The sequence below is a fragment of the Geodermatophilus sp. SYSU D00710 genome (assembly GCF_054050195.1).
On the sequence record NZ_JBJGYX010000015.1, the window covers coordinates 57672 to 104842 of the forward strand.

General features: G+C 75.5%; 43 protein-coding genes (1 of these 43 only partly in view). 24 read left to right on the plus strand and 19 right to left on the minus strand.

All coding sequences use genetic code 11. From position 1 onward, the window contains the following. The 4 genes from ACI78U_RS09525 to ACI78U_RS09540 form a co-directional block, all read left to right on the plus strand. Positions 1-144 carry the end of an N-acyl homoserine lactonase family protein gene (locus ACI78U_RS09525; RefSeq protein ID WP_456875060.1) on the plus strand. It extends 705 nt beyond the left edge of the window, so 144 of the gene's 849 nt are visible here — the last part of the coding sequence; its start codon lies off the left edge, out of view; its stop codon occupies positions 142-144. A 216-nt stretch (positions 145-360) separates the two neighbouring features. Further along, a complete protein-coding gene (locus ACI78U_RS09530; RefSeq protein ID WP_456875061.1) occupies positions 361-1260 on the plus strand; it encodes an ABC transporter substrate-binding protein in 900 nt (299 codons plus the stop codon). A 58-nt stretch (positions 1261-1318) separates the two neighbouring features. After that, positions 1319-2971, plus strand: a complete 1653-nt coding sequence (locus ACI78U_RS09535) for an amino acid ABC transporter permease/ATP-binding protein (RefSeq protein ID WP_456875062.1) — start codon at positions 1319-1321, stop codon at positions 2969-2971. A gap of 29 nt (positions 2972-3000) precedes the next feature. Beyond that, positions 3001-3990, plus strand: a complete 990-nt coding sequence (locus tag ACI78U_RS09540) for a phytanoyl-CoA dioxygenase family protein (protein ID WP_456875063.1) — start codon at positions 3001-3003, stop codon at positions 3988-3990. Positions 3991-4004: 14 nt separating this feature from the next. Here ACI78U_RS09540 and ACI78U_RS09545 read toward each other — a convergent pair whose 3' ends face one another. After that, positions 4005-4829, minus strand: coding sequence for a phytanoyl-CoA dioxygenase family protein (locus ACI78U_RS09545; protein ID WP_456875064.1), 825 nt, complete (start codon positions 4827-4829; stop codon positions 4005-4007). 124 nt (positions 4830-4953) lie between these two features. Between ACI78U_RS09545 and ACI78U_RS09550 the strand changes: the two genes are divergently transcribed. Next, on the plus strand, positions 4954-5787 hold the full coding sequence (locus ACI78U_RS09550) for a helix-turn-helix domain-containing protein (protein ID WP_456875065.1): 834 nt from the start codon (positions 4954-4956) through the stop codon (positions 5785-5787). A 7-nt stretch (positions 5788-5794) separates the two neighbouring features. Here ACI78U_RS09550 and ACI78U_RS09555 read toward each other — a convergent pair whose 3' ends face one another. After that, positions 5795-8845 (minus strand): alpha-mannosidase, encoded by a 3051-nt coding sequence (locus ACI78U_RS09555; RefSeq protein WP_456875066.1) that lies wholly within the window; start codon positions 8843-8845, stop codon positions 5795-5797. A gap of 43 nt (positions 8846-8888) precedes the next feature. Further along, positions 8889-9857 (minus strand): helix-turn-helix domain-containing protein, encoded by a 969-nt coding sequence (locus tag ACI78U_RS09560; RefSeq protein ID WP_456875067.1) that lies wholly within the window; start codon positions 9855-9857, stop codon positions 8889-8891. Between ACI78U_RS09560 and ACI78U_RS09565 the strand changes: the two genes are divergently transcribed. Further along, positions 9841-10722, plus strand: coding sequence for a phytanoyl-CoA dioxygenase family protein (locus tag ACI78U_RS09565; RefSeq protein ID WP_456875068.1), 882 nt, complete (start codon positions 9841-9843; stop codon positions 10720-10722). The two genes, ACI78U_RS09560 and ACI78U_RS09565, sit on opposite strands and share 17 nt — an antisense overlap. Here the strand turns inward: ACI78U_RS09565 and ACI78U_RS09570 are convergent. Continuing rightward, entirely contained in the window at positions 10712-13150 is a 2439-nt protein-coding gene (locus ACI78U_RS09570; protein ID WP_456875069.1) for a glycoside hydrolase family 31 protein, read from the minus strand. The two genes, ACI78U_RS09565 and ACI78U_RS09570, sit on opposite strands and share 11 nt — an antisense overlap. Before the next feature lie 67 nt (positions 13151-13217). Here ACI78U_RS09570 and ACI78U_RS09575 point away from each other — a divergent pair, with 67 nt between their 5' ends. Genes ACI78U_RS09575 through ACI78U_RS09590 form a run of 4 tightly spaced genes read left to right on the plus strand, consistent with a single transcriptional unit; the run spans position 13218 to position 18266 of the window. Continuing rightward, the gene (locus tag ACI78U_RS09575; RefSeq protein ID WP_456875070.1) at positions 13218-14783 is read left to right on the plus strand and encodes a glycoside hydrolase family 13 protein; all 1566 of its coding nucleotides are present in this window, start codon (positions 13218-13220) and stop codon (positions 14781-14783) included. Further along, positions 14768-16252 (plus strand): gamma-glutamyltransferase, encoded by a 1485-nt coding sequence (locus ACI78U_RS09580; protein ID WP_456875071.1) that lies wholly within the window; start codon positions 14768-14770, stop codon positions 16250-16252. Before ACI78U_RS09575 ends, ACI78U_RS09580 begins: the two co-directional genes overlap by 16 nt. Before the next feature lie 26 nt (positions 16253-16278). Beyond that, the gene (locus ACI78U_RS09585; protein ID WP_456875072.1) at positions 16279-17499 is read left to right on the plus strand and encodes a M20 family metallopeptidase; all 1221 of its coding nucleotides are present in this window, start codon (positions 16279-16281) and stop codon (positions 17497-17499) included. Positions 17500-17510: 11 nt separating this feature from the next. Further along, positions 17511-18266 (plus strand): sulfite exporter TauE/SafE family protein, encoded by a 756-nt coding sequence (locus ACI78U_RS09590; RefSeq protein ID WP_456875073.1) that lies wholly within the window; start codon positions 17511-17513, stop codon positions 18264-18266. 67 nt (positions 18267-18333) lie between these two features. Here ACI78U_RS09590 and katG read toward each other — a convergent pair whose 3' ends face one another. From katG to ACI78U_RS09605, 3 genes are read right to left on the minus strand one after another with little or no spacing between them, the layout of a single operon-like run. Beyond that, positions 18334-20553: a catalase/peroxidase HPI gene (katG, locus tag ACI78U_RS09595; protein ID WP_456875074.1), complete on the minus strand. Its 2220-nt coding sequence runs from the start codon at positions 20551-20553 to the stop codon at positions 18334-18336. Further along, positions 20550-21023 carry a Fur family transcriptional regulator gene (locus ACI78U_RS09600; protein ID WP_456875075.1) on the minus strand — a complete coding sequence of 158 codons (474 nt, stop codon included), beginning with the start codon at positions 21021-21023 and terminating at the stop codon, positions 20550-20552. Before ACI78U_RS09600 ends, katG begins: the two co-directional genes overlap by 4 nt. 32 nt (positions 21024-21055) lie before the next feature. Continuing rightward, the gene (locus ACI78U_RS09605) at positions 21056-21778 is read right to left on the minus strand and encodes an NRDE family protein (RefSeq protein ID WP_456875076.1); all 723 of its coding nucleotides are present in this window, start codon (positions 21776-21778) and stop codon (positions 21056-21058) included. Positions 21779-21857: 79 nt separating this feature from the next. Between ACI78U_RS09605 and ACI78U_RS09610 the strand changes: the two genes are divergently transcribed. Beyond that, on the plus strand, positions 21858-22781 hold the full coding sequence (locus ACI78U_RS09610; RefSeq protein WP_456875077.1) for a universal stress protein: 924 nt from the start codon (positions 21858-21860) through the stop codon (positions 22779-22781). Between the two features lie 4 nt (positions 22782-22785). Here the strand turns inward: ACI78U_RS09610 and ACI78U_RS09615 are convergent, their stop codons facing one another. After that, positions 22786-23934: a LysR family transcriptional regulator gene (locus tag ACI78U_RS09615; protein WP_456875101.1), complete on the minus strand. Its 1149-nt coding sequence runs from the start codon at positions 23932-23934 to the stop codon at positions 22786-22788. Between ACI78U_RS09615 and ACI78U_RS09620 the strand changes: the two genes are divergently transcribed. Together ACI78U_RS09620 and ACI78U_RS09625 are read left to right on the plus strand one after the other, a co-directional pair. Further along, positions 23836-24105 (plus strand): hypothetical protein, encoded by a 270-nt coding sequence (locus ACI78U_RS09620; protein WP_456875102.1) that lies wholly within the window; start codon positions 23836-23838, stop codon positions 24103-24105. The genes ACI78U_RS09615 and ACI78U_RS09620 overlap by 99 nt on opposite strands. Further along, complete coding sequence (locus ACI78U_RS09625) at positions 24102-24662, plus strand: nuclear transport factor 2 family protein (protein WP_456875078.1); 561 nt, start codon at positions 24102-24104, stop codon at positions 24660-24662. The genes ACI78U_RS09620 and ACI78U_RS09625 overlap by 4 nt, the downstream gene beginning before the upstream one ends. On the opposite strand, the gene ACI78U_RS09630 is transcribed toward ACI78U_RS09625, so the two are convergent. Further along, a complete protein-coding gene (locus ACI78U_RS09630) occupies positions 24577-25329 on the minus strand; it encodes a B3/B4 domain-containing protein (RefSeq protein ID WP_456875079.1) in 753 nt (250 codons plus the stop codon). The two genes, ACI78U_RS09625 and ACI78U_RS09630, sit on opposite strands and share 86 nt — an antisense overlap. Positions 25330-25390: 61 nt before the next feature. Continuing rightward, the gene (locus ACI78U_RS09635; protein ID WP_456875080.1) at positions 25391-25810 is read right to left on the minus strand and encodes a nuclear transport factor 2 family protein; all 420 of its coding nucleotides are present in this window, start codon (positions 25808-25810) and stop codon (positions 25391-25393) included. 136 nt (positions 25811-25946) lie between these two features. Between ACI78U_RS09635 and ACI78U_RS09640 the strand changes: the two genes are divergently transcribed. Beyond that, the gene (locus tag ACI78U_RS09640; protein ID WP_456875081.1) at positions 25947-26849 is read left to right on the plus strand and encodes a LysR family transcriptional regulator; all 903 of its coding nucleotides are present in this window, start codon (positions 25947-25949) and stop codon (positions 26847-26849) included. 91 nt (positions 26850-26940) lie between these two features. Here the strand turns inward: ACI78U_RS09640 and ACI78U_RS09645 are convergent, their stop codons facing one another. Beyond that, positions 26941-29274, minus strand: coding sequence for a glycoside hydrolase family 65 protein (locus ACI78U_RS09645; RefSeq protein ID WP_456875082.1), 2334 nt, complete (start codon positions 29272-29274; stop codon positions 26941-26943). A 174-nt stretch (positions 29275-29448) separates the two neighbouring features. On the opposite strand from ACI78U_RS09645, the gene ACI78U_RS09650 reads away from it, so the two are divergent. The 4 genes from ACI78U_RS09650 to ACI78U_RS09665 all read left to right on the plus strand — a co-directional run bounded on the left by ACI78U_RS09650 (position 29449) and on the right by ACI78U_RS09665 (position 33138). Then, positions 29449-30642 carry an NAD(P)/FAD-dependent oxidoreductase gene (locus ACI78U_RS09650; RefSeq protein ID WP_456875083.1) on the plus strand — a complete coding sequence of 398 codons (1194 nt, stop codon included), beginning with the start codon at positions 29449-29451 and terminating at the stop codon, positions 30640-30642. Between the two features lie 105 nt (positions 30643-30747). Next, positions 30748-32010, plus strand: coding sequence for an epoxide hydrolase family protein (locus tag ACI78U_RS09655; RefSeq protein ID WP_456875084.1), 1263 nt, complete (start codon positions 30748-30750; stop codon positions 32008-32010). 165 nt (positions 32011-32175) lie between these two features. Next, positions 32176-32589, plus strand: coding sequence for a RidA family protein (locus tag ACI78U_RS09660; RefSeq protein ID WP_456875085.1), 414 nt, complete (start codon positions 32176-32178; stop codon positions 32587-32589). A gap of 24 nt (positions 32590-32613) precedes the next feature. Further along, on the plus strand, positions 32614-33138 hold the full coding sequence (locus ACI78U_RS09665; protein WP_456875086.1) for a GNAT family N-acetyltransferase: 525 nt from the start codon (positions 32614-32616) through the stop codon (positions 33136-33138). 35 nt (positions 33139-33173) lie between these two features. Here ACI78U_RS09665 and ACI78U_RS09670 read toward each other — a convergent pair whose 3' ends face one another. Genes ACI78U_RS09670 through ACI78U_RS09680 form a run of 3 tightly spaced genes read right to left on the minus strand, consistent with a single transcriptional unit; the run spans position 33174 to position 36379 of the window. After that, positions 33174-34073, minus strand: coding sequence for a carbohydrate ABC transporter permease (locus ACI78U_RS09670; RefSeq protein ID WP_456875087.1), 900 nt, complete (start codon positions 34071-34073; stop codon positions 33174-33176). 13 nt (positions 34074-34086) lie between these two features. Beyond that, a complete protein-coding gene (locus ACI78U_RS09675; protein ID WP_456875088.1) occupies positions 34087-35037 on the minus strand; it encodes a carbohydrate ABC transporter permease in 951 nt (316 codons plus the stop codon). A 13-nt stretch (positions 35038-35050) separates the two neighbouring features. Beyond that, positions 35051-36379, minus strand: coding sequence for an extracellular solute-binding protein (locus tag ACI78U_RS09680; RefSeq protein ID WP_456875089.1), 1329 nt, complete (start codon positions 36377-36379; stop codon positions 35051-35053). Positions 36380-36765: 386 nt separating this feature from the next. Between ACI78U_RS09680 and ACI78U_RS09685 the strand changes: the two genes are divergently transcribed. Both ACI78U_RS09685 and ACI78U_RS09690 read left to right on the plus strand, forming a co-directional pair. Then, on the plus strand, positions 36766-38625 hold the full coding sequence (locus tag ACI78U_RS09685) for a glycoside hydrolase family 2 protein (RefSeq protein ID WP_456875090.1): 1860 nt from the start codon (positions 36766-36768) through the stop codon (positions 38623-38625). Between the two features lie 36 nt (positions 38626-38661). Then, positions 38662-39408: an arginase family protein gene (locus ACI78U_RS09690; protein ID WP_456875091.1), complete on the plus strand. Its 747-nt coding sequence runs from the start codon at positions 38662-38664 to the stop codon at positions 39406-39408. Between the two features lie 93 nt (positions 39409-39501). Here the strand turns inward: ACI78U_RS09690 and ACI78U_RS09695 are convergent, their stop codons facing one another. The 5 genes from ACI78U_RS09695 to ACI78U_RS09715 form a co-directional block, all read right to left on the minus strand. After that, the gene (locus tag ACI78U_RS09695; RefSeq protein WP_456875092.1) at positions 39502-40020 is read right to left on the minus strand and encodes a hypothetical protein; all 519 of its coding nucleotides are present in this window, start codon (positions 40018-40020) and stop codon (positions 39502-39504) included. A gap of 96 nt (positions 40021-40116) precedes the next feature. Continuing rightward, entirely contained in the window at positions 40117-41319 is a 1203-nt protein-coding gene (locus ACI78U_RS09700; protein ID WP_456875093.1) for an MFS transporter, read from the minus strand. A 29-nt stretch (positions 41320-41348) separates the two neighbouring features. Beyond that, positions 41349-41912: a TetR/AcrR family transcriptional regulator gene (locus tag ACI78U_RS09705; RefSeq protein WP_456875094.1), complete on the minus strand. Its 564-nt coding sequence runs from the start codon at positions 41910-41912 to the stop codon at positions 41349-41351. Next, positions 41909-42094: a hypothetical protein gene (locus tag ACI78U_RS09710; RefSeq protein WP_456875095.1), complete on the minus strand. Its 186-nt coding sequence runs from the start codon at positions 42092-42094 to the stop codon at positions 41909-41911. Before ACI78U_RS09710 ends, ACI78U_RS09705 begins: the two co-directional genes overlap by 4 nt. A 123-nt stretch (positions 42095-42217) precedes the next feature. After that, the gene (locus tag ACI78U_RS09715; protein WP_456875096.1) at positions 42218-43090 is read right to left on the minus strand and encodes a hypothetical protein; all 873 of its coding nucleotides are present in this window, start codon (positions 43088-43090) and stop codon (positions 42218-42220) included. A gap of 77 nt (positions 43091-43167) precedes the next feature. Here ACI78U_RS09715 and ACI78U_RS09720 point away from each other — a divergent pair, with 77 nt between their 5' ends. From ACI78U_RS09720 to amaB, 4 genes are all read left to right on the plus strand, one after another. Beyond that, the gene (locus ACI78U_RS09720; RefSeq protein WP_456875097.1) at positions 43168-43575 is read left to right on the plus strand and encodes a winged helix-turn-helix transcriptional regulator; all 408 of its coding nucleotides are present in this window, start codon (positions 43168-43170) and stop codon (positions 43573-43575) included. Positions 43576-43627: 52 nt separating this feature from the next. Further along, positions 43628-44266 (plus strand): isochorismatase family cysteine hydrolase, encoded by a 639-nt coding sequence (locus tag ACI78U_RS09725; RefSeq protein WP_456875098.1) that lies wholly within the window; start codon positions 43628-43630, stop codon positions 44264-44266. A gap of 77 nt (positions 44267-44343) precedes the next feature. Beyond that, on the plus strand, positions 44344-45510 hold the full coding sequence (locus tag ACI78U_RS09730) for an NAD(P)/FAD-dependent oxidoreductase (RefSeq protein ID WP_456875099.1): 1167 nt from the start codon (positions 44344-44346) through the stop codon (positions 45508-45510). A gap of 22 nt (positions 45511-45532) precedes the next feature. Continuing rightward, a complete protein-coding gene (amaB, locus tag ACI78U_RS09735) occupies positions 45533-47062 on the plus strand; it encodes an L-piperidine-6-carboxylate dehydrogenase (protein ID WP_456875100.1) in 1530 nt (509 codons plus the stop codon). The last annotated feature ends 109 nt before the right edge of the window (positions 47063-47171 follow it).

The following is a 47171-nucleotide window of genomic DNA, read 5'->3' on the forward strand; positions in this document are numbered from 1 at the left end:
ACCACCGGCTCCACCCCCGAGCTGGCGCGGGCGTCGATGGACAGGCTCGCCGCGCTGGCGGCCGCCACGGACGCACGGATCGTCTGCGGACACGACCCCGTCGTCACCCGCGTCGCGGAGCACCCGCCCGGCGGGCACCGCTGAGACCGGCGTCCGCCCCGCGCCCCGGTGCGCGGGCGCGGGCGACGCGGGGCCCGCCGGACCACGGACCAGGGACGGCCCGCTGCAGCGGACTCCGGCGTTCCCTTGACAGACAGCTAATACCGTATAAAGAATCACATAGCACGTGTGATCCCGGTCTCACCGGGACCCCGCATCCCCTGAGCACCCGTCGTCGGATCCCCGACCGAGGAGACAGCCATGAGGAACACCCGGATCTTCGTCCTGACCGCGGTCGCGGGCCTGCTCGCCACCACCGGGTGCAGCGGCGGTGAACGGCAGAACGCGGTCGCCGCCCAGGCCGAGGAGGGCGTGGCCGACGAGGCGGCGGGCTCGTGCGAGGACGTCGGCGAGCAGTACCCGGACCTGGAGGGGCAGAGCCTCACCATCGGCTCGACCCCGGGGCTGAACTACTACAACCTGGTCGACGAGGCGCAGCCCGACGAGGTGATCGGCCTGGAGCCGGACCTGATGCGCGCGGTCTCCCAGTGCCTCGGCTTCGAGTTCACCTACCAGAAGACCGACTTCAACGGCCTGATCCCGGCGCTGCAGTCCGACCGCATCGACCTGATCACCTCGGGCATGTACGCCACCGAGGAGCGGGCGCGGGAGGTCTCGTTCGTGACGTACATGAACGCCTCGCAGTCCGCGGTGGTCCAGGCGGGCAACCCGGAGGGCATCGAGGGCCTCGAGGACCTCTGCGGGACGACCGTCGCCCAGGTGGTCGGCACCGTCGAGGTGGAGCTGGCCGCGCAGCAGAACGAGCAGTGCCTCGCCAACGGGGAGCCGGCCATCGAGACGCTGGACTTCACCACCAACAACCAGATGGTGAGCGCCCTGACCGACCAGCGGGCCGACGTCTTCCTCACCGACACCGGGGTGGCCGCCTACCTCGCCGATGAGTTCGACGGCCTGGAGGTCGGCTTCGACCTGGTGTCGGACTTCCGCTTCGGCATCGGCGTCGGCAAGGAGAACGAAGAGCTGCTCAACGGCATCCGCGACGCCCTCGTCGCGATGCACGAGGAGGACCAGCTCGTTGCCATCGCCGAGGAGTGGGGCTTCTCCGCCGACGCCGTCATCGACCCGGAGATCGTCGCCTGACCTCCCGATCGAGCAGGAGCCCCGAGCCCGCCCGAACCGAACGGACTGAGAGACGGACATGGCCGACTTCTGGTACTACCTGAGACTGCCTGCCCTCTGGGAGGGCGCGTGGGTCGCCGTCCAGATCGCCGCCCTGGCGATGTCCGGGGCCCTCGTGCTCGGGCTCCTGCTCGCGCTCATGCGCGAGTCCAAGCACGCCTGGCTGCGCTGGCCGGCCGCCTTCTACGTGTGGTTCATGCGGGGGACGCCGCTGCTGCTGCAGCTGGTCTTCTTCTACGTCATGTTCCCGGCGGTCGGGGTGCCGCTCTCGTCGTTCTGGACCGCGGTCATCGGCTTCGCGCTGAACGAGGCGGCCTTCGCCGGCGAGATCATCCGGGGCGGCATCCGGTCGGTCGGCCCGAGCCAGGTCGTCGCGGCGCACTCGCTGGGAATGGGACCGGTGCTCACCCTCCGCCGGGTCGTGTTGCCCCAGGCGCTGCGGGCCATCGTGCCGGCGCTCGGGAACAACACCATCTCGCTGCTGAAGGCCACCTCGCTCGCCTCGGTCATCGCCGTGGAGGAGCTGACCCTCGTCGCGCAGACCTTCGTGTCGCAGACGTTCCAGTTCTTCCCGATCTTCGGTGCCGCGGCGGCGATCTACCTGCTCATCACGACCGCGCTGAGCATCGTCCAGAACATGCTGGAGCGCCGGTACTCCCTCGACCGGGAGGTCACCGACCGCAACGGCGTGATGGCCCGGATGCTGGGGATCCGCGGCCGGCGCCGCGGCGGCGAGATGGACGGCGGGACCGGCCCGGACGCTCCACTCACCGGCGGTCCCGGTGCCCCCGTCGGCGCGAACGACGCCGCCGCCACCGACCGGGCGGCCGTGGCCGAGGCCCGCGCGCACGCGGGGGTCACCGCGGTCATCGCCCAGCAGAGTCTCGCCGAGGCCGGCAGCGAGGAGGTCGTCACGGCCCGCGGCGTCCGCAAGTCCTACGGCGACCGGGAGATCCTCAGCGGCATCGACCTCACGGTGCGGCGCGGCGAGGTCGTCGTCCTCATGGGACCGAGCGGGTCGGGCAAGAGCACGTTCCTCCGCCTGGTCAACCACCTCGAGTCCGTCGACGGCGGCGAGATCCTCGTGGAGGGCGAGCACGTCGGCTACCGCCGGGTCGACGGCGTGCTCAAGCCGTCGGACCGGCTGGACCGGGCGCGGGCGAAGGCGCGGATCGGCTTCGTGTTCCAGCACTTCAACCTGTTCGACCACCTGCCGGTGATCGACAACGTCACCATCGCGCCGGTCGAGGTGTTCGGCGAGAAGCCGGAGGCGGCCCGGGCGACGGCACTGGGGCTGCTCGCCGACGTCGGTCTCGACCGGCACGTCCACCACCTCCCGCACCGGCTCTCCGGCGGCCAGCAGCAGCGGGTGGCGATCGCCCGGGCGCTGGCGATCACGCCGCGGCTGATGCTGTTCGACGAGCCGACCTCCGCCCTGGACCCGGAGCTGGTGGGCGAGGTGCTGTCGGTCATGCGGCGGCTGGCCGACGCCGGGATGACCATGATCGTCGTCACCCACGAGGTCCGCTTCGCCCGCGAGGTGGCCGACAAGGTCGTGTTCATGGACGGCGGGCGCGTCGTCGAGGAGGGCACCCCCGAGGAGGTCCTGGAGAACCCGCGCGAGGAGCGGACCCGGAAGTTCCTCAACATGGTCGCCCGCGCGGACGCCTGACCCCGCCCGGTTCCCGAGGAGACCCCGAGATGACGACTCCCCACGTCCGGACCGCCACCGCCGGCTCGCGGGCCGACTGGCTCGAGGACTACCACCGCGACGGCTTCGTCGTCCTCCGCGGGGCGTTCACCCCCGAGGAGGTCGCCGCCGTCAACGCCGAGGCGGTCCGGCTGTGCCGCGCCGACTGGGGCACGGTGGACTTCGACCCCGACACCGTGGCCGAGCGGGACGCCGACGGCCCTGCCGGGACGGCCGGCGCCGCCGACCGGCTCCCCGCCGACGACCGCGGCGACGACCTCGACGACGACCTCGACGACGACCTCGACGACGACCTCGACGACGACGAGGTGCTGCGGCGCTACCTGTGCCTGCACTTCCCGCACAAGGCCTCGCCGCTGGTCCGGGACACGCTGGCGCACCCCGTCCTGGTGGACGCGCTGACCCGCGTCATCGGCCCGGACGTCAAGTCGATGCAGTCGATGCTCTTCCTCAAGTCGGAGGGCAAGCCCGGGCAGGCCTGGCACCAGGACGAGCTGTTCATCCCCACCCGGGACCGGTCGCTCACCGCGGCCTGGATCGCCCTCGACGACGCCCGGATCGACAACGGCTGCCTCTGGGCGCTGCCCGGGTCGCACCGCGCCGGGGTCCTCTACCCCGACCGCGAGCACAACGACCCCCGCTACGACTGCACCGTCGAGGCCTTCGACTTCCCCTACCGGGACGAGGACGCGGTGCCGCTGGAGGTGGACGCCGGCGACGTCGTCCTGTTCAACGGGTACCTGCTGCACAAGTCGCTGCCCAACACGGCCCGCCGGGGGACCCGCCGCGCCCTGGTGCACCACTACATGAGCGCGCAGTCGCTGCTGCCGTGGTTCCACCGGCCCGGCGTGCACCTGGGCAAGACCGACCACCGGGACGTCGTCCTGGTGGCCGGTACCGACCCCTACCGCTGGAAGGGCTACGAGGACCTCTTCGCCGCGGAGGTGCGCCCCGACCGCGAGGGCGGCTGCCGGCGCTGACCGGCGCGCACCGGTCAGGCCGGCAGCCGCGGGTTGAGCTCACCGCCGACCGGGTCCCCCGGAGCGTGGCCCGGGAGCCAGGTGGCCAGGTCGGCGGCCTGGTCCCGGTTGGCCGGCTCGGCGACCCGGACCCCGTCGGCCACGTAGATGACCGTCATCACCTCGCGCAGCACGGCGCTGGTGTTGGGGCGGGCGCGGTGCAGCGTCCAGCCGAGGTGGAAGGTCGCGTCGCCGGCGCGCATCGGGCCGTGCTCCACCACCGGGTACCCGCCCCGGGACAGCAGCTCGGCGAAGAAGTCGTCGGAGGCGTCGGAGATGACGTGCTCGCCGAGCGCGCGGCGGCGGTGCGAGCCGCCGGCGAAGGAGAGCCCGCCCATGTCCTCGGCGACGTCGACCAGCGGCATCCACATGGTGACGGTCAGGTCGGTGTCGAACGGCCAGTACAGCGCGTCCTGGTGCCACGGCGTCCGGCCGCCGCCGGCCTCCTTGTACAGCGCCTGGTCGTGGTAGAGCCGCACCGCGCCGGCGCCGAGCAGCCGGGCGGCGACCCCGGCGAACCGCGCCGCGGTGACGAACCGGGCCACGCCGGCGTCCTGCCGCCACAGGTTCGGCACCTGCAGGAACGCCCGGCCGTAGGTGTCCCGCTCCGCGAGCGGCCGGGTCTCGGTGGCGTGCCGGCGGGTCGCCTCCGAGATCACCTGCCGGTACGCGGCCACCTCCCCGGGCGCGGCCAGTCCGCGCACCAGGACGTGTCCGTCCCGCGCGAACGCGGCCGCGGTGTCGTCGTCGAAGGGGTGGGGGCTGCTCAGGTCGGGCAGCTGCGCGGTGGGCAGGGTCATCTCGACTCCTCGGGTCGGCGGGCGGACGCGGCGGTCGCCGTCGTGGGAGGGACGCTAGGGACGGCACCGCCGACCGGCCGGGAACGCCGTGGCGCCCCGTGCACCGGGTGGTAGGGGGCCGCGCGTGGACACCGGACGGGCGCAGGTCAGCCACCGTGCCGCGCTCCCGGGGCGGCTGGGCAGGGTGCGCAACGCCGGCCGGATCGAGGGCGGGCGCGGGATCCCCCTGCCGGGCCTGCGCCGCTTCGACGGGTACGCGCTGATGCTGGTGTTCGGCGGGGGCGGCCGGTACCGCGACCGGGGGCACGACCTGCCGCTGGTCCCCGGCGACCTGGTGGAGGTGCTGCCCGGCCGCCCGCACTGGTACGGGTGCACCGGGCCGGGGCGGTGGGACGAGGTGCACCTGGTGTTCGAGGGGCCGGTCTTCGACCTCTGCCTGCGGCAGGGGCTGCTGGGGGCGGGCAGCCCGGTGCACCGGCTCGCGCCGGTCGGGTGGTGGCTGGCCCGGCTGGACGGGTTCCGCACCCGGCGCCCCCCGCTGGGCGCCGCCGGGGTCGACGACGAGGTCTGCGACGTGCTGCGGCTGCTCGCCGAGCTCGCCGGCCGGCGGGCCGGTCCCGCGTCCGACGGCGGCCCCGGTGGGTGGCTGGCCCGGTCCCGCGCCCGGCTCGCGGCCGACCTGTCCGAGCCGCTGTCGCTCCCGGACGTGGCCGCCGAGGTGGGCCTGGGGTACGAGTCGTGGCGCAAGCGGTTCCAGGCCGAGACCGGGGTCCCCCCGGCCCGCTACCGGGCGCAGCGGCGGGTCGAGGCCGCGGCGGACCTGCTGCGCCGCACGTCGCTGAGCAACCGCGAGATCGCCGCCAGCCTCGGGTTCAGCGACGAGCACCACCTCGCCCGGCGGTTCCGGTCGGCCACCGGGCGGACCACCGGCGAGTTCCGGCGGGAACCCGGCGGGTGAGGGCGGATCAGTCCCCGGTCACCCCGGTGAACCGGAGCGTGACGATCTGGAAGGGCCGCACCTCCAGCTCCACCGCGCCACCGGCGTTCCCGGCGGATGAGCGGACCGCGCGCGGCGGCACCGCCCGCTCGAGCAGGTCGGTCTCCACCACCCCGGAGCAGCCGAACCCGGGCAGGAGCCGGGTCCGGGTCCGCCGCCCGAGTGCCTCGTAGAGCCGGACGACGACGTCGCCGGAGCCGTCCTCGGCCGTTTTGACCGCCTCGACCAGCACGCCCGGGTCCTCGACGCGGACCAGGGGCGCCACCGGCCGGGCGCCGGTCAGGTGCCGCACCGGCTGGTTGAGCCGCTGGCCCTCGGCCAGGGCGCCGGCCAGGTCGGTACCGCAGACCAGGGACACCGTGAGCCGGTGTCGCCCCTGGTCGGCGTCCGGGTCGGGGAACCGCGGCGCGCGCAGCAGCGACAGGCGGATGACGGTGGGCGCCGGCCCGCGGCGGTCGGGCCGCTCGCGCCGGACGGCGTGGCCGTAGGTGGAGTCGTTGGCGACGGCGACCCCGAAGCCGGGCTCCCCGACGTGCACCCAGCGGTGGGCGCAGGTCTCGAACCGGGCGGCGTCCCAGGAGGTGTTCTCGTGCGTCGGCCGGTACACGTGGCCGAACTGGATCTCGGAGGCGGCCCGCTCCGCGTGCACGTCGACCGGGAACTCCAGCGTCAGCAGGCTGCGCCGCTCGTGCCAGTCGACGTCGAGGTGCAGGTCGACCGCGCGGACCCCGGCGCGGAGCACGGTCTCCTGCCGGACGGTGCTCCGGCCGGTGCGCCGCACGGTCGCGACCACGGCGGCGCCGTCGCCGGCCCCGGTCAGCTCCACCGTGTCGGCCGCCGTCAGGTCTCGGACGCGCCGGTCGACGCTGCGGTCGACATCCCAGGCCTCGTACCGGGCCGGGCGGTCGTCGTGCAGCCGCAGCAGCCCGGCGGCCCGGCCCGCCGGGACCACCTCCCGGTCGAGCGCCAGGTCGACCACGGAGGTCAGCAGTCCCCGCCCGTCGACCTCGACCCGCAGGACCCCGTTGTCGAGGACCCAGCCGCCGCCGGGGTGCTCCGCCGCGGTGACCGGCGCGGCGGTGCCGGGCTCCGAGACCGCCACGGACAGGGCCGGGACACCGGCGAGCGGCACCGGCGCGGAGTTGACGGTGAGCGGCAGGTCGCCCGGTCCGGCCAGCGCGGCCAGCGACCGCTCGACGACCGCCTCCAGGGTGGCGCGGACGCGGGCGTACCCGGCCTCCGCCTCGCGGTGCACCCAGGCGATCGAGCTGCCCGGCAGGACGTCGTGGAACTGCTGGAGCAGGACGGTGCGCCAGGCCCCGGCCAGCTCGCGGGCGGGGTAGGGGACCCCGGCGCGCACCGTCGCCGTGGTCGCCCACAGCTCCGCGGCGCGCAGCAGGTGCTCGCTGCGGCGGTTGCCCTGCTTGGTCCGCAGCTGGGACGTGTAGACGCCCCGGTGGGTCTCCAGGTAGAGCTCCCCGGACCAGACCGCCGGCGCGGGCAGCTCGGCCTCGGCCGCGGTGAAGAAGTCGGCGACGGTGCCCAGCCGCACGCGGGGTGAGCCCTCGAGGTCGGCCGTGCGCCGGGCCCGGGCGAGCATCTCCCGGGTCGGCCCGCCCCCGCCGTCGCCGTGCCCGAAGGGCACCAGCGAGGTGCTGCCGTGCCCGGCCTCCCGGTAGTGGCGCTGGGCGCGGGCGAGCTCGGCGGCGGTCAGCTCGGAGCTGTAGGTGTCCACGGGCGGGCAGTGGGTGAACAGCCGCGTGCCGTCGACGCCCTCCCAGAGGAACGTCGAGTGCGGCAGCCGGTTGGTGTCGTTCCACGACAGCTTCTGGGTGAGGAACCAGCGCGCGCCCGCGGCGGTGGCGACCTGCGGGAGGGCCGCGCTGTAGCCGAAGGAGTCCGGGAGCCACACGTCCTCGGGCTCGATGCCGAGCTCGGTCAGGAAGTACCGCCGGCCGAGCACGAACTGGCGGGCCAGCGCCTCCGAGCCCGGCATGTTCGTGTCCGCCTCCACCCACATGCCGCCGACCGGCACGAACCGGCCCTCGGCGGCCCGGGCGGCCATCCGCGCCCACAGGTCCGGCGCGTGCTCCTGCACCCACGCCCACTGCTGCGCCGAGGAGCAGGAGAAGACCAGGTCCTCGTGCCGGTCGAGGAGGTCGAGCACGTTGGCGAACGTGCGCACGCACTTGCGGACGGTCTCCCGGACCGGCCACAGCCAGGCGGAGTCGATGTGGGCGTGACCGGTGGCGAGGACACGGTGGGCGCTCGCGTGCGCCGGCCGGGCCAGCGCCGGGGCGAGCGCGGCCCGGGCGTCGGCCGCCGTCCCGGGCACGTCGTCCGGGTCGAGCCGGTCCACCGCCCGGTCCAGGGCCCTCAGCAGCTCGGCCCGGCGCGGGAGGTCGGCCGGGAGCTCGTCGGCCAGGCCGGCCAGCACCTCCACGTCGTGCAGCAGCTCCGCGACCTCGACGGCGCGCACCGCCACGTCGGCCTGGCGCAGGACGTACAGCGGCTCGGACGGGGCCGTCGCCGGGTCGCCGAACGGCGTCGGGTGCCACGACCAGGTCTCGGTGACCACGGGGTTGGCGGCCGCCTCGACGTAGAGGTCGACCCGGCCGCCGGCGAGGTCGTCGACGGGCAGGTGCCGGCTGCGGGGCTGCACCGCCTTCACCACCGAGCCGTCGGGCCGGTGGGCCAGTCCCTCCGCCTGCCCGTCGGGCATCCCCGGACGGAAGCCGAGGTCGACGACGACCTCCACGGCGTCGCCGAGCGACCGCCACGCCTCGGGCACCTGCCCGGTGAGGTGGAACCAGACGGTGCTCCAGGGCGGTCCCCACGCCGAGCCCACGGGGAAGGGCTCGAACCGCCGGCGGCGGGCCTCGGCGAAGGGCACGGGCTCGCCGGGCGCGGGCCACGCGGACACGGCCAGGGGGCGCCGCTCCCGGTACAGGTTGGGCCGCAGCAGCTCCTCGACGACGCGTCCGAGTCGGCCGCGGTGGGTGGCCTCGTGGTCGTGCACCGGGTCCTCCGTGGTGGTCGACGGGTCGGTGGGGCGGGTCCCCTCACCCCGCGCGGGAGCGGCGCCGCCACTCCCGCGGCGTGGTCCCCGTGACGCGGCCGAAGGCGCGCCCGAGCTGGGCGTGGGAGGAGAAGCCGACCTCGGCGGCCACCTCCGCCACCGAGCGGGTCGTCGTGCGCAGCAGCTCCGCGGCCCGCTCGACGCGGCGCTCCAGGAGGTAGGCGTAGGGCGGCTGGCCGACCTCGGCGGAGAACAGCTCGGCGAGTCGGGCCCGGGACACCGCGCACGCCGCCGCGAGCTCGTCCAGCCGCCACGGACGGTCGTAGGTGTCGTCGAGCAGCCGGCGGGCCTGCGCGACCACCGGCGAGCGCGGCATGCGCGGCCGGGCCGGGTCGCCGCCGAGCAGGCAGCGCGCCGCCTCCACCACCACCAGGTCCAGCGCGGCCTCGAGCGCGACGTCGCCGTGGCTGCGGTGCTCGGCGACCTCCCGGAGCAACGCGCGGAGGGGGGCGGTGAGGGACGCGCCCTGCGCCGTCCAGAGGGTGCGGGCCGGCCAGGTGCCGGCCAGTGCCGGACGGCGGCGACCGACGACGTCGGCGTCGAAGGCGGCGTAGGCGAAGTGGTGGCGCCCGCCGCCGCGCGCGCGGGGCACCGTCCGGTGCCGGGTGCCCGGCGGGACGGCGACCAGCCAGCCCGGCGCGAGGTGCAGGGTGTGCCCGCCCACCTCCCACCGCGAGGCGCCGTGCAGTTGCAGGAACAGCTCCCACCCGCGGTGCTCGTGGTCGGCGACGGCGAAGCGGTCGCCGGCCCAGTTCTCCCCGGCGTGCAGCAGCCCGCTCGGCTCGCCGTCGGTCTCGGCGTGCAGGCCGGTCTCGGTGCCGCGCGGCAGCCACAGCCGCCAGCCGGAGGCGCCGGCCGGGCCCGCCGGAGCATCCGGCCCGGATGCCGGACGATCCCGCACACCTGCCCCCTCCCCGCCGCCCAGGATCGGGTCCATGACCACCTCAGCCACCTCGACCACCGTGTCCGGTGCCCGCCTGCCCACCGCCGAGGAGACCGCGGCCTACCGCCGCGACGGCTTCCTCGTCGTCCGCGGACTGGTGCCCGCCGAGGTCCTCGACGCCGCCGAGCGGGGCATGGCCCGCTTCTACGCCGGTGACCTCGACGCGCCCTTCCCCGGCCGGACCCGTCACGACTCCGCCGACTGGAGCCCGGTGCACGGGGACGTGCTGCGCAAGAACGACTACGCCTCCCGGATGGTCACCGACCTGGCCACGCTGGTGCAGTGGCCGGGCATCGGGGCCTTCGCCGCCGCCCTGGCCGGTGTCCCGGTGATCCGGCTGTTCCACGACCAGCTGCTCTACAAGCCCGGCGGCCGCGGCGACGACACGGGCAACGTCGGCTGGCACACCGACCGCCAGTACTGGCAGGCGTGCACCAGCGAGGCGATGCTCACCTGCTGGGTGCCCTTCCACGACTGCACCGGGGCGATGGGCGGGGTGTCCTTCGTGCCCGGCAGCCACCGGTGGCCCGAGCAGCGGGGCCTGGACTTCTTCGCGTCCGACCTGGCCGCCCAGCAGGCCGCCATGGCCGCCGCGGGCCACGAGGTCCGCGTGGTCGTGCCCGACCTGCGGCGCGGCGACGTCACGTTCCACCACTGCCGGACGGTGCACGGCAGCGGCCCCAACCGCACCGCGGACCCGCGCCGCTCGATCGCCGTCCACCTGCAGCCCGGGGACAACCGGCACGTCGCCGAGCGGGGCCCCGACGGCGAGCTGCCCTACCACCGCAACGACGAGCTGGTCCGCACGGTGGACGGGCTGCCCGACTACACCGACCCGCGGATCTGCCCGGTCCTCTGGCCGGTCAGCGGCTGAGCAGCACACGCGCGCCCCCCGCGGCGTCCACGGAGACGGTGACGCCGCCGGGGACGTCGCGCGGCACGCCCGCCCCGGTGACGCGGGTGAACGGTCCGGCGCCGAGCACGGTCAGCTCCACGGGGCCCTCGACCGGTCCGACGGTCACCTCCACGCCGTCGCCGTCGGCCCGGTGGCGCACGACCGTCCGGCCCGCGCCGGTGTCCACCTCGTACTCCCCGCCCGCCGACGGCGCCGCCAGCAGCAGGGTGAGCGGCCCGTCGACCGGCTCGTCGACGTGCTGGCGCACCGGGCCCAGCGGCAGGACGGTGTCGCCGCGCAGCCACATCGGGACGACGTCCAGCGGCGCGTCGACGGTCCGGAAGCCGCCGCCCGAGGTCGCCTCGCCGGTGGCCGGGTCCACCCACGTGCCCGGGGGCAGGTAGACGCGGCGGGAGCGGGCGCCCTGCTCCAGCACCGGGGCGACGAGGAGACGGTCGCCGAGCAGGTACTGGTCGTCGACGTCGGCGCACACCGGGTCCTCGGGGAACTCCAGCAGCAGCGGCCGCACGACCGGCAGGCTGGTGCGGCCGGCGGCGACCGACTCGGTCCACAGGTAGGGCAGCAGCCGGTAGCGCAGCTCGACGAACCGGCGCACCACCGCCTCGACCTCGGCGCCGAACTCCCACGGTTCCCGCGGCGGCGTCCCGTGGGCCCGCGCGTGGGAGGACAACAGGCCCAGCTGCGCCCAGCGGACGTAGAGCTCCCCGTCGGGCAGGCCGGAGAACCCGCCGATGTCGTGCGCGTAGAAGGGGAACCCCGACATCCCCATCGACAGCGTCGCGCGCAGCACGCAGGGGAGGTCCTCGAACCGCGCGACCCCGTCGCCGGACCAGTGCACCGGGTACCGCTGGGACCCCGCCCAGCCGGCCCGGGCCCACAGCACCGCCTCGCCCTCGCCGCGGGCGGCCACCGAGGCGTCCCACACCGCCCGCTGGTACAGCAGCGGGTAGAGGTTGCGCATCGCGGTGGGGGAGGCGTCGGCGTAGCGGGCCTGCGGCGGGGCGCCCTCGCCGTAGTCGACCTTGATCGCGGCCACACCGGCGTCGAACAGCGCCGCGAGCTTGTCCTGGTACCAGGCGACCGCGTCCGGGTTGGAGAAGTCGACGAAGCCGGCGTCCTCCCCGTACCCGCCGGCGTAGGTGTAGGTGTGGCCGCTGCTGCGCCGGGCCAGGTACCCGCCCTCGACGCCCTCGTCGAACAGCGGGGAGGCGACGTTGTAGTTGGGCCACTGCCAGAGCGAGACCTTGAAGCCCTGCCCGGCCAGCCGGGCGCACATGCCGGCCGGGTCGGGGAAGCGCTCGGGGGAGAACGTCAGGTCGCAGGTGTAGTCCTTCGCGAACCAGCCGGTGTCGACGTGGATGACGTCGCACGGGATCCGGTGCTCGCGCAGCTCCCGGGCGACCCGCTCGACCTCCTCCTGGGAGGAGTAGGTGATCCGCGACATCCAGAGCCCCAGGCTCCACCGCGGGGGGACGGCGGGTGTGCCGGTCAGCGCGGTGTACCGGGGGAGCGCCTCCCGGGCGGTCCGCGCCGCGACGACGAACAGGTCGAGCTCGGCGGTGTCCTCGACGACGACCGACAGCGCCGAGTGCTCGAGGTCGCCGACCCGGAAGGCCAGGGGCTGGGTGGTGTGCACGAACAGGCCGTAGCCGCGGCTGCTCCAGTACCAGGGGACCTGCTTGTAGGCGGCGGGGCTGGCGTTGGAGAAGGCCTCCTGGATCCACAGCCGCTGGGTGGTGCCGACCTTGTCGAAGCGGCCGAAACCCTCGCCGAACCCGTGCACGTGCTCGTCGTGGCGCAGGTCGAAGGAGGCGAAGGCCGTCCGCTCCCCGCCGCGCGCCGAACCCAGGGGATAGGCGTACCGGTGCAGGAACAGCCAGCGCTGCTCGGCCGGGCTCCACTGCCGCTCGGGCCGGCGCAGGTTCGCGATGTCCACCGGCCTGGTGGCCCACAGCAGCGCCCCGGCGCGGTCGCGCAGCTCCAGCCGCCACGGCTCGCGGACCACGGTCAGCTCGACCGCGGCGCTGCGGACGACCACCCGGTCGGGCTCCTCGCGGACCTCGAGGGGAACCGTGGCGTCGGGCCGACCGGTGAGCACGGGCGAGGGCGGTTCGGCCGCGGGCATCCCGTCGGGCAGGTACCGGACGCGCACGACGTGCGGCGTCCAGAAGTCGATCCGCACCGTCACGTCCCGGCCCGGGACGGGGGCGGCGAACACGGCCTCGGCGACCGTGCCGTAGTAGTCCTGCAGCTCGGGTTCGTGCCGGTCGGTGCCGCAGCGCAGGGTCAGGCCCGCCGCATGCGGCCGGGCCTCGAGCAGCCGGGCGACCAGCTCGACCGGCTGCGGGACCCCGAGGAAGGGCGGCAGCTCGTGGGTGCGGGCCATGGGCGACCTCCCTGGACGGCCTCCGGATAAGATATACAAAGAGGGATCGAGAGGCGAGGGAGGCGGGATGAGCGGCACGGAGGGGACGACGGCCTGGTGGCGGGACGCCGTCGTCTACGAGGTCTACGTCCGCGGCTTCGCCGACGGCGACGGCGACGGGGTCGGCGACCTGCCCGGCGCCCGCGCCCGGTTGCCGTACCTGGCCGGCCTGGGGGTCGACGCGGTCTGGCTGACGCCCTTCTACCGCTCGCCGATGGCCGACGGCGGCTACGACGTCGCCGACCACCGCGACGTCGACCCGCTGTTCGGGGACCTCGCCGACCTCGACGCCCTCGTGGCGGACGCGCACGCGCTGGGGCTGCGGGTGCTGGTCGACGTCGTGCCCAACCACAGCTCCGTGGCGCACCCCTGGTTCGCCGAGGCGCGCGCGGCCGCTCCGGGGAGCCCCGCGCGGGCCCGCTACGTCTTCCGGCCCGGCCGGGGGACCTCCGGCGAGCTGCCCCCCAACAACTGGCGGTCGGACTTCGGGGGGCCGGCGTGGACCCGGCTGCCCGACGGGGAGTGGTACCTGCACCTGTTCGCCCCCGAGCAGGCCGACTTCGACTGGTCGCACCCCGACGTCGGCCGGCACTTCGAGGAGGTCCTGCGCTTCTGGCTGGACCGCGGGGTCGACGGCTTCCGCATCGACGTCGCCCACGGCCTGGTCAAGGACCCGGCCCTCCCCGACGCCCCGGAGCTGCCCGAGCAGCCGCCCGGGCTCTACCTGCCCCAGGGCCCGCAGTGGGACCAGCCGGGCGTCCACGAGGTGTACCGCGCCTGGCGGCGGGTGCTCGACGGGTACCCCGGGGAGCGCACGGCGATCGGCGAGGCCTGGGTGGCCGACACCGCGGCCATGGCCCGCTACGTCCGCCCCGACGAGCTGCACCAGGTCTTCGACTTCGCCTTCCTGCAGGCGTCCTGGACGGCGGACGCCCTGCGCGCCGCGGTGATCCGGTCCCTGGCGGCCGTGCGCCAGGTCGGGGCGCCGGCGACCTGGGTCCTGAACAACCACGACGTGTCCCGCACGGTGACCCGCTTCGGCGGGGGAGCGGCCGGCCTGCGGCGGGCGCGGGCCGCCGCGCTGCTGATGCTGGCGCTGCCCGGCTCGACGTACCTGTACCAGGGCGAGGAGCTGGGACTGCCCGACGTCGACCTGCCCGACGACGCGCTGCGCGACCCGGTGTGGGAGCGCTCCAGCCACACCCGCCGCGGCCGGGACGGCTGCCGCGTGCCGCTGCCCTGGTCCCGCTCGGGACCGTCGTACGGCTTCGGCCCCGGCGCGCCGCCCTGGCTGCCCGTGCCGGCCGGCTGGGGGGAGTGCTCGGTCGAGGCGCAGACCGGGCGCGAGGACAGCACGCTGGAGCTGTACCGCCACGCGCTCGCCCTGCGCCGGCGCCACCTGGTGCCGGCCGGCCCCGACGTCGCCTGGGTCGATGCCGGCGCCGACGTCCTCGCGCTGCGCCGGGGCGGCGTGCTGTGCGTCGTGAACCTGGGCCCCGGTCAGCTGCCCGACCCCGAGGGCGCGCGGCTGCTGCTGAGCAGCGAGCGCATCCCGGGCGCACCCGACACCGCGGCCTGGTGGGCACTGCCGTGACCGCCCGCCGCACCGCCGCCGAGGGGACCGCGGGCGCGGTGGCCACCGCCCACCCGCTGGCCACCGGGGCCGGGCTCACCGCCCTCGCCGACGGCGGCAGCGCGGTCGACGCCGCCGTCTGCGCCCAGGCGGTCCTGTGCGTGACGTCCCCGCACGCCTGCGGGGTCGGCGGCGACGTGCTGGCGCTGGTCGCCGAGCCGGGCGGGCGGGTGCGGGCGGTCAACGGCACGGGACGGTCGGCGGCCGGCGCCGACGGGGACCTGCACACGCAGGGCGGGGCGAGCGTCACGGTGCCCGGGATCGTCGACGGGTGGGCGCGGCTGCACGAGCGCTGGGGACGCCTGCCGTGGCGGCGTGTCCTCGCCCCGGCGCTGGCCCTGGCGGCCGACGGCGTGCCGGTCGACGACGACCTGGCCCGCGCCGCGGAGGTCCACCGGCCCCGGCTGGAGCGGGGCGGCGGCGCGGGCTGGTCGCTGCTGGCGCGACCGGCGCGCTGGCGCCAGCCGGAGCTGGCGGAGCTGCTCGAGCGGCTGGCGACGCACGGTGCGCCGGCGTTCTACCGCGGCGAGGTGGCCGCGGTGGTCGCGGCCGCGGTGCGCGCCGACGGCGGATGGCTCGGGGAGGAGGACCTCGCCGCCCACCGGACCCGGGTCGCCGACCCGGTGTCGGTCCCCTGGCAGGGCGGGACGGTGCACGTCCAGCCGCCGTCGAGCCAGGGCGTGCTGCTGGCGCTGGCCCTCGACGCGGTGGAGCGCCGGCTCCCGGCCGACGCGGCCGCGCTGCTGGCCGGCCCGGCGCGCGAGCACGTCCTGGTCGAGGTCACCCAGGCCGCCTTCGCCCACCGGGACGGGTGCGCGGACCCCGCGGCGGTGCTGGCCGCCGACGTGACCGTCGACGCGGCGCGCGCGTCGCGCCGCGGCGGACCCCGGGCGTACCTGCACACCGCGGGCGTCGCCGCCGTCGACGCCGCCGGCACGGTCGTGAGCTCGCTGGTGAGCGTCTTCGACGACTTCGGTGCCGGCACCTTCGTGCCGCGCTTCGGGTTCACGCTGAACAACCGCGCCGGCGGCTTCACCGGCGGCGCGAACCGGCCGCGGCCGTCGGCCCTCCCGGTGCACACCCTCGCGCCCGCGCTGCAGGTGGGGCCCGGCGGCGTGACCGGGCTGGCGACGCCCGGCGCGGACGGGCAGGTGCAGACCCTGCTGCAGGTGCTCGCCCGCCGCCGCTACGACGGCGTCCCCCTGGCCGAGGCGGTGGCGGCGCCCCGCTGGCGGAGCGAGGACGGCGCGCTGCTGGTCGAGGAGGACCACCCCGCCGCCGCGGACCTGCACGTTCGCGGCCACGACGTCGTCCCGCTGCGGCCGGGCGACGACCGCTTCGGCGCCGTCGTCGCCGTCTCCGCGACCCCCGCGGCCGGCACCTCGGCCGTCGCCGACTGGCGGCGGGGCACGACCGCCGCCGCACTCTGACCCGCCACCCCGGAGGAACCGTGCCCGTGCCAGCCGTCGAAGACCTGCGCTCCGCCGTCGAGGAGGACCGGGAGGACCTGGTCGGCTACTGCGCCGACCTCGTCGCCGCGCCGAGCGTGAACCCGCCGGGGGACACCCGCACCGTGGCCGCGGTGGTCGCCTCCTGGCTCGCCGGGCGCGGCATCGCCTCGCGCACGGAGGCCTGCGAGCCCACGATGCCCTCGGTGGTCGCCGAGCTCGACAGCGGGCGCCCGGGGCCGCACCTGGTGCTCAACGTGCACCTGGACACGATGCCGCCCGGCGTCCTGGGCGAGTGGACCGTGCCCGTCGCCGAGCTGACCCGCCGGGACGGCCGGCTCTACGGGCTGGGCATGGGCAACATGAAGGGCGCGGTCGCGGCCATGTCCTGGGCGCTGGCCACCCTGCGCGACACCGCCGACGCGTGGGCGGGCCGGGTGACCTTCACCGCCGTCGCCGACGAGGTCGTGTTCGGGGACAACGGCGCGGCGTTCCTCCTCCGCACCCACCCCGCGCTGCTCGGGGACGCGCTGCTGTGCGGCGAGGGACCCGGGTTCCGGCGGGTGGCCGTCGCCGAGAAGGGCGTGCTGTGGCTGCGGGTCGACGCCCGCGCCGAGGGCGGCCACTCCTCGGCCGTGCAGCCGGGACGCTCGGCCGCCGCCGTGATCGCCGAGTGCGTCCGCCGGCTGGACGCGCTCACCGGGCGGGCGGTGGTCCCGCCGCCCGACCTCGCCGAGGTCGCGCGCGAGGGGGATCCCGGTGTCCTGCTCTCGGTCAACGTCGGCCGCGTCGAGGCCGGCACGTTCGTCGGCCAGATCGCCACCTCCGCCTCCGCCGAGGTGGACCTCCGGCTGCCCCCGGGCCTCGGCGCCGACGAGGCGGAGGACCTGGTGCGCGACCTGCTCGCCGACCTCCCCGGGACGACCGTGCGCCGCACGAAGGGCTGGGACGCCAACGGGACGGCCGTCGGGTCCCCCTTCGTGCGGCACTTCGCGACCGCCGTCCGCCGGCTCCGCGGCACCGAGCCCGAGTACGCCGTCCGGCTGCCGGCCAGCGACGCCAGCCGGTGGCGGTCGCGGGGCGTGCCCGCGATCTGCTACGGGCCGCAGCCGACCCTCTCCGCGGGGGTGGACGACCACGCGGAGGAGCAGGAGGTGCTCGACTCCGCGGTGCTCTACGCCGCCACCGCGCTGGCCTTCCTGCAGCCGACGCCGGCCGCGCGACCGTAGGGGCGCGGCCGGTGTCCGCTGTCGACCTCCTCGTCGCCGCGGGGGTGGCCCTGCTGGCGGGCGGCGTCAACTCGATCGCCGGCGGCGGGTCGCTGGTGCTGTTCCCCACCCTCGTCGCGCTGGGCCTGGGCACGGTCGAGGCGAACGTGACCAACTCGGTGGTCCAGTGGCCGGGCTACCTCGGCGGGGTGGCCGGCTTCCGCCGCGAGTACGCCGGCCAGCGTCGCCGGCTGGTCCGGTTCGGGCTGGTCGCGCTCCTCGGCGGGGCGGCCGGCAGCGTGCTGCTGCTGACGACGCCGTCGGAGGCGTTCGACGTCGTCGTGCCGGTCCTCGTGCTGCTGGCCAGCCTGCTGCTCGCGCTCCAGCCGCTGCTCAACCGGCGGCTCCGGCACAGGGAGGACCGGGCCGCCCGCCGGGACCCGGCCTGGCTGTACCTGCTGCTGTTCCTCGCCACCGTCTACGGCGGCTACTTCGGCGGCGCGCTGGGCGTCGTCCTCGTCGGGCTGCTCGGGCTCGCGCTGCACAGCCTGCGGCTGGCCAACGCGCTGAAGTCCGCGCTGTCGGCGGTCACGGCCACCGTCAGCCTGGTCGTCTTCGCGGTCTTCGGCGACGTCCACTGGGGGGTCGTGGCGGTCGCCGCGCCGGCCAGCCTGGCCGGCGGCTTCCTCGGCGCCCGCATCGCCGGCCGCATCCCGACGACGCCCCTGCGGGTGTCCATCGTCTGCTTCGGCGTCGCCGTCTCGGTCCACCTCTTCCTCCGCCTCTGACCGGAGCCCGGACGCACGGATGCCCCGGCCCGCGCGGTGCGGGCCGGGGCATCCGGAGGGGGAGTGCCTACCGCAGGTCGAAGCGGTCGAGCTCCATCACCTTCACCCAGGCAGCGACGAAGTCCCGCACGAACTGCTCCTGGGCGTCGTCGGCCGAGTAGACCTCGACGATGCCCCGCAGGATCGAGTTCGAGTTGAAGACCAGGTCGGCCGCGGTGGCCGTGCGCACGACGTTCCCGTCGGCGTCCAGCCCCTCGTAGACGCCCTCGGTGTCGACCGAGGTGCGCCACGAGATGCCCAGGTCGAGCAGGTTGCGGAAGAAGTCCTGGCTCAGCACGCCGGGCCGGTCGGTGAAGACGCCGTGCGTCGTGCCGCCGGTGTTGGCGCCGAGCACCCGCAGGCCGCCGACCAGGAGGGTCATCTCCTTGGCGGTCAGCTCGAGCATGTAGGCGCGGTCGACCAGCAGCGTCTCCGGCTGGAGCTTGCTGCCCGGCGCGATCCAGTTGCGGAAGCCGTCGGCCCGCGGCTCCAGCCAGCGGAAGTTGTCGACGTCGGTCTGCTCCTGGGAGGCGTCGGTGCGGCCCGGGTGGAACGGCACGGTCACCTCGACGCCGGCGTCGGCCGCGGCCTTCTCCACCGCCGCGGAGCCGCCGAGGACGATCAGGTCGGCCAGCGAGACCCGCGTGCCGGTCTGCTGCTCGAACTCCTCCTTCACCCGCTCGAGCACCGGCAGGACGTCGCGGACGCCCGCGTTGACCGCCCAGCCGATCTGCGGCTCGAGCCGGAGCCGGGCGCCGTTGGCCCCGCCGCGCTTGTCGGTGCCGCGGTAGGAGGCAGCGGCCGACCACGCGGTGTGCACCAGCTGCGACACGGTCAGGCCGGAGGAGAGCAGGCGCTGCTTGAGGTCCGTGATCTCCGCCTCGCCGACCAGCTCGTGGTCGACGGCGGGGACCGGGTCCTGCCAGATGAGGTCCTCGGCGGGCACGTCGGGACCGAGGTAGCGGGTCTTCGGGCCCATGTCGCGGTGCAGCAGCTTGAACCAGGCCCGGGCGTACTGGTCGGCGAAGTACTCCGGGTCGTTCCGGAAGCGCTCGGCGTACACGCGCAGCTCGGGGTCGACCTTGAGCGCCATGTCGGCCGTGGACATCATCGGCGGGTTCTTCTTGCCCTCGATGTGCGCGTCGGGGACGAGCTCCTGCGCCTCGGGGTTGCTCGGCTGCCACTGCTTGGCGCCGGCCGGGCTCTCGACGAGCTCCCAGTCGAAGCCGAACAGCGTCTCCCAGTAGGAGTTGTCCCAGGTGGTCGGCGTCGGGGTCCAGGCGCCCTCGAGACCGCTGGTGATGGTGTCGGCGCCCTTGCCGGTGCCGTGCTGGCTGATCCAGCCGAGACCGTTGCCGTGCACCGGGCAGCCCTCGGGCTCCGGGCCGACCAGCTCGGGGTTGCCCGCGCCGTGGGTCTTGCCGAAGGTGTGGCCGCCACCGATCAGGGCGACGGTCTCCTCGTCGGTCATGCCCATCCGGCGGAAGGTCACCTTGATGTCGTGCGCGGAGGCGAGCGGGTCGGGCTGGCCCTTGGGACCCTCGGGGTTGACGTAGATGAGCCCCATGGTCACGTTCGCGAGCGGGCCCTCGTCGAGGTCGAGGGGAGCGTCGCCGGCGTAGCGCTCGTCGCCGAGCCAGGTGTCCTCGGGTCCCCAGAAGGTCTCCTTGGGCTGCCAGGTGTCCTCGCGGCCGAAGGCGAAGCCGAAGGTCGGCAGGCCCATGTCGTCGTGCGCGACGTTGCCGGCGAGCACCAGCAGGTCGGCCCAGGAGAGCTTGCGGCCGTACTTCTGCTTCACCGGCAGCAGCAGGCGGCGGGCCTTGTCGAGGTTCGCGTTGTCCGGCCAGCTGTTGAGCGGGGCGAAGCGCTGGCCGCCCTCCCCGCCGCCACCCCGGCCGTCGGCGATCCGGTAGGTGCCGGCCGCGTGCCAGGACATCCGGATGAACAGCGGGCCGTAGTGGCCCCAGTCGGCCGGCCACCAGTCCTGCGAGGTGCGCATGACCTCGACGAGGTCGCGCTTGACCGCCTCGACGTCGAGCCCGGCGACGGCCGCCCGGTAGTCGAAGTCCTCGCCGAGCGGGTCGGAGTCCTTCGAGGGCTTGTTCAGCACCGACAGGTCGACCTGGTTGGGCCACCAGTCGCGGTTGCTCTGCGGCCGCCGGTTGGTGACCTGGGTCGGCGAGGGGATCGCAGGGTTCTCGCTCTCGCTGGTGCTCTCGGTCTCGACCTTGTTGCGCTCGTCCTTCACGGTGTGCCTCTCTCTGGTGCGGAACGGTCGAATGGCGAAGAGGTGGCCGGGGCCGTCGCGCAGGACCGGCAGCGGCCCCAGTAGATGACCTCGGCCTCGTCGACGAGGAAGCCCCCGTCGCCGGAGGGGGTGAGGCACGGAGCCTCGCCGGTGGCGCAGTCGACGTCGGTGATGGCGCCGCAGGACCGGCAGACCAGGTGGTGGTGGTTGTCACCGACCCGCGCCTCGTAGCGCGCGACGGAGCCCTGCGGCTGGATGCGCCGCACCAGGCCCCGGTCGGTCAGGACGCGCAGCACGTCGTACACCGCCTGGTGCGAGACCGCCCCCATGCGGGCGCGGGCGGCGCCGATCAGCGCCTCGGTGTCGACGTGCGGGTGCGCGTGGACGGCGGCGAGCACCGCCAGGCGCGGGCGGGTGACCCGCAGACCCGCCGCGCGCAGTGCGCGTTCGAGGTCTGCGGCGTCCGGCACGCCGCCGATCCTCCCGCCCTCTCTTGAACGAGTCAAGAACCGAGCGGCGCGTCCTCACCGGGGCCGGGCGCGGTGAGGACGAGCGCCTGCCAGGGCTCGGGGATCCAGGGGCGCCGGCTGTGCTCCAGTCGCAGCGCGCCCGGGCGGGCCTCGATCAGCTCGCCGAACACGGTCGCGAAGACCAGCCCGTCCTCCTCGTGGCGGACCACCAGCGCGCCCGGGTCGTCCTGGGGCGGCGCGCTGCGGACCAGCGCGCGCCACCCCTCCGGGACCTCGGCGGCGGCGAACGCGGATTGGTGGCGGTCGGCCTTGCGGTCCTCCGGGCCGCCCGAGGTGATCATCGTCGTGCCCTCGCCGTGCGCGGTCGTCGTCAGCGTCGCGCCGTCGAAGTCCCAGGTGGTGAGGCCCTCCGGGGTCGCCAGGACGAGCAGGAAGCTCGCCATCCCGTCCAGGCGCACCTGCGCGGGCCAGTCCGCGCCGTGGGCCACCCCGAGCAGGGGGAGGACGCCGCGGCTGGCGGCACCCGCGTCGGCGGTCCGCTTCTGCGGCCGGTTGAGCACCAGCGCGGTGACGCCGGTGCCGACGTCGGTGGCGGCCCAGGTGCCACCGGCGACGCGGTCCCGCCCGCCGACGACGTCGGGCAGCTCGGGCCACCACCGGCCCGGGTCGTCGAACTCCCGGGTCGTCAGCTCGTCGCGCAGCGCCAGGATGCGGACCGGGTGGCCCGCCGACCAGCGCACGACCACCGTGCACACCCGGGCGATGCTCCCAGCTGCCGGTGGTCCGGGTCGACGGCGGGTAGGGGAGCGGGACCGGGACGCGGGAGGGAGCACCGTGGACGACACGACGAGGCCGCGCGAGGTCGTGGTGGGGACCGACGGGTCGGCGGGCGCGCGCACCGCCCTGGCCTGGGGCCTGCAGGAGGCGCGGCTGCAGGGCACGGCGGTCCGGCTGGTCACCGTCTGGCCGCAGGACCGGCCGCCGCACGCCCACGACGGGGACCTCGGCCGGCCGGACGTCGCCGACCTCGAGGCGGAGGTGCGGTCCCGCATGGGGGTGGAGGCCGCCGAGGTCGCCGCCTCGACCGGGAGCGAGGCCGTCCCGGTCCACCCCGAGGTGCGCCACGGGCACCCGGTCCAGCAGCTGGTCGACGCCGCCGGCGAGGACGGGCTGCTCGTCGTCGGCTCCCGCGGCCGGGGGCCCCTGCGCGGGGCGCTGCTGGGCTCGGTCGGCCAGCAGTGCGCCCAGCACGCCCGGGGCCCGGTCGTCGTCGTCCGGGACGACGAGTCCACCCACGGCGCCGTGCCCCGGCAGGGCGCCGGGAGCCGGGTGCTCGTCGGGGTCGATGGCTCCGCGGAGTCGGTGGCCGCGGCGCGCTTCGCCGCGTCCGAGGCGCGGCTGCGCGGCGCGGAGCTGCACGTCGTGCACGCCTGGACCGACACGGTGTCGGGCTACGGCGGCCCGCCGTGGGCGGTGCCGGAGACCACGCTGCGGGAGCAGGCCGACGTCACGCTGCGCTGGGCGGTGCACGACGCGTGGGACGGCGAGGCCCCGGGTGTGCAGCTGCGGGCGGAGATCCTCGAGGGCGTGGAGTGGGACGTGCTCACCGAGGTGGCCGACTCCGCCGACCTGCTCGTGGTCGGGTCACGCGGCCGGACCGCCTGGTCGGGTCTGCTGCTGGGCTCGGTGAGCCTGCGCTGCATCGCCTACTCGCCGTGCCCGGTGGCGGTGGTCCGCGCGCCGCGGGCCGGGGGGTGAGCCGTCAGCGGCCGCCGGCCGTGCGCAGGCGCCGGACGACGGTGCGGATCGCCGGGAGGTGCGGTGGCGGGTCGTGGCGGCGCCAGGCCACGTGGATGGTGACCGGGTCGAGGTCGACGACCGGCACGCTGGCCATCCCGTACCCCGCGAAGGGCTCGGCCGCCGCACGCAGGTTGAGGCCGAACGCGCGGCCGGTGGCGACGAGGTGGGCGTACTCGTCGGGGTTTCGCGGCTCGCACCGCCGTTCCGGGAGCCGCCCGCCGCGGTGGTCACCGGCCGCCCAGTACGCCCGCCACAGCGGGTCTCCCGCCGGCGGCACGGCCCACAGCAGGTCCTGCTGCGCCTCGAGGTCGGCCAGCCGGACGGCATCGCGGGCCGCGAGCGGGTGGTCGGCGGCGACGACCACCACCCGCGGCTCGGTCAGCAGCGGCTCGCTGTCGAGCCCGGCGGTGCTCAGCGGCAGGTTCACGATGCCCAGGTCGACGTCGCCGGCGCCCAGGCCGGCGTCGGGCGTGGCGTAGTCGTACTGCGCCAGCCCCAGGCGCAGCGCCGGCACGGCCGCCTCCACCTCGCGGACCAGGCGCATCATCATCTGGTCCCGCAGCGGCACCAGGTAGCCCAGCCGCAGCACCGTGCCGCCGTCCGCACCGCCGGCGCGCCGTGCGGCCTCCATCCCGCGGTCGACCTCGGCCAGCGCCTGCCGCGCCGAGCGCACGAACTCCTCGCCGGCCGTGGTGAGCCGCACGCTGCGGGTCGTCCGCGTGAACAGGTCCACGCCCAGAGCCCGCTCGACGGCCCGGATCTGGCGGGACAGCGACGGCTGGTCGACGTGCAGCCGGGCGGCGGCGCGGGTGAACGACAGGTCGTCGGCGACCGCGACGACGTAGCGCAGGTGGCGCAGCTCGACGTCCGTCCCGCACCACCTCCCGCGCCGGGGATTGATGCTGCGCCGGACACGAGTCGCTGTCCAGCAGCCCTTTCTCCCGCGGCGGGGCGCGGCCGCAGGCTGGCCGTGCGCCGAGGACCCTCGGCCGGCCCGACCCCAGGAGATGCCATGAGCGCCGCTCCGGCCCCGCCCGCCCCGCCGGCTCCGACCCGGCGTCCCGCTCCGACCGGCCCGCGCCGCACGCGGCAGGCCGCCCGGGCGCTGCACCTGGTCGTGGGGGGCCTGCTCGCGACTCACGTCTATCTGCCGCCCTCGCTGGCGGCCACCGCCGCGCTGCGGTGGGTCCTGGTGCTCGCCGGCGTCCCGCTGGTCGCGGCGAGCGGGCTGTTCCTCTGGAAGCAGGCGGCCGTGCGCCGGCTGCTGGCCCGCCGTCGGTGAGCGCCGTGTACCACGCGGTCGTCCGGCGCCGGATCCGGCGCGCCTTCGCGCTGCTGTCCACCGGGCAGGTCGACGCCCTGGTCGCCCAGATGGCTCCCGACGTGCACCACACCTTCCCCGGCGACCACGCCCTCGGTGGCGAGCGCACCGACCGCGAGGCGGTGCGGGCCTGGCTGCAGCGACTGCACCGGCTCTTCCCGGGGCTGCGCTTCGACGTGGGGGCCATGGCCTGCTCGGGACCCCCCTGGGACACCGTCGTCGGCGTCGAGTGGACCAACGCCGGCCCACTGCGCCACGGCTCCGCCTACGCCAACCGCGGCGCGCACGTCCTGCGACTGCGCTGGGGACGGCTGACCTCCTTCCACGCCTACCTGCACGACGCCGAGGAGTCCGCCGCGACGCTGCGCCGGCTGGCCGCCGCGGGGATCGCCGAGGCCGCCGCGCCGCCGATCACCGGCGCCGGGCCGGTCGTCAGCGCTCCCGGGCCCACCCGGGGCCGGCGAGGACCCGCCGGTGCACGGTGGCGTCCGGGCTGGTCGCCAGCAGCGCCTCGGTGAGCGCGTCGGCCGCGGCGGTGGCGTCGTCGTCGGTGAGCGGGTCGAGGACGTCGAGGACGAAGACGGCGCTGCTCGTGCCGGTGGTGATCCGGGTGCGGGTGCACTGCCGCCAGTTCCAGCGGCGGCAGGTGACGCCGGCGTGGTCGCGCCAGACGACCTCGCCGGCCTCCGGGTGCTCGACGACCGGCGCACCGCCCGCGGTGGTGTCGAACGCCTCGTCGCCCTCGGCGCGGACCAGCCGCGGCGGCCCGGCGTAGGCGGCGCGGTCCTCCCCGCCGATCGGCAGCAGGTGGGAGACGGAGACGGCGTTGTAGACGTCGGTGATCCGGTCGATGCGCGGCAGGCCGTCCCGGTCGAGGCGGCGCAGCAGGGCCTCCACGCTCGGGCGGGTGCGCTGCGGCCGGGCGCCGAAGGCCCGGTAGGCCGCCCGCCAGGCGGCCGGGTGCGGCAGCTCCTCGGGTGACCGGCCGGCGAGCAGCCGCCGGGCGTCGTCCTCGGCGGCGGCCAGGACCCGCTCGCTCACCGCGTCGCCGGGACCGCCGCGGAGGCCGTCGGCGGTCAGCAGCACCGCCCGGTAGTCCGGCCGCAGGTCGAACACGTCCGGGTCGACCGCGGCGCCCGCCAGCCAGTCGTGCGCCGTGCCGGTGCCCTCCGGGTCGCTGGTCACCTGGGGCCTCCGTCGTCGGGGTCGGTCCGGCCTCCCGACGGTAGGCCGGACCGGCCGACGCTCAGCCGGCGGTGCCGTACAGCGGGGAGAGGTCCTGGTAGAGGCGGACGGAGGTGACCGCGCCGTCGTCCCCGCGGTCGGTCCAGGCGGTGGCCCGGACGGTGACCCGCCGGCCGTCGGCGCCGTCGTAGTGGTTGAGGGCCTCGAGGACGAAGCGGTGGTCGTCGCCGTACACGTTGAGCGGCTCGTGCACCAGCGTGTAGCCCATCGCGGTCACCGACCCCCAGAACTGGTCGAGGCCCTTGGCCGCGACCTCGCGGCCGACCATCGGCTCGTCGTTGTTGAACTGGATCGAGACGTCCGGGGACAGGAAGGACGAGTAGCGCTCGAGGTCGTAGGCGTCCAGCGCGGCCAGGTACTGCTGGTACCACTCCCAGCCGGCCGCACTGAGCTGGTTGACGCGGAGCCTGCCCAGTTCCACGGGTCGGTCCTCTCGTTCGTGACGGGGGTGCGGGGCACCCAGAGCGTCCCGGGCGCGACGGGCGGTGGGGAAGGCGTCGGTGATGACGGTTGCCCCCGGTCTTGATGACGGGCCGTCATGGATGTACGCAGGCGCCGTGGGCGAGCTGGACCTCCGTCTGCTGGCGCCCTTCGTCGCCCTGGCCGAGGAGCTGCACTTCGGGCGCGCGGCGTCCCGGCTGCACGTCACGCAGTCCGGGCTGTCGCAGCAGATCCGCCGGCTGGAACGCCAGCTCGGCGTGGCGCTGTTCGAGCGGGACACCCGCCACGTCCGGCTGACCGCGGCCGGCCAGGCGTTCCTCACCGGGGCCCGCGAGTCGGTCGCCACGGCCCACCTGGCGGTCCGGGAGGCCCGGCGCGCGGCGGAGGTCCGGACGCCGCTGCGGGTCGGCGTCGACATCGACTGTCCCCAGGCGGTGGTCCGGCGGGTGCGGCTGTTCGGCGCGACCCGGGCCGACGTCGAGCTCCGGTTGCACCTCCAGCAGCAGGACGACGTCGTCCGCGACCTGCTCGACGACCGTCTCGACCTGGCCGTGGGCTGGACCGCCCCGCCGCCGGGCGCCGACTCGCTGGAGTCCGCGCCGTTCGTCCCCGTCGTCCTGCACGGGGTGGTCCGCGCCGACGACCCGCTGGCCGCGGGCGACCGGCTCTCCCGGCGGGAGCTGTCCGGCCGGTGCCTGGTCGTCTACTCGCCCAGCCTCGAGACCCGGCCGTTCTACGACTTCTTCCTGTCCTGCTTTCCCGACCCCCGCGGACGGTTGCCGCAGGTCACGCACGTGCCCGTCCTGGACGACGCCCAGGCGGCGATGCTCGACGCCGTCGAGGACCTCGGCGGCTTCACCCTGTGCGTGGGCGACGACCCGCCGGACCTCGACGGGCGGCGCCTGGTGACCCGCCCGTTCGACCCCCCGGTGGTGGCCGGGCTGGTGGCGATGTGGCGCGCCCGCCGCCGGCCGGCCCTGCTGGCGGACCTGACGCGCTTCGTGCAGCCGGCCCGCTGAGCGGGCTCTGCCGGCTCGTTCCCTGCTCTGCCGGCCCGATCGCGCCCGCAGTGCCCGGAAGCAGCCGGCAGAGCGCGGGTCCGGGCATCAGTCAGCTGAGCGGTTCGCGACCGGCCGGCTGCCGCGGCTCGGCGAGCAGCGGGGTGGGGGCGCGCAGCGGCACGCGCACCGGCTCGCCGGGCGCCACCCGGTGACGGGCGCCGTCGACGACGACGGTCACCGGCTGCTCGCCGCGCTCGAGCGTGACCGTGGTGCCCTCCCGGGTCGTCTCGACGCGGAGCAGCCGGTCTCGCCAGGTGACGCGGTAGGCGGTGCGCGAGAGCGCGGACGGCAGCAGCGGCGCCAGCTCGAGGTCCTCGTGGTCCTCCCGCAGGCCACCCAGGCCGGCGACGAGGGCCAGCCAGGTGCCGGCCACCGAGGCCATGTGCAGGCCGTCGGCGGTGCCGCCGGTGAGGTTGCGCAGGTCGACCAGGGCGGCCTCCCGCAGGTAGCGCAGCGCGAGGTCGGGGTGCTGGGCCTGCGCGCACACGACCGCCTGCACGGCGGCCGACAGCGAGGAGTCCCGGACGGTGCGCGCCTCGTAGTACTCGAGGTCGCGCGCCACCTCCTCGTCGGTGAACTCGTCGCGGCACCACCACAGCGCCTGGACGAGGTCGGCCTGCTTGAGCACCTGCCGGCGGTAGAAGTCGGCGTAGTGGTGGTGCTCCTGCACCGGGTAGCGGTCGCGCTCGTCCTCGAAGGGCCACTCCCGGTAGGTGGTGAAGTCCTCGTTGCTCGGGTGCACGCCCAGCCGCTCGTCCCACGGGACGTGCACGGCGTCGGCCGCGGCCCGCCAGGCGGTGGTCTCGGCGTGGTCCACGCCCAGCTCCGATGCGCGCTCGGGCAGCCGCTCGCACGCGTCGGCGGCCCACCGGAGGTTGCGCCGGGCCATGAGGTTGGTGAAGACGTTGTCGTCGACGACGCCCGTGTACTCGTCCGGCCCGGTCATGCCGAACAGGTGCCAGGCGCCGTCCGCGTCCTCGTGGCCCACCGACGCCCACGCCCGCGCCGTCTCGACCAGCACCTGCAGGCCGCCGACGGAGTCGAGGTCGCGGCCGGTGACGTTCTGGTGCAGCCAGAAGGCGCGGGAGATGTCGGCGTTGACGTGCATCGCCGCCGTGCTGGCGGGCCAGTACGCCGAGGTCTCGGGCCCGCTGATGGTGCGCCACGCGAAGCACGCCCCCGCCAGCCCCAGCGTGCGGGCACGGTCGCGGGCGGGGCCGATCGTGTCGGCGCGCCACCGCAGCAGGCGGGCGGCCGCGTCCGGGCGCAGCAGCGACAGGGCGGGCAGGACGAACCCCTCGACGTCCCAGAAGGTGTGGCCGCTGTACCCGACGCCGGTCAGCCCCTTGGCGCCGACGGGGGCACCGGAGATGCAGGCGGCGGAGCAGAACAGCTGGAAGACGGCGTAGCGCAGCGCCTGCTGCAGCTCGGCGTCGCCGTCGACCTCGACGTCCGCGGTGGCCCACAGCTCGTCGAGCACGGTCCGCTGCGCGGCGAGCAGGCCGTCCCACCCGAGGTCGAGCGCGGAGCTCACCGCGGCCGACGCCTGGCCCAGGACGGAGTCGGACCCCGCGTCACGCGACCAGCCGTAGCCGACGACCTTGACCACCGTGAGGCGCTCCCCGGGGGACAGGTCGGCCGCGACCGTGGTGACGACGTGCTGCTCGTCGACGTGGGTGCCGACCCGCCCGCCGTCGACCTCGTGCCCGACCGCGGCCGCCACCGTGATGCCCGACCGGCGGGTCCGCTCCACGAGCGCGCCGCCGGTCTCGCTGCCGATCTGCGCCCGCGGCTCGAAGGCCTCGTCCAGGGCCTCCGCCACGCGGGGGTCGTCGTTGTCCACGCCCGCCGGGGTCACCTCGCCGGCGGCGAGCTCGGACCGCACGACCACGTGCGCCGACCCGTCCAGGACGCGGACCTCGTACCGGACGGCGAGGACCGACCGCTCGGCCAGGGAGACCAGCCGCCGTGAGGACACCTCCACCGTCGGGCCCGACGGCGACGTCCAGTGCACGCGGCGGTCGAGCGTCCCGGCGCGCAGGTCGAGGGTGCGCTCGTGGACCTGCGGCGGGACCTCGCGCACGTCCAGCGGGACCCCGTCGACCAGCAGGCGCAGCGGCGTGCCGTCGGCGACGGTGAGCATGGCCTGCCCCTCCTCGGGGTGCCCGTAGCCGCCCTCGGGATAGGACAGCGGGTGGGTCTCGTAGACCCCGGACAGGTAGGTGCCGCGCATGCCGAAGGGCTCGACCTCGTCGAGCGTCCCCCGGACCCCGAGGAAGCCGTTGCACAGGCTGAAGACGGACTCGGCGACGTCGAGCGTCCCGGGGTCCACCCGCGGCTCGCGGACCGTCCACGGGGCGGTGTCGAGGGTCGGGGCACTCACGGGGGGTCCTCACCTGCGTCGTCCGGGAACGGGACGGACGCCGGGGCCCGGCGTCCCGCCCCCGTCCTACCGGTCGGCGCACCCCGGCGCGATCCGGGACGACGGCGGTGTGCAGGGTGGCGGTGCCGGACGGGACCGCCGTCGGGCGGCAGAGCACACGAGAGGTGGATCCGCATGAGCAGCAGCTCGGTCCCGCTGTGGCAGGACGAGCCCGCCCGCCCGCGGCCCGCGCTGGAGGGCGAGACGCACGCGGACGTGTGCGTGGTCGGCGCCGGCGTGGGCGGGCTGGCCACCGCCCGGCGGCTGCTCGACGCCGGGCTGTCGGTCGTCGTGCTGGAGCGGTCCGCGGTGGCCTCCGGCGCGAGCGGCCGCAACGGCGGCTTCTTCATCGCCGGCGCCGCGCCGATGTACCACGACACCCGCGCCCTGTGGGGTCGCGAGCGGGCGGTCGCCGTCCACCGGGCGACGCTGGACGCCCAGCGGGAGATGCTCGAGGTGGCCGAGGCCGTCGGCGCCCGCCGGCACTTCCGGCTCGACGGGATGCTGCGGCTCGCCGTCGACGGCACCGAGGCCGACGACGTCCGGCGGCACGCCGCGGCGCTCGCCGAGGACGGCTTCCCGGGAGAGCTGGTGGCCGGCGACGACCTGCCCGGGCCGCTCGCCCGGCCGGAGCGGGCCGGGCTGTACCTGCCGAACGACGGGTCGGTGCACCCGGTCCGGTGGCTGCGGGCGCTGGCCGACGCCCTCGAGGCCCGCGGGGCGCGGGTGTTCGAGCGGTCACCGGTGGTCGGGCCGCCCGCCGTCGACGGCGACGGCGTCCGCGTGCGGACCGCGTCCGGTGCCGTGCGGTGCGACCGCGCCGTCGTGGCCGTGGACGGCGACCTGGCGGCGCTGGTGCCGTCGGCGGCGGCGGTCCGGCCGCGGCGGCTCAACATGCTCGCCACGGCACCGCTCGGGCGGACGGTGCTCCCGTCCCCGGTCTACTCCCGCTACGGCCACGAGTACGTGCACCAGACGGCGGACGGGCGGATCGCCCTCGGGGGCTTCTCCGACCTCGACGGGGCGGCGAGCTGGACCGACCGCGCCGAGGTCTCCGGGCCGGTGCAGGCCCGGCTCGACCGGTGGCTGGTCGAGGAGCTCGGGGTGCGCGCGGAGGTGACGCACCGGTGGGCCGGCGTCGTGGGCTTCGCCGACGACCCGATGCCCCGGTGCGGGCCGGTGCCGGGCACGGACGGCCGGGTGCTGGCGCTGGGCGGTTACAACGGCACGGGCCACGTGCAGGCCTGGGTCGCCTCCGGCGTGGTGGCCGACCTGGTCGTCACCGGCCGGAGCGCCTCGGCCGGCCTGTACGGCGCCGTCGACGCCTGAGGTCCCGGGCGGGAGGACCCGGGGGTCTCCCTGGCGCGAGCGCCGGCCGGGGCGGCGCAGGGTCGACGGCGAGCCCCGCTCCGCCCGGACCACCAGGAGGCACCCATGTCCCGGTCGACCGTCCCCGCGACGCCGGCAGCCGCCCAGGAGGAGGGTGCGATCCGCCCGTTCCGGATCGAGGTCCCCGACGCCGCGCTCGCCGAGCTGCGCCGGCGGGTCGAGCAGACCGTTTGGCCGGACCGCGAGACGGTCCCGGACACCTCCCAGGGAGTGCCGCTGGCGACGATGCAGGAGCTGGCGCGGCACTGGGCGACCGACTACGACTGGCGCCGCTGCGAGGCGCGCCTCAACGCGCTGCCGCAGTTCGTCACCGGGATCGACGGGCTCGACATCCACTTCCTGCACGTGCGCTCGCGGCACGAGGACGCCCTGCCGCTGGTGGTCAACCACGGCTGGCCCGGGTCGGTCGTCGAGCAGCTGAAGATCATCGAGCCGCTGGTCGACCCGACGGCGCACGGCGGGGACGCCGCGGACGCCTTCCACGTGGTCGTCCCGTCGATGCCCGGCTACGGGTTCTCCGGCAAGCCGACCGGCCCGGGCTGGGGGCCCGAGCGGATGGCCCGGGCCTGGGCCGAGCTGATGGGCCGGCTGGGCTACGACCGGTACGTCGCGCAGGGCGGGGACTGGGGCGCCTTCGTCGTCGACCAGCTGGGGCTGCAGGCACCCGAGGGACTGCTCGGCATCCACACCAACATGCCGGCCACCGTGCCGGCCGACGTCAACGCGGCCGCGCTGGCCGGCGCGCCGCCGCCGGACGGGCTGTCGGAGGAGGAGCGGCGCGCCTACGCGCAGCTCGTCCGGACGTTCGGGCAGGTCGAGTACGCCCGCTACATGGCCGCGCGCCCGCAGACGCTGTACGGCATCGCCGACTCGCCGGTCGGCCTGGCCGCCTGGCTCCTCGACCACAACGACGCCGACGGGCAGCCGGCCGCGGCCGTGCTCGCGGCGCTGGAGCGCACGACGAGCGACACCGGCGAGCTGACCCGCGACGAGGTCCTCGACAACGTGACGCTGTACTGGCTGACCAACACCGGGGTCTCGGCCTCCCGGCTGTACTGGGAGTACCGCGGCGGGTTCTTCGACGCGAAGGGCGTCACCGTCCCCGTCGCCGTCAGCGTGTTCCCGGGCGAGCAGTACCAGGCCCCGCGCAGCTGGACCGAGAGCGCCTACCCCGGCCTGGTCCACTACCGCCAGGTCGAGAAGGGCGGGCACTTCGCGGCCTGGGAGCAGCCGTACCTGTTCGTCGACGAGCTCCGGGACGGCTTCCGGTCGCTGCGCACGCCCCGGATCCCCGAGCAGCGGAGCTGACCTGCCCGGAGTCCCTGGCGGCGGGAGAGCTGGTCGTCGCCGACGGGGCGACCCAGGTCGTGGACGCCGACGGGGCCGGTCCACCCGGTTCACCGTGCTCGACCGTGGAGCCCGGTTCGAGGGCCGCTACCGGAGCTGACCGGCCGACACCACGAGGAGGCAGACATGGGCAGGTTCGAGACCTTCGGCTTCGGCGTCCCCTGGGAGGACCTGGCCAACTACTCGCAGGCCGTGCGGGCCGGCGACCGGCTGTACGTCTCGGGGCAGCTGTCACACGACGCGGACGGGACGTTCCTCCACGAGGGCGACGTCGAGGGCCAGACCGAGGTGACCCTGGCCAACCTCGACGCCGTCCTGGGCCGGTTCGGCGCCCAGCGCACCGACATCGTGGAGATGAACGTCTTCCTGGTGGGCCTGCGGGCGAACTTCGCGCCGGCGATGGCCGTGTGCAAGCGGTACTTCGGCGACCACCGCCCCGCCAGCAACGCCTTCGGCGTGGTGGAGCTGGCCCTCCCCGAGCAGCTGATCGAGATCGCCGCGACGGCGGTGCTGGCCCCCGCCGGGGCGGCGGCGACCTGACCCGGTCACCGGCCGGAGGGGACCGTGCACACCACGGCGACCGAGGTGCGACCCCTGACGCTCGAGGACGCGGAGGCGCTGCTGGAGTCGGCCGACGCGTTCCGCGCGCGCTCGGGGCTCGACCTCGCGGAGGGCTGGCTCGTCTTCCCCGAGGCGCTCCCGGCGACGGTCGAGGCGCTCCGCTCGGGCGTGCCGCCCGAGTGGTCCAGCCACCTGCTCGTCGACCCGGTGCACCGCGTCGTCGTCGGGCTCGGCGGGTTCACCGGACCGCCCTCCGACGGCGTGGTCGAGGTCGGCTACAGCGTGGCTCCCGGCCACCGCGGCCGCGGCCACGCCACCGCGGCGGTGCGGCTCTGGCTGGCCTCCGCCGCGGCGCACGGGGCGTCGCGGGCCCGGGCGCACACGCTGGCCGAGGAGAGCGCCTCGACGGCCGTCCTGGCCCGGCTCGGGTTCGAGCGGGTCGCCCGGCTCGAGGACCCGGAGGTCGGTCCCGTGTGGCGGTGGGAACGACCCCTGACCGGTGGCGGCCCGACCGGGGACCGCGCGTAGACCGGGTGGTCCCCGCAGGGGACGCTGCTCCCGCGCTACTTGATGCCGGTGTTCGCGACCCCCTGCGCGATCTGGCGCTGGAGGACCAGGAAGACGGCGAGCAGGGGCAGGATGCCGAGGACGGCGGAGGCCATGGTCTCGGCGTACTGGATCGCGGAGCCGCCGACCAGGCTGCTGAGCCCGACCGGGATCGTCTGCGACTTGGTCTGCGTGAGGACCAGCAGCGGCCAGAGGAAGGCGTTCCAGGACGTGATGAACGTCAGGATCGCCACCGCCGAGATCGCCGGCCGGGACAGCGGCATGGCGATCCGGGAGTAGATCCGCCACCAGCTGGCACCGTCGAGCCGGGCGGCCTCGATGAGGGCCACCGGGATGGCCTTGATGAACGAGTGGAAGACGAAGAGGGCCACGGGGAGGGCGACCGAGGGCAGGATGACCGCCCAGTAGGTCCCGAGCAGGCCGAGGGCCCGGAACTCGAGGAACTGCGGCAGGACGAGCGCCTCCACGGGCACCATCAGGCCGGCCAGGATCAGCCCGAACACCACGTACTTCCCGCGGAAGTTCAGGTTGACCAGGGCGAAGGCGGCCATCGAGCAGACCACCACGGTGAAGACGACCGTGAGGGTGGAGATGATGAAGCTGTTGACGTACCACCAGCCGATGGGGCTCGACTCCCACGCGTAGCTGTACGCGTCGAGGTTCCAGCTGCTCCCCCACGGGTTCGTGGGGTTCGCGGCGATCTCCTCGTTGGGCCGCAGCGACGTGATCAGCGCCCACAGGAACGGGACCAGCCAGATCAGGGCGAAGAGCGTCACGCACGTGGCGGTGAGCCGGTTGAACAGCTTCGTGCCCTGGTCCTGCTCGCCCCGCCGGCGCGAGCGCCTCGTGCCGGGACTCTCGGTGTCGGCCGCGGGCGCGGCCATCGCCGTCGACATCGTCGGGCTCCCCTCAGGCGTTCACGGAGGTGTTGCGCCGCCGGACCAGGAACCAGCCGACGCTGACGACGACCAGGACCACGAAGTAGACCATCGTCGCGGCGGCCGCGTAGCCGCCCCGGTAGGCGGAGAAGCCGGTGTCGAAGATGTACTGGATGACCGGGCGCGTCGTGTAGTTCGGGCCGCCGTTCAGCAGGATGTAGATCTGGTCGAACACCTTCAGCGACGACAGGACCTGCAGGATCAGCACGAGGCCGATGGTCGGGCGCAGCAGGGGGACGGTGATCATCCGGATCTGCTGCCACGGCCCGGCGCCGTCGAGCGTCGCCGCCTCGTAGACCTCCTCCGAGATCTCCTGGATGGCCGCGGTGTAGAGGATGAAGTTGAAGCCGAACGTCCACCACACGGTGAGCAGGACGACGGCGAACCAGGCACCCGAGGTGCTGCCGAAGAAGTCGGGGGCGGTGAGCCCGAACCAGCCGAAGGCGTTGGTGATGAGCCCGGTCTCGGGCGTGTACATGAACGCGAAGATGAGGCAGACCGCGGCCGAGGGCACGACGTACGGGGCGAAGAAGGCCAGCCGGTAGAACGCCTGGCCGCGGGCCAGGCGCGAGACGAGGACGGCGAACAGCAGCGGCAGCAGCACCAGGATCGGTGTGGTCAGCAGCGTGAACAGCGCCGAGTGCCACATCGACGCCCAGAAGTCGGCGTTGGTCAGGACGTCGGCGTAGTTCGAGAAGCCGACCCAGCTGCCGATGCCGGCTCTCACCGTCGTGGTGTTGAACAGGCTGATCACCAGGCCGATGACCACCGGGCCGATGAGGAAGGCGAGGTAGAGGGCCAGGAACGGGGTGGCGAACAGCCAGCCCGCCCGGTTCTCCGGACGCGGGGGCTTCCCCGCGGTCGCGGCGCGGTGGCTGACCTCGACCCCTGACCTGGGCGCGGGGAGAGCGGTGGCGGTCATGTCGGTCTCCGAACTACACGGGTGGCCGGGCGGTGGAGAACGTCTGCAGGCTGCTGGTCATGGCGTCGACACCGGCCGCGGGGTCGGTGGCACCGGTCAGCACGCTGGCGACGACGGAGCCCATGGCGGTCTGGAAGTCCGAGCCCGCTCCGGTGTACCAACCCTCCGGGTCGTAGACCGCGTTGAAGGCCGCCTCCGTGTAGTTGCTCTGCGGCTGGAGCTCGAGGAACTCCTCGCTCTCCTGCACCGGTAGCCAGGCGGGGACGTGCCCGCCGTCCGCCCAGGTCGAGCTCTGGTCCAGCAGGCCCTGGACGAAGCGCACGGCGTCCGCCGTCCGCTCGTCGGAGCGTCCGGGACTCGCCGGGATGACCAGTGCGTGCGAGTCCGCGTAGGCGACCGGCTCGGGACCGAGGAGCGCGGGGAAGGGCACGACGTTGAAGTCGAGGCCCTCGACGTCCCGGTACGTCGGGATCTGCCAGACACCGTCGAACAGGAAACCGACCTCGCCGTTGCTGAAGAGGGTCGACGACGTCGTCGACGTGGCGGTGCGTGGCATCAGTCCCAGGTCCCCGGTGAGGCTCTGCAGGAAGGCGAACGACTCCTCCATCGCGGCGCTGTCGATCGTGACCCTGGTGCCCAGGTCCTCGACGATCGGCCCGGCCAGACCGGAGTAGGTCATCAGGAAGAGGCGCCAGCAGGTCGAGGGGTCCACCGTGATCGACGCGACCGCCGCGTACTCGTTGCCGGTCGAGTCCTTCATCGCCTGCAGGGCGGCGACGAAGTCGTCGCTGTTCCTCATGGGCCTGAGGTTCTCGCCGGACTCGTCGAGCAGGCCGGCCTGCCCCGCCAGTTCGGTGTTGTAGTAGAGGACGAACGGGTGGGTGTCGAGCGGTACCGCGTACGTGGTGCCGTCCACCGTGGCCTTCTCCCAGGCGGCCGGCGTGAACCTGTCCTCGGTGATCCCCACGGCGGCGAACTGGTCCGCGACGGGCTCGAGCAGTCCGGCCTGCGCCAGGAGGGGCACCCGGGACAGGTGCGCGACGGTCACGTCGGGCGGGCGTCCGCTCGACGTCGACAGCGCGAGCTTGGTGTAGAAGGGGTTGCCCCAGGAGAGCAGCGCGGACTCGACCGACGTGCCGGACGACTCGCGGTAGGTGTCCAGCATGGTGGCCATGTTCTCGCCGTCACCGCCGCCGAACAGGTGCCAGAAGATGACGTCGGCCGTCCTCGGCTGCGCCCCGGTGAGGCTGGAGGCGATCGGTGACGCGCACCCCGACATCGCGACGGCCAGCGAGACGCTGCCCCCGGCGGCGAGGAACTGGCGACGCGAGAAACCGCTCATCGAGGTATGTCCAGTCGTAGCCGGGAATGCCGGACCCGAGGACTGTTGCACGGCTTTCTGATCAACGGCAACCCGAGGTATTCCACCGTGCGGGATTCGTGACCGAAACGCATTTCCGGAATTGCGGTGAGCGAGTCCCGTTCGATGGCATCGCTGCTGGTGAGCCCTTTCCGGGAGCCGCCACGGGGTCCGTTCCGACAGGTGTCCGGCCGGCCGTGCGCGGTGGACGACGGCTCCGGGACGGACCCGCCGGTGCCCGGCGCGGTCTCGCACCTGACAGCATCGACGGCAGCGGCGTGTCCATCGCCCACCGACCCGGTCATCCGCGGCGAGCCCGCCCCCGGACCCCGGGACCCGCTCGTCGACCCCGAACCCGAGGAGTGACCATGCCCGCACGCGCCACCCAGCAGGACGGCACGCATCCGCGCCCGCAGCTGCTGCGTGAGGAGTGGACGGACCTCTGCGGGACGTGGCAGCTGGCCTTCGACGACGACCGCGCCGGGGGCGCCGGGGGCTGGGCGGAGCTGACCGACCTCGGCGACCGCGCCGTCTTCGACCGCGACGTCACGGTGCCCTACCCGCCGGAGTCCGAGGCGTCGGGGGTCGCCGACCCCCGCCCGCACCCGGTGGTCTGGTACCGGCGGAGCCTGCGGCTGGCCGACGTCGCGGGAGCCGACGCGGTGCGCGAGCGGGGACACCGCGTCGTGCTCCGGTTCGCCGCGGTCGACTACACCGCGCGCGTGTGGCTGGACGGCCGGCTGCTCGGTGAGCACGAGGGCGGCCAGACGCCGTTCTCCTTCGACGTCACCGCACTGCTCGCGGCCGGTGACGCCGATGCCGAGCACGTGCTGGTCGTGCGGGCGGAGGACGACCCGCGCGACGTGACGCAGCCCCGGGGCAAGCAGGACTGGCTCGACGAGCCGCACAGCATCTGGTACTCCCGGACCAGCGGCATCTGGCAGCCGGTGTGGGGCGAGGTCCTCCCGGCGGTCTCCGTCGAGCACCTGGCCTGGACCCCGGACGTCGCCGGCGCCGCGGTGCACCTGGGCATCACGCTCCGCGAGACACCGGCCGAACCGGTCACGGTGGCGGTGCGGCTGGAGCTGGACGGGCAGCTGCTGGCCGAGCACCGCGTGCGCGTGGCGGAGCAGCGCACCCGCACCACCGTGGCCGTGCCCGCGCTGCAGAACGGGCAGGCCCGCCAGGACATGACCTGGTCGCCGGAGACGCCCCGGCTCGTCGACGCCGTCGTGCGGGTGCTCGCCGGTGACGGGGACGGCGAGGTGCTCGACGAGGTCGCCAGCTACCTGGGGCTGCGCACCGCCGCCGTGGGAGGGCGGGCCTTCCTGCTCAACGGCCTGCCGTACTACGTGCGCTCGGTGCTGGGGCAGGGGTACTGGCCCGAGTCCCACCTGACCGCACCGGACGCGGGGGCGCTGTGCCGCGAGGTCGAGCTGGTCAAGGAGCTCGGCTTCAACGCCGTGCGGGTGCACCAGAAGGTCGAGGACCCCCGTTTCCTGTACTGGTGCGACCGGCTCGGCGTCCTCGTGTGGGGCGAGACGGCCAACGCCTTCGCCTTCTCCCCGGAGGCCGTGCGGCGGCTCACCGCGGAGTGGCTGGACGTGGTGCACCGGGACGTCAGCCATCCCTGCATCGTCACGTGGGTGCCGATGAACGAGAGCTGGGGCGTGCACGACGTCGCCACCGATCCGGCACAGCAGGCCTACACCGTCGCGCTCGCCGCCCTGACCCGGGCGGTGGACCCGAGCCGGCCGGTGGTGAGCAACGACGGCTGGGAGCACACCGACAGCGACCTGTGGACGGTGCACGACTACGCCGACACCGGGGCGGTCCTCGCCGAGCGGTACGGGTCGGCGGACCTGCTCACGGCGCTCGAGGACTTCTGGCCCGCGGGGCGTCGCGTGCTGCTGCCGGGGGCCGTCGACCGGGAGCAGCCGCTGATGCTCACCGAGTTCGGCGGCGTGCGGTACACCCCCGTGCCGCCCCACGAGGTGCCCGCGGAGCGCACCTGGGGCTACTCCACCGCCGAGGACGCCGAGGACTTCGCCCGGCGGCTGGAGGACCTGCTGTCCGCCGTCCACGCCTCACCCGTGCTGGCCGGGTTCTGCTACACCCAGCTCACCGACACGATGCAGGAGGCCAACGGCCTGCTCGACGAGTACCGGCAGCCCAAGCTGCCGGTGGAGCGACTGCGGCAGATCATCACCGGCCGGCGCCGGGACTGAGACCGCGCGTCGGGAGCCGGGAGAGAGGATCCCGGCATGACGACGTTCGTGGTGCCCTACCACCTCGACGAGCGGCTGCCCGGACGGACCACCGGCTTCCCCGTCGACCGCGAGCTCACCGCCGACCTGCCCTCCGGAACGCCGTGGCAGCGCATGGCGGTCCTCTACGAGCAGGTCGCCCGGGAGGTGGCCGGAGCCCGGGCCCCGGCGCTGGTCGTCTCCGGCGACTGCACCACGAGCCTGGGGGTGCTCGCGGGCCTGCAGCGGGCCGGCCGGGACGTCGGGATCGTCTGGTTCGACGCGCACGCCGACTTCCACACCGAGGCCACGACGACCTCGGGCTACCTGGGCGGCATGCCGCTGGCACTGGCCGCGGGGGTCGGGACCCCCACGCTCCCCGACGCGCTCGGGCTGCGCCCGACCCCGCCCTCGCGCGTGGTGCTCGTCGACGCCCGCGACACCGACCCGCCGGAGCACGACCTGCTCGAGGACGCCGGCGTGCGGCGCCGCCAGGTGCCCGGCCTCACCGCCGCGGACCTCCCCGACGGGGAGCTGTACCTGCACGTCGACCTCGACGTGTGCGACCCCGGGGACCTGCCGGACCTGATCTTCCCCGCGCCCGGCGGCCCGGCGCTCGACGAGGTCCTCGGGGCCGTCGGCCGGGTCCTGGCGACCGGACGCGTCGCCGCGGTCGGCCTGGCCGCGACCTGGCGGGACCGGGACCGGCTCGCGGCCGCGCACGAGCGGGTCCTCGCGGCGGTGCGCGCCCTCGTCCACGGCTGAGCACGGACTGCCGGCTGGTTGCGGGCTCTGCGGGCGCGATCGCGCCGGCAGAGCGCGGGAGGAACCGGCAGGGGGTCGGCAGCGCGGCGGGGTTCAGGGAGCCGGTTCCACCGGCCGGGCGGGCGCGGGCACCGCGGAGCCGGCGCGCCGCAGCCGGTCCATCGCCGTCTCCAGCCCGGGCCGCGACGGGGGGCCCGCCGAGCGCAGCTCCTCCCGGTACCCGGCGAGGGCGACCTCGGCGTCGGCCAGGGCCGCGCGCACCCCGGGACGGTCCGGACCGGCGTCGACGGTGACCCGCCCGGCCCGCAGCTCGAGTTCCGCCGTGCGGGCCAGGAGGACGTCGTCGACGGTCGGCCCGGCGACCGGCTGCTGCGCCGCCCTCGCCACCCCGGCGTGCAGCGCGTCGATGCCGCGGTCGAGGTCGGTGACGTAGCCGGCCCAGGCCGCCGCGTCCACGCTCTCGCACCGCGCGTGGACGTGCCGCAGCCGCGTCCACAGGGTCGACAGGCCGTGTCCCGTGGGACCGTCGACGGCGCCGTCGCGAGCGGTGAGCAGCCCGTCGACCTCGGCGAGCCGCCGCTCGCGCAGGCCGGACCCGTGCGCTGCGTCCATGGCGGCACCGTGGGGAGCGGCCCGGCGCGGCGGGCGTCGGGCGGGTGAAGACGCGGTGTCCAGGACGTGCCGCCCGTGCACCGCGGTCGGCCGAGCTCAGGCCGACCGGGTCACCGTCCGGGGCAGCACCCGGCCGAGCACCAGCGTGACGACGCCGGCGACGACGACCGCGGTCAGCGCCACGCGCAGGCTGGTGGCGTCGGCGACCGCGCCGATCAGCGGCGGGGAGGCGAGGAACCCGACCCGCAGCAGCCAGTTCACCGCGGTCAGGCCGACGCCGTGGCGCAGGCCCGGCAGGTCGTCGGCAGCCGCGTAGACCGCGGGGACGAGGGTCGCCACGCCCAGGCCGGCCAGGGTGAACCCGACGAGCGTGGTGCCCAGCGACGGCAGCGCGAGGGCCAGCCCCATGCCGACCGCGATGAGCGCGCCACCGACCCGGGCCACCCGGCGCTGGCCGAACCGGTCGACGACGCGGTCGCCGGTGAGCCGGCCCACCGTCATCGCCCCCTGCAGGGCGACGAACCCCAGGCCCGCGGTGGCCGCGCCCACGCCGATCTCGCCGCGCAGGTACAGCGCCGCCCAGGACGCCCCGGCGTCCTCCACGAACGCGCCGGCCGTGGCGAGGACGCCGAGCGCCGCCAGCGCGGGCAGTGCGGCGCGCACGGAGCCCCGGGTGACCTGCTGCGGGCCGGCACCGGCCGCGGTGTCCTCGTGGTCCGGGCCGGGCAGCATGCGGCGGTAGGCGGCCAGGGACACCCCGGCGAACACCACCGCGACGACGCCCAGGTGCACCCCCAGCGGGATCCGCAGCCCGGCCGCGGCCGAGCCGAGAAGCCCGCCGGCGACCGCGCCGATGCTCCAGAGACCGTGGAAGGCGTTGAGGATCGACCGGTCGTAGCCGCGCTGCACCCGCAGCCCGTGGGCGTTCTGCGCGACGTCGACGACGGCGTCGAGCGCACCGGCCACGAACAGCGCCGCCGCGAGCAGCCACCACGACGGCGCCACGGCGGCGGCCCAGACGGCGGCGGCCAGCACGACCAGTCCCCACGAGGCCACCCGCGCCGAGCCGAACCGGCGCATGAGCGCGGCCGAGGCCAGGGCGGAGACCAGGGCGCCGAGGGGCAGCGCGGCGAGCGCGGTGCCGAGGGTGGCATTGGTCAGGTCGAGCCGGTCCTTCACCTCGGGCAGCCGGGGCACGAGGTTGGCGTAGAGGACGGCGTTGGTGAAGAAGCAGGCCGCGACCGCGGCCCGGGCGGCGCGCAGGCGCGCGGGGACGGTCGCCGGGAGGGTGTCCGACACGGGGTCCTGTCCTGGTCGAAGGGGAGGGGTCAGCGCGCGAAGCGGTGGACGGCCGCGCGGATCTGGTCGTGGTCCATCGGGTCGGTCGAGAGGGCGCTGTGCAGTATCAGCCCCTCGACCAGGGCGTCGAGCTCCCGCGCGGTCACGGGGTCGAAGTGCCGCTCCAGGCTGCGCCGGCTGCGCTGCATCCAGTCCTGCGTCACCGCGCGCAGCGCCGGCCGGCGGGCGGCGGCCACGTACAGCTCGACGGCGAGCACGAAGTCACGGCCGGAGCCGAGCAGGTCACCGGTGAGGTGGCCGACCAGCGCCTCGATCGCCCCGGCGCGGTCAGCGGCGCCGCGCATCCGCTCGTCGAAGCGCGGCGCGACCTCGTCGACGTGCCGGGTGAACGCGGCGGCGTGCAGCTCGTCGAGCGAGGAGAAGTGGTAGGTCAGCGACCCCAGCGGCACGTCGGCCGCGCGGGCGATGGCCCGGTGCGTGGCGCCGGTGACGCCGACGTCGGCGATGACGTCCAGCGCGGTGGCCACCAGCCGCTCGCGGCGTCCGGGGTCGTGCCGGCGCGGTCGCCGGGCGGGCGCCGGGGCGGCGCTCATCCGCGCTCCAGGGTCCGGACCACCCGGGCGGGGTCGCCGACGGCCACGACGTCGGCCGGTAGGTCGCGCGTGACCACGGAGCCCGCGCCGACGACCGTGTTCTCGCCGATGGTCACGAGGTCGCCCGCGAGCATCCGCTCCCGCATCGTCCGGGTGTCGTCCGCGGCGGACACCGAGGTCATGCGGACGAGCGTACACACCGATGCGTACGTCCGTCCGCATCGGTAGCGTGCTGCAGCACCGGCAGTGCACGAGGAACCCGGGCAGTGCGACGACGGGGCGCCCCGGCACGGCGGCGCGGCCGGTCAGAGCAGCGGGGCGAGCACCGCCCGCGCCCACACCGCCGCCGGCGTGGGGGACAGCCCGAGGCGGGCCCAGTGCGGTGCCGCGTCCGGGGCCATCAGCGGGTTCGGCTCCTCCGGCATCGCCCCGTAGGCGCCGGCCACCCCGGCGGCCGCCTCGTCGCCGAGCACCGGGCGGAGCAGGTCGCCGTACTCCTGGGGCGTCACCCGGGTGAAGACGACCTCCCGGCCGAGGCCCCGGCCGATCTCGGTGGCGAGCTCGTCGAAGGTGAGCACCTCCGGCCCGGCCAGCGGGAGCAGCTCGCCGGTGACGTCGTGCACGAGGGTCACGGCGAGCGCGGCCGCCACGTCGTGCGAGGCGATCCAGGCGAGCCGGTCGCCGGCCGGGCGCGGGTACACCAGCCGGCCTCCGCGCAGGGCGTCCAGGGCCCAGGGCGCCGCGTGGTTCTCGAGGTAGGCGGTCGGCGTGAGCACCGCGACGCCGGCGTCGAGCAGCCCCTCGGCCAGGAGCCGGGCGCCGTAGGGGTCCGGCGCACCCGGGGGAGGGACCGGGGTGCCGGTGTTGACCGCCACCGGCAGCCCGGTCCGGCGCAGGGCCGCCAGCGACGCGGCCACCGCGGGCATGCCCGGCCCGACCCGGAGCGGCAGGTGGGCCGCGACCGCGGCCGCGCCGTCGGCGGCGGCGAGCACCGAGGCGGTGTCGGTCAGGTCGGCGACGACCGCGTCCTCGCCGGCGGCGGCCCACCCGGCCGCCCGGTCGGGGTCCGTCGTCGCGCGCCGCGGGACGGCGCCGGCCCGCCGCAGCGCCGCGGGCAGGGCGGCGCTCTGCGAACCCGCGGTGCCGAAGGCGAGGACCGTGCGTCCGGTGAGGTCCATGCTGTCTCCTCGCTGGTTACGATCGGGAACCAGGTCATCGTCGATGGCCCGGTCGGCGGCCACAAGGAGGCACGTCCGTGACGCCTGGGAACACGGGTGTGACCGCGCCGGCGACGTCGCGGCGGGCGGCCGACCCCTGCCCGGTGCGCGACGTCCTCGACCGGGTCGGCGACAAGTGGTCGGTGCTGCTGGTCGTGCGCCTGCAGCAGGGGCCGGCCCGCTTCTCCGAGCTGCTGCGCGGGGTCGAGGGGGTGTCCCGGCGGATGCTCACCCGCACGCTGCGGCTGCTCGAGCGCGACGGGCTGGTCTCGCGCACGGTCTACCCGACCGCGCCGCCGTCGGTGGAGTACGCGCTCACCCACCTCGGCCGCGAGCTCGCCGGGCCGCTGGACGCGCTGACCGGCTGGGCGGTCCGGCACCGCGCCGACGTCGAGCGGGCCCGGCACGAGTACGACCGGCGCCCGGTCCCCGGCGGGCCGCGGTGAGGACCGCACGCCGCGTCTGGTGACGGCGGCCTGCGGCTGGGAGGCTCCTGCCGTGCAGCGTGCCTTCGGCCTGGAAGTGCCCGAGACCGTCGCCGAGATGTGCCGCCCGGCGGCCGCGGCCGTCGTGGTCTACGACGCGCAGGTGGGCATCCTGCGCCACGTCCGCGACCGCGACGGGCTGGTGCAGCGGATCCGCCGGGTGCTGGACGCCGCCCGGGCCGCCGGCGTCCCCGTCCTCTACGTGCGGCACGTGTCGCTGCCGCCCTCGCACCTGGGCGTGGCCGCCCTGCGCACCGCCATGGCCTGGCAGCGGGTCGACCGGGCCGACGCGGTGCGCTCGGCGTTCCCGCCCGGCGCCGAGCACACCGGCATCACCCCGGAGCTCGCCCCGGCCGACGGCGAGCCGGTGTTCGACAAGCTCGGCATGTCGGCGCTGGTCGGCACGCCGCTGGAGGCGGTGCTGCGCGACCGCGGCGTCACCACCCTGGTGCTCGTCGGGGCGGTGCTGGAGATCGGCATCGAGCCCACCGCCCGGCACGCCGCCGACCTCGGCTTCCTGCCCGTCGTCGTGGACGACGCCTGCGGCGTGGTCGACGAGGAGGCGGCGCAGCGGTCGCTGGTGAGCCTGGACTACAGCCTGCTGTCCCACCGCTGCACGACCGGCGAGGTCGTCGCGGCGTTCGGGGGCTGAGCCCGGCGCGGGGGATGGTGCCGGGCGGGGTCCTCGCCCAGGATGGGGGGTCCTGCCCCGCGACCCGGAGGACCTCGATGACCGCACCGTCCCGCCAGCTCCCGCCGTCGGCCCGCGTGGTCGTCGTCGGCGGAGGCGTCATGGGGCTGGCCACGGCCTACGAGCTGGCCCGGGCCGGGGTGCGCGACGTCGTCCTGGTCGACCGGGACGCCTTCGGCGCGGGCTCGACCAGCCGGGCGGCCGGCGGCGTGCGGGCGATGTTCTCCGACCCGGTCAACATCACCCTCGGCGCGCGCAGCCTGGAGACCTTCCGCGACTTCCCGGCGCGCTTCGGGCAGGACATCGACTTCGCCGAGGTCGGCTACCTGTTCCTGCTGTCCACGCCCGAGGCCGTCGCCGCCTTCGAGGCCGCCGTCGCGCTGCAGAACGACCTCGGCGTCCCCAGCCGCATGATCGACGTCGCCGAGGCCCGGCGGCTCTCGCCGCTCATCTCCCCGGACGGGCTGCTGGCCGCCGCCTGGTCGCCCACCGACGGGCACTGCACGCCCGAGTCGGTGGTGCTCGGCTACGCGTCGGCCGCCCGCCGCGCCGGCGCCACGCTGCTGCCCAACTGCGCGGCCACCGGCATCGACGTCACCGACGGCCGGGTCACCGCCGTGCACACCCCCGCGGGGACCGTCCGCACCGACACCGTCGTCTGCGCCGCGGGCGCCTGGTCGGCCGAGGTGGGGGCCTGGGCCGGGGTGGACCTGCCGGTCAGCCCGCTGCGCCGGCAGGTGCTGGTCACCGAGCCGGTGCCGGGCCTCGACCCGCACACGCCGTTCACGATCGACTTCGACACCTCCTTCTACTTCCACCGGGAGGGCCGGGGCCTGCTCATGGGCATGTCCGACCCCGACGAGACCCCCGGCTTCCGGCTCACCCGCTCCGACGCCTGGTTGCCCCGGCTGGGCGAGGCGATCGAGCGGCGGGCCCCCGCGCTGGCCGGCGTCGGCGTCGCCAGCGGCTGGGCCGGGCTGTACGAGATGACGCCGGACCACAACGCGCTCATCGGCCGCGCCGACGAGGTCGAGGGGTTCCTCTACGCCACCGGCTTCTCCGGGCACGGCTTCCTCATGGGGCCGGCCGTCGGCGAGGTGGTGCGCGACCTGTACCTGGGCCGGGAGACCCTCGTCGACGTGTCCGGACTGGGTGCGGCACGCTTCCGGGGAGCGGGGGCCCGCCCCGAGCTCAACGTCGTCTGAACCACCAGCACAGAGGAGAACCGTGACCAGCCTGCCCACCGCCGAGGAGCTCCGCCGACTGGCCGAGGACGCCGCCCGCCGCTGCGGGGTCGACCTCGACGCCGTCGCCGGGGACCACCCGGTGACCTCCCCGGTCAACGGGGAGCGGCTGCTGTCGGTGCGGCGGCAGACCGCGGCCGACGTCGAGACCGCCGTCGCGCGGGCCGGGGAGGCGTTCCGTGAGTGGCGCACCGTCCCCGCGCCGGTGCGCGGCGCGCTCGTGCGCCGCCTCGGCGAGCTGCTGCGCGAGCACAAGGCCGACCTCGCCACCCTGGTGAGCATCGAGGTCGGGAAGATCACCTCCGAGGCGGCCGGCGAGGTCCAGGAGATGATCGACATCTGCGAGTTCGCCGTGGGCCTGTCCCGGCAGCTCTACGGGAAGACGATCAGCTCCGAGCGGCCCGGCCACCGGCTCATGGAGACCTGGCACCCGCTGGGCGTCGTCGGCGTCATCAGCGCGTTCAACTTCCCGGTCGCGGTCTGGTCGTGGAACACCGCGATCGCGCTGGTCTGCGGCGACCCGGTCGTGTGGAAGCCCTCGGAGCTCGCCCCGCTGTCGGCGCTGGCCTCGGCCGCGCTGCTGGACCGGGCGATCGCCGAGACCGGTGCGCCGGAGGGCCTGAGCCAGGTGCTGATCGGCGGCGCCGACGTCGGCGAGGCGCTGGTCGACTCGCCCGGCATCGCGCTGCTGAGCGCCACCGGCTCCACCCGCATGGGCCGCGCGGTGGGCCCGCGGGTGGCCGACCGCTTCGGCCGGTCGCTGCTCGAGCTCGGTGGCAACAACGCCGCCATCGTCACCCCCTCGGCCGACCTCGACCTCACCACCCGCGGCGTCGTCTTCTCCGCCGCCGGCACCGCCGGCCAGCGCTGCACCACGATGCGCCGGGTCATCGCGCACGTCGACGTCGTCGACGCCCTGGTCGAGCGGGTCGCCGCCGCCTACCGGAACCTGCCGATCGGCTCGCCCCTGGAGGCCGGCACGCTCGTCGGCCCGCTGATCCACGACGCCGCCTACAAGGGCATGCAGGACGCCCTGGAGGCCGCACGCCAGCAGGGCGGCGAGGTCGTCGTCGGCGGTGGCCGGCGGCTGGCCGACGAGGCGCCCGACGCCTGGTACGTCGAGCCGGCGCTGGTCCGCATGCCCGGCCAGACCGACATCGTGCGGCAGGAGACCTTCGCCCCGGTGCTCTACGTGCTGCCCTACCGCACGCTGGAGGAGGCCGTCGCGCTCAACAACGACGTCCCGCAGGGGCTGTCGTCGACGATCTTCACCTCCGACCACGCCGAGGCGGAGCGGTTCCTCGCCGCCGACGGCTCCGACTGCGGCATCGCCAACGTCAACATCGGCACCTCGGGTGCGGAGATCGGCGGGGCCTTCGGCGGGGAGAAGCACACCGGCGGCGGCCGGGAGTCCGGCTCCGACGCGTGGAAGGGCTACATGCGCCGGGCCACCAACACGATCAACTTCTCCGGCGAGCTGCCGCTGGCGCAGGGCGTCGAGTTCCCCATCTGAGACGCCGACGGGCGGCCCCCCCCCCCGGGGGGCGGGCGGGCGGCGGGGGGGGGCTTGCCCCCCCCGGGGGGGGGTGTTTTTAATTATGGTCAAAGTTGGTTAGTCCCCC

Bases quoted from the DNA above. Each gene is read 5' to 3' on its own strand.
- ACI78U_RS09535 (WP_456875062.1), top strand. From the start codon at position 1,319: ATGGCCGACTTCTGGTACTACCTGAGACTGCCTGCCCTCTGGGAGGGC.
- ACI78U_RS09730 (WP_456875099.1), top strand. From the start codon at position 44,344: ATGACCGCACCGTCCCGCCAGCTCCCGCCGTCGGCCCGCGTGGTCGTC.
- ACI78U_RS09540 (WP_456875063.1), top strand. From the start codon at position 3,001: ATGACGACTCCCCACGTCCGGACCGCCACCGCCGGCTCGCGGGCCGAC.
- ACI78U_RS09675 (WP_456875088.1), bottom strand. From the start codon at position 35,037: ATGACCGCCACCGCTCTCCCCGCGCCCAGGTCAGGGGTCGAGGTCAGC.
- ACI78U_RS09655 (WP_456875084.1), top strand. From the start codon at position 30,748: ATGTCCCGGTCGACCGTCCCCGCGACGCCGGCAGCCGCCCAGGAGGAG.
- ACI78U_RS09705 (WP_456875094.1), bottom strand. From the start codon at position 41,912: ATGAGCGCCGCCCCGGCGCCCGCCCGGCGACCGCGCCGGCACGACCCC.
- ACI78U_RS09670 (WP_456875087.1), bottom strand. From the start codon at position 34,073: ATGTCGACGGCGATGGCCGCGCCCGCGGCCGACACCGAGAGTCCCGGC.
- ACI78U_RS09620 (WP_456875102.1), top strand. From the start codon at position 23,836: ATGAGCGCCGCTCCGGCCCCGCCCGCCCCGCCGGCTCCGACCCGGCGT.
- ACI78U_RS09545 (WP_456875064.1), bottom strand. From the start codon at position 4,829: ATGACCCTGCCCACCGCGCAGCTGCCCGACCTGAGCAGCCCCCACCCC.
- ACI78U_RS09565 (WP_456875068.1), top strand. From the start codon at position 9,841: ATGACCACCTCAGCCACCTCGACCACCGTGTCCGGTGCCCGCCTGCCC.
- ACI78U_RS09715 (WP_456875096.1), bottom strand. From the start codon at position 43,090: ATGGACCTCACCGGACGCACGGTCCTCGCCTTCGGCACCGCGGGTTCG.
- ACI78U_RS09530 (WP_456875061.1), top strand. From the start codon at position 361: ATGAGGAACACCCGGATCTTCGTCCTGACCGCGGTCGCGGGCCTGCTC.
- ACI78U_RS09650 (WP_456875083.1), top strand. From the start codon at position 29,449: ATGAGCAGCAGCTCGGTCCCGCTGTGGCAGGACGAGCCCGCCCGCCCG.
- ACI78U_RS09680 (WP_456875089.1), bottom strand. From the start codon at position 36,379: ATGAGCGGTTTCTCGCGTCGCCAGTTCCTCGCCGCCGGGGGCAGCGTC.
- ACI78U_RS09690 (WP_456875091.1), top strand. From the start codon at position 38,662: ATGACGACGTTCGTGGTGCCCTACCACCTCGACGAGCGGCTGCCCGGA.
- ACI78U_RS09660 (WP_456875085.1), top strand. From the start codon at position 32,176: ATGGGCAGGTTCGAGACCTTCGGCTTCGGCGTCCCCTGGGAGGACCTG.
- ACI78U_RS09685 (WP_456875090.1), top strand. From the start codon at position 36,766: ATGCCCGCACGCGCCACCCAGCAGGACGGCACGCATCCGCGCCCGCAG.
- ACI78U_RS09570 (WP_456875069.1), bottom strand. From the start codon at position 13,150: ATGGCCCGCACCCACGAGCTGCCGCCCTTCCTCGGGGTCCCGCAGCCG.
- ACI78U_RS09695 (WP_456875092.1), bottom strand. From the start codon at position 40,020: ATGGACGCAGCGCACGGGTCCGGCCTGCGCGAGCGGCGGCTCGCCGAG.
- ACI78U_RS09710 (WP_456875095.1), bottom strand. From the start codon at position 42,094: ATGACCTCGGTGTCCGCCGCGGACGACACCCGGACGATGCGGGAGCGG.
- ACI78U_RS09575 (WP_456875070.1), top strand. From the start codon at position 13,218: ATGAGCGGCACGGAGGGGACGACGGCCTGGTGGCGGGACGCCGTCGTC.